We start from the raw sequence: 55,890 nt of genomic DNA, 5'->3' as shown, positions 1-55,890 counted from the left end.
ATCGGTGCGCACAGCCTCGTACGACGAGACCACGTCAGCCGAGGTCAGCGCAGTGCCGTCGTGGAACGTCACGCCCTCGTTCAGGGTGAACGTGTACGTCAGCCCGTCGGACGATACCTCGTAGTCGCTGGCGAGTCGGTTCTCGATCTTGTTGTCCTGGGTGCGGGTGACGAGGCCCTCGTAGATGTTGTCGAACAGGATCTGCTCGAGGGCGGCACCGCTGGTGTGCCGGATGTCGAGGTTGGTCGGCTCGAGCACGAGGCCCACAGACAGGCTGGCGTCCGGGTCGGGCTTGCCGTCCGAGGTCGGCTTCGGCTCCGCGCTGCCGGTGCAGGCGCTGAGCGCGAGCGCGACGGCGGTCAAGGCGCCGAGCAGCGCGAGGCGGGTGGGGCGTCGGAACATGTGCGGTCCTTTCAGACGGCAGTGCTGTGTGCGTGCGGAAGGGTCAACGCCGGACGGCGTCGGCGGATTCCGCGATGAGGGAGGCGAGCGCCGCGGGTGCGGTCTCCTGGATGTTGTGGGTCGCGTCGACGGTGCGGACAGCGGCATCCGGCCGGCGGGTCTGGAACTCCGCCACGTCGTCGTCGGCGACGAATCCCCTGGTGGCGCGCACCAGCGTGATCGGCGCGGTCACGGACGCCAGGTCGGCCCAGCTGCGGTCGGACGCCAGGATCGCGGCGCCGGCATCCGGAGCGGTGGCGAGCGCGCTGCCCGCGAGGTGCGCGAAGTGGTGCTTCCACTCCACACGGCCGTCGTCGCGGCCGCGCGTGTTCAGGAACACGCCGCGCTCGGTCTCGGGTCTTGTGCTGCCGAAGCCGAATGACATGGCGCGGTCGACAGCTTCGTCCAGCGTGGCGAAGTCCGTCTGCTGGTAGAACTCGCCGAGCACCGACGGTGCGGCGTCGCCGCGGACTCCGGCGGTGATGTCGACGATGATCAGGTCGCGCACGGAAGCAGGGCGGCCGGCCGCCACGGCGACGGCGGTCAGCCCGCCGAGGGACTGCCCCACCAGCACCTGGGGACTCTCGGTCCAGGCGTCCAGGGCGATCGCGACGTCGGCGGCGAGCGTCTGCGGGCTGTAGTCCAGGTCATCGCGCCAGGAGGAGTCGCCGTGACCGGCGAGGTCGATCGCGAGTGCTGGGCGCTGCAGGAGGAGGACGGTGGTGTCCCAGGTGTGCGCGTTCAGGCCGGCGCCGTGCAGCAGCGTCACCTCGGGGCTGCCGTCGCCGTAGCGGATGGCGCTGAGGGTGCGTCCGTCGGGCAGGGGGAGTGCGAGTCGTTCCGCTCTCGGCGCGGTGACCCCGAGGGCCGCAGCCTGGCCGGGAAGATAGCGGAACTCGCTGGTGTCATTCTCCACGGCTGTATTCTCCTTCCTGGAGCGGGTCTCGCGGAAATGCGGATGCAGATCGACAAGCGTTTGCCGGGAAATGCTGGTCGCAATGATGAGCGCGTCGTGCATCTGATTGTCGATCTGTCACCGCGCTCGCGCGGGCCGAGCGTTCATAGGATGGAACCATGAGTGTCCTCCAGATCCCCGGCGTCGCGAACATCCGCGACGTCGGCGGCATCGCGGTGGGGACCGCCCGAGTGCGCGAGGGCGTGCTGTTCCGCTCGGGGAACCTCGCACATCTCACCCCCGAAGGAGACGGGATGCTGCGCTCGCGGGTGCGCCGGGTGATCGATCTGCGTGATGACAGTGAGGTGTCCGCAGAGCCCTCGGCGCTGCGGGATGTGCCGACGACGCGGGTTCCGCTGTTCATCGGCTCCGTCGCGTCCTTCTTCACCGAGGACGTCAGTCTCGCCGGCATGTACCGGCACCTCGTCGACGACGCGACGCCGCGCCTGATCGCCGCGATCCGCGTGATCGCTGCGGGGGAGCCGACTCTCGTGCACTGCACGGTGGGCAAGGACCGCACCGGCGTCACGGTCGCCCTCGCTCTCTCGGCGATCGGTGCCGACCGTGAGGAGGTCGTCGCCGACTACGCGCTCACGGCGTCCCAACTGCCCGAGGCCCGGACACGCGCGGTCGTGCAGTACCTGCGGGCGCGGCATCCGGATGCCCGGAACGCGATCGATCTGGCCACGGCGTCGCCCGCGCCGGTGATGCGCGAGCTGCTCGCCGGGATCGAAGGTCGGTACGGCTCCGTCGCCGGGTATCTGCGGGCGGGCGGGCTGACGGATGCGGAGCTCGAGGGACTCGGTCGCGCGCTCGTCGGTTAGCGGCATCCGACTCTCAGGTTAGGTAAGCCTTGGCTGGGTGCTAGGATGGAGGAATCATGCGAACCTCCCTCGACACCGCCACTTCGCGGTCCCAGCGCCGCGAGGCCCGTCGTCGTTCGCATCACCTGGTCACGGCCGATGAGAACTCGCTGGCCGATCTCGAGCTGTTCATCGCGACGCTGCCGCTGTGCGCCTCTGGCCGCATCTTCATCGAGGTGCCCGACGCATCCGACATCGGCGTGATCGAGGCCCCGGGACGGATGACGGTCACGTGGCTCGCCCGCAGCAGCCGCACCGGCGCCACTGGCACGGGCCGTCTCTGCGCGCCGGGAGAGGCGCTCGCGCGTGCGACGTGCGCGTGGGCGGATGAGATGCTCTGCGACGACCAGATCGAGACGCGCGTCACCCTGCTCGGCGGCTTCCTCGGCACGGCCGACATCGTCGACCACCTGACCGAGTCGCTCGGCATGGATGCCGCCGCGATCAGCGTTCCGGAGAGCTACGGCCTGCTGACGCGCTGACGGCGCACATACCCGCCGTCCTCGAGTCCCGCCTCGATCTCGAAGCGGTTGCGCAGCGCGTCCCGGCCCGCGAGCAGATACAGCACGGGCATCAGGAAGCCGTAGCGCAGCCACTGCGCCTTGTGCACGGCCTCGTGCCGCAGCACGGCCTCGCCGGGAGTGCGGTCCCCGGTGAGGTAGCAGCCGCCCACGCACACGCCGCCCCGGGCGAACGTCCACTCCGGCATGCCGCGGAACACCCACAGGCCGTTCCGACGCTCGACCGGTCCGGTGCTCCACAGCGAGCCCCACACCCAGCCGACCGTCGTACCCCACCAGTATCCGATCCTGCTGATCGGCGAACGCAGCAGGAACGACGGAATGCGACGGTCGAAGCGCCGCCCCCGTGCCAGCGCCTCGTCGGCGGCGGGGCGCCAGTCTTCCGTCACGCCAGCGCGCCGATCAGCCGCAGGATCGCGCCGAGGTCGTCGACCGCGGCAACGGGGGTGCGCGGGGCGAATCCGGCGACGGTGGCGCCGGCGAGCGGGATCTCCTCACGGAGGCGTCGGATGGCCGCGGCCAGGTCGGAGGCCGAGGCGCCGAACGGAGCAGCCTCGGAGACGCCCGCGAACTCGGCCGGGTCGATGACATCGACGTCGATGTGCACCCACACCCGGGACGCGCCGGTGGCCCTGACAGCCTCGAGCACGGCATCCGCGCGGAGCAGGTCCTCCGGGGTGATCGTGGTGAGCCGGTCGAGCTCGCCTGCTTCCTCGTCGTCGACCGCGCGGACGCCGACGGTGACGACGCGGTCGCGGGGAATGCCGGGGGAGAGCGCCAGCTGCTCCTCGCCCTCGCCGAGCACGGCGCGCAGCGCCATGCCGGAGAACGCGCCGGACGGCGAGGTATCGGGGGAGTGCAGGTCGGGATGCGCGTCGCACCACAGCACCGCGACATCCGAGGTGTCGGCGACGGCGAGAGCCGCGACGGTCACACTGCAGTCACCGCCGATGACGACGGCGCCGTCCGTCCAGGCGTCCTGCAGCGCGGAGCGCACCCGCAGCAGCGAGCTGAGTCTGCGCACGCCGCTTCCGAGCGATTCGCCCGCCTCGAGCGGGACGTCCAGCGTCGTGGTCGAGGCACGGGGGAGATCACCGGCGATGGCGGCGGCACCGTCGGTGAGGAGCATTGCCCGCGCGGAGGGGGAGCCCTGCCATTGCGGGACGATCAGGAAATCGGTCATGTCAGTCGGGGGATCGGGTCTGAGGAGGGCGGGTGGGTGCCGCTGCGCGGCACCCACCCCTGGTGTCACTCGGCTTCGAGAGCCGCCTGCGGCTTCGGCGCGCCGCCGGCCTTCAGTTCGGCCAGCCGCGCCTCGACCTCGGTGAGCTCCCCGAGGTCCTCGAGGCTCTCGAACTGCGCGTCGAGCGTGGACGCCGCGATCTCGGCCTTGCCCTGGGCGAGCGCCTCCTGCCGGCGGATCTTGTCCTCGAACCGACCCAGCTCGCTGGTGGGGTCGAGCACGTTGATCTGCTTGACGGCGTCCTGCACCTTGTTCTGCGCCTCGGCGACCTTGGCGCGCGCGAGCAGCTCGCTGCGCTTGTTCTTGAGCTGCTCGAGCTTGTCCTTCATCCCGTTCAAGCCGTTCTTCAGCTTGTCGACGATCTCGGTCTGTGCGGCGATCTGCGGCTCGGCGGCGCGCGCGTCGCGCTCCTCGCTGATCTGGCGCTGCAGGGCGATCTTGGCGAGGCTGTCGAACTTGTCCGCGTCGGCGGTGCTGCCGGCCCCGCGGAGCTCGTCGGCCTTGCGGCTGGCCGCGAGGGCCTTGTTGCCCCACTCCTGGGCGGCGCGCACGTCCTCTTCGTGGTCGCGCTCGAGCAGACGCAGGTTGCCGATGGTCTCGGCGATCGCGGACTCGGCGTCGGCGATGTTGTTGGTGTAGTCGCGCACCAGCTGGTCGAGCATCTTCTGCGGGTCCTCGGCGGAGTCGAGGAGCGAGTTGATGTTCGCCTTCACCAGCGTGGAGATGCGCCCGAAGATGGATTCCTTGGCCATGGTGTGTTTCCTTTCGATACGGAAGGGTCTGTGTGGGTCTGGGTCGTCGTGTTTCGATCGTCGTCGGATCGCCTGTCAGCGGGCTGAGATCGGCCACCGGCCGAGGTCAGAATCGGCCTCCGCTCGAGCCGGAGAAGCCTCCGCCGAAGCCGCCGGCCGAAAGGCCGCCTCCCCCGCCGCCGCCGAAGCCCCCGCCTCCGCCGAAGCCGCCGCCTCCGCCCCAGCCTCCCCCGCCGTGGTTGCCGCCGCCGAGGAGCTGGCCGATCAGCACGCCGCCGAGCACCGCGCCGAGCGTGTCATTGCCGCCGCTGCCCGCGCCGCCGCCCCAGGAGCCGGTGTCGTTCTGCGCGAGGCGCAGGGCTTCGCCCGCCATGCGATCTGCCCGCTGAGCGAGGGCGAGCGCCTGCTCGGGGTCGGAGTCGGCCAGACGGCGCGCCTGGTCCCGACTGGACTGGGCCTCGGCGAGCCGGGTGCGGGCGGTGGAGCTGATCGCCCCGCGCCGGTTCAGGATGAAGCTCTCCGCAGCGGAGATCTGCACATCAGCCCGCTCCAGTGCGCCTGCCAGCATGCTGCGGGCGTGGGCGATCCTGGCCTGCTCGTCGCGGACCTGCTGCACGACCCGGTCGATGGCCGTGTTCGCGGCATCCAGCACGCGCAGCGCGTCGATCGGGTTCCGCCCGGTGCCGCCGAGCAGTCGCCGCGCGTCGGCGAGATGCTGTGTGGTCGACGCCATCGCTTGGGCGACGTAGCCCTGGGCATCCGGCAGCGCCTGCGCGGTCTGCAGGTCGCCCTGCAGCTCGGCGACCAGCGCCGAGCCGCGCTCATCGGCCGCCTTCAGATCGTTCGCGAGCTGCTCGACGGCGTCCTCCAGCTGGGTGGCCTGCTGGACGGCGCCCTCCGCGGCACGGATCGAGATCGCGGCGTCGCCGGTCCTCCCTGCGGCGATCTGCTGATCGGCGGCCGCGATCTGCTCGTCGGTGAAGGCCATGCGCGAGCGGGCCTGGGCGGTGTTGTCCGCCACGGCCGAGATCGCCGCCGCGGCATAGGTCGCGCCCAGCGCCGAGAAGATCCGATCGGCACGGTCGATCTCCGCGCCGGCTGCGGCGCGCAGCCTGCGCACGTTCTCGAGGGCGGCAGGTGCGTTCTGCTCGAGCTCACGCAGCTCATCGAACGCCGCCTTGCGCTCCTCGAGCGACTGCGTCGACGCGGAGCACAGCTGGATGATCGTCTGATTCCAGGCGATCCGCTCCTGGTCGGAGTCGGGGATCTCGTCGTCGAGCTTCTGCTGCAGTGTGAACGCCTCGTCGAGGTTCGTGCGCGCTGTCTTCAGCGCCGCGACGAACTCGCCGATGGCGTCGTCGCCGAACTGCGCTCTGGCGTACTCCAGCTCCTGCTCGCTGGACTTCACGACGTCGTCGGTGCGCACCAGCGCGATCGACGCCTGCTGGGCGAGTTCCGCGAGCTGGGCCTCCCGTGCGGCGTGCTCTGCGGCGCGCTTGCGGTTCCGGCGCACGAGCAGGACGACGACGAGGATCACGACGGCCGCCAGCACCACCAGGCCGATGATCATGCCGGTGCGTGCGGAGCGTGCCGGGCCGTCGACGACGATGTCCTGCACCTCGTCGGCGGCCGCGTCGATCGCGCCCGCCCAGTCGTTCTGCTTCAGCGAGGGAACCATCGCCTGGGTGACACGGGCGCGGTCGGCGACCGAGATCGGGCCGCCATCCGTCCTGCCCGCGATTGCGAACGTGCGGGCGTCTGTCGCGACGGCGATCAGATACTGCTGATCGCTCAGGCCGTTGGTCTCAGCGGCCGCGGTGACCCACTCGGTGTCGACGTCCGGGTTCGTGAACTCCGGCACGAAGACGAAGAACAGTCCGACGCCGGTCTGCGCGTCGAGCTCGGTGAGGCGGGCCTCGGCCGCGGCCTCCTCCGCGGAGGTGAGCACATCGCTGGCGTCGGTGACGTACACGCCGGGATCGAGCGGCCCCGGATCCGTCGCCGACGCCGATCCGGCCGCGAGGCCCGAGCCCAGGAGCGCGACCAGCAGACCCACCACGACCGTCCAGCGAGTCCGCATCCCGCTCCCTCCACCCCGATGAGCACGCCCCACGGCACGAGTCTATGCACTGGCACCGACCTGGCACAGCGCCTGCGATGCAATCGCCGTTCGCCCTGCGCGGAGCGGCGCCGCACGACCCATACCCTTGAGGGCATGGAAGACCGGTACGGATCGGATGTGCTCGCCGCGGGCTGGCGCGAGCAGGGATTCAAGAAGTCGGCGGATGTCGCCGCAGAGGCCGATCTGGTGGTCGAGGTCGCCGATGACGGCTACTGCGGGGCGGTGGTCCGGATCGAGGCCGGCATGGTCGAGCTGGAGGACTGGAAGGGCCGCCGGCGGATGTTCCCGCTCGGCGCCGGGTTCCTCATCGACGGCGAGCCGGTGCGGCTGGTGCATCCGTCGGCGAAGTCGTCGGGTCCGCGTCGCACGGCCTCCGGTTCGTTCGCCGTACAGGACAGCAGGGCACGGACGGCCCAGCCCAGCCGCATCCTCGTCGAGGGACGTCACGACGCCGAACTGGTCGAGAAGGTGTGGGGTGACGACCTCCGCGTCGAGGGCGTCGTCGTGGAGTACCTGCAGGGCATCGACCTGCTCGACGAGCTGCTGGCCGAGGCGCCGCCGACAGCGCAGCGCCGCTACGGCGTGCTCGTCGACCACCTCGTGCCGGGCTCGAAGGAGACCCGCATGGTGGAGCAGATCCTGCGCGGCCCGCACGGCCCGCACCTGAAGATCGTCGGGCATCCGTACATCGACGTGTGGCAGTGCGTGACGCCCGCCGCGCTCGGCATCCGCGCCTGGCCGGTGATCCCGAAGGGCACCGACTGGAAGACCGGCATCTGCCGCGCCTTCGGCTGGCCTGCCGAATCTCAGGCCGACATCGCCCACGCGTGGAAGCGGATCCTGTCGCGGGTGTCGTCGTACCGCGACCTGGAGCCCTCGCTGCTGGGCCGGGTCGAGGAGCTCATCGACTTCGTGACGGAGCCCTCGGGCCGCTGAAGGACCCCGGTACCCTGGAGGGATGTCAGAACCCCGCACCTTCCGTGACGAACCGGTCTCGTTCGTCCGCCGCTCCGGTCGCATGTCGGAGGCCCAGGAGCGGGCGTTCGAAGAACTCGCCCCGCGTTACCTGCTCGAGGTGCCCCGCGACGTGGCATGGACGTCGGTGCACCCGGACGCCAGGTTCGACCCTGCATCCGAGTACGGCCGCGACGCGTCGCTGATCGTCGAGGTCGGCTCCGGCCAGGGGCACGCGATCGTGCACGCGGCATCCACCCGCCTCGACGACGACTTCCTCGCCGTCGAGGTGTTCCGCGCCGGGCTCGCCCGCACGATGCTCGACGCCGACAAGGCCGGCGCGCGCAACCTGCGCCTGGTCGAGGCGAACGCGCCCGAAGTGCTGTCCTCGTACCTGCCGGCCGGCGCAGCATCCGAGGTGTGGATCTTCTTCCCCGACCCGTGGCACAAGAAGCGGCACACCAAGCGGCGCCTGGTGCGCCCCGGCTTCCCGCAGACCGCCGCCCGTGCGCTCGCCGTGGGCGGGATGCTTCGCCTCGCGACCGACTGGGAGGACTACGCGCTGCAGATGCGCGATGTGCTCGACGAGGCGCCGGAGTTCGAGCGCGCCTTCGAGGGGGAGTGGGCCGAGCGCTTCGACGGTCGCGTCATGACCGCGTTCGAGCGCAAGGGCATCGCGAAAGGCCGCGACATCCGCGACCTCACTTACCGACGAGTGCAGTGAGCCGCAGCGCCTGGCAGAGCCTCGGACCGGCGGCGCTCGTCTGCGCGGCGGCACCGGCGTTCTTCGTGCTGGGCTGGACCGTCGTCGGCTGGGTGCTCCTCGTGGCAGGCGTGGGCATCGCGGCACTCATCGAGCGCGGCCGCGTCGCCGGTGCGGAGCCGTCGCTGACCCGTGACCTCGCGCTGATCGGCGTCGGCATGCTGATCGTGCACTCGATCCCGCTGGCGGCGGAGCTGGACGACGGCGCGATGCTGCGCTTCACCCTGGCGCTCGGCGGAGCGGTCGTCGTCCCCTACCTGATCTCGCGTTTCGTGTTCCGTGACCGCGCGATCTCGTTCCCGTGGCGAACTGGACGACGCTGGGCATCGTGGCAGTGGATCTGGCTGGTCGCGGTGCTGGTGCTGGGCTGGCTGATCCTGCCGTTCTACTTCATCACCAGCGGCGTGTACCTGAACTGGCCGGTCGTGGACAGCCCCGAGCTCATCGGGCGGCTGTTCCTCGGGGTGGGTGCGGTCGGCATCTGGGACGAGCTGTTCTTCATCTGCACGGTGTTCGCCCTGCTGCGCCGGCACCTGCCGGTTGCTCCGGCGAACGTGCTGCAGGCGGTGGTGTTCGTGTCGTTCCTGTGGGAGCTGGGCTACCGCGCATGGGGACCCGCGCTGACCATCCCGTTCGCGCTGCTGCAGGGCTGGATCTTCCTGCGCACCCACTCGCTCGCATACGTCGTCACCGTGCACCTGCTGTTCGACGCGGTCGTCTTCGCGGTGCTCGTGCACGCGCACAACCCGGGGATGCTGCCGATCTTCCTGCTCTGACGGAGCCACCGCCCTCCGGCGGCTGAGAGGATTGATGCATGGACATCCGCACCGCGACCGCTGCCGCGCTGACCGATCAGGAGGTCCTCCGCCTGCGCGAGGACTTCCCGATCCTGCAGAGCGAGGTGAACGGGCATCCGCTCGTCTACCTCGATTCCGGAGCGACTTCGCAACGGCCCTTCGCGGTGCTCGACGCGGAGCGCGAGTTCGCGACGACGCTGAACGCCGCCGTGCACCGCGGCGCGCACACGCTCGCCGCCGAGGCGACCGTCGCCTTCGAGGATGCCAGGGCCGCCCTGGCGGAGTTCATCGGCGCCGACGAGGACGAGGTCGTCTGGACCTCGAACGCCACCGAGGCCGTGAACCTCGTCGCTTATTCGCTCTCGAACGCCTCAGCCGGCCGCGGCGGCCCGGAGGCCGACCGTCTGCGCCTCGGGCCTGGCGACGAGATCGTCACCACCGAGATGGAGCACCACGCCAATCTCATCCCGTGGCAGGAGCTCGCGGCGCGAACCGGAGCGACCCTGCGCGTCGTGCCGCTCGACGACGACGGAGCGCTGCGCCTCGATGTCGCCGCCGAGCTGATCGGCGAACGCACCCGCCTGGTCGCGGTCACGCACGTCTCCAACGTGCTCGGCGTGATCAATCCGGTGGAGCAGCTGATCGCCGCGGCGCACGCGGTCGGCGCCCTCGTGCTGCTCGACGCCTGCCAGTCGGCGCCGCACCTGCCGCTGGACGTGCACGCGCTGGGCGTCGACTTCGCCGTGCTCTCCGGGCACAAGATGCTCGGCCCGACCGGCATCGGGGCCCTGTACGGCCGCCGCGAACTGCTCGAGAGCATGCCGCCGTTCCTGACCGGCGGTTCGATGATCACCACTGTGACCACGACCGAGGCCGAGTACCTGCCGCCGCCGCAGCGCTTCGAGGCCGGCACCCAGCGAGTCTCGCAGGCGGTCGCGCTCGCCGCGGCCGTGCGGTACCTGCAGGACGTCGGGATGCCGCGGATCGCCGCGCACGAGGCGGAGCTCGGCGCCCGCCTGGTGGCGGGACTGTCCGCGATCGACGGCGTCCGCGTGCTGGGTGCAGGGATCGACCTGCCCCGCGTCGGACTCGCGAGCTTCGACATCCCGGGCATCCACGCGCACGACGTCGGACAGGTCCTCGACGACGCCGGCATCGCCGTGCGCGTCGGTCACCACTGCGCCCAGCCGCTGCACCGCCGTCTGGGAGTGACGTCTTCGACGCGTGCCAGCACCTACCTGTACACGACGGGGGACGAGGTCGATGCCGTCATCGACGCCGTCGCCCGCACGATCGACTTCTTCCGGAGGGCATGATGGCCTCGTCCGACCTGCAGGGGCTCTACCAGGAGCTCATCATGGACCACTCCCGCGCGCCCCACGGCTTCGGTCTGCGCCCGGCCGTGGCCGCGCAGTCGCACCAGCTGAACCCGACCTGCGGTGACGAGATCACGCTGCAGGTGCACGCCGCCCCTGACGGCACGATCGATGCGATTGCCTGGGAGGGGCACGGCTGCGCGATCTCGCAGGCCTCGGCGTCGCTGTTCGCCGAGCTCGTCGAGGGGATGCCGGTGGCCGAGGCCGAGCACCGGATCGAGGTCTTCCGTGAGGCGATGCGTTCGCGCGGGAAGATCGAGCCGGACCCGGAGCTGCTCGGCGACGCCGCTGCGCTGGGCGGCGTATCGAAGTACGTCGCCCGGGTGAAGTGCGCGATGCTCGCCTGGGTCGCCGCGGAGGACGCCCTGCACAAGCTCGGCTGATACGGCTCAGGAGTACTGCGAGACCGTCTGGAACATCTGCTCGTAGAACGACGGGAACACCGCCAGCATCCACACGATCGGTGTGAGGAACGCGGCGACCATGATCGCGATCGCCGCCCACATCGGCGCCTGCCCGGTGCCAGCCTGCCTGCGGACCACCACGGAGCGGCCGATCGGGTACACCGGGCTGAGGAAGTTCCACGCCCAGTGGAAGCGGCGCTGATAGCCCAGCGCTCCGAGATCGCGGTGATCGAGGTAGGCGAAGAGCACACCGGCTCCGTACAGCAGCAGGCTGACGAGCGAGAGCAGCATCGTCCCCAGCATCATCCCGTTCGACCAGGCGACCAGCCCGGACACGTTGGCCGCGTCGGTGGCGTACGGGTCGGTCATCATCCGACTGAACGACCACAGGTACTGCTGCATCATCTGCTGCATGAGCACGAGCTGCACGATCGTGAGCGCGAGCGCGGCCAGGGGTACGGCGACGACCGCCCAGATCCACGGCGTGTTCGTGCGGGTGCCCGCGGGGACCTGCGGGTACGGCTGAGGCGCGGCAGGCGCCGGGGGAGACGCGGGCATCGTGCTCGCCGTCCAGACGGCGCCGTCCCACCAGCGCAGCGTGCCCGGGGTGCCGTCCGGGTACCAGCCGGGAGGTGTGGGCGGAGCGTACGTCATGGGGGTCCTCTCGGTCGGCGGGCTCAGCCCACGCTACCGGGTGCGGTGGACTCGCCCGCGGCGGTCAGGTCAGCTGCAGCGTCGTCAGGCAGGTGGGGGAGTCCGCGTCGGTCGAGAACGGCTGGCCGGCCCGGCGGCCGTCGTGCTCGACGGTGATCGTGCCCTGGATGCCGCGCGGCAGCCACAGCCCGACGAATCCGTTGTCGTTGGTGGTGCGCATCTCGTCCATCACGACGGAGCCGTCGGCATCCGTGACGAGCACCCGTACGTCGGTGTTCCGAAGCTCGCCGAGACATGTCGTCAGACTGTGGAAGAAGCAGTCATGGGTGCGATCGACGTACGGTGCGACCGAAGTGTAGAAGATGTCAGTGGGCAGCGGCAGGGATGCTGTGCGTCCGGCTTCGTCCGAGAGCTCGACACGGTCGGGTCGCACCGAGGCGATGAGGTCCGTCGGACGTTCGGCCACCGGCAGCGCATCGAGACGGTCGACGACGGCGCGGGCGTCGAGACCGTCCAGGTCGTGGGTGGCGAGCAGATCGGTGGACGTCGACGAGGCATCCGGCGCGACCTTCTGCTCCGCGGCGGGGGCAGCGCATCCGACGAGGACCAGGGCCGCGAGGGCGGCGGAGACGGCGGCGGGAAGGAAGCGGCGAACTCTCATGACGCGACCATAGCGAGATACCCTATGAGGGTATTGGGAAGCTTGCCGCGCCGGCATCGGCCCGCCAGAATCGGGTCATGCTGATCGCCGGACTGATCCTCGCCGCGGCCGCCGCCGCGTTCCACGTGTTCATCTTCGTGCTGGAGTCGGTGCGCTGGACCGAGCCGGCCACGCGCCGGGTCTTCGGGGTGCATTCCGCGGAGGATGCCGAGACGATGAAGCAGCTCGCCTTCAATCAGGGCTTCTACAACCTGTTCCTCGCGCTCACGGCGCTGATCGGCGTGATCCTGGTGATCGCCGGTCAGCGGACCGCGGGCCTGACGCTCGCGCTTGCCGGTACCGGGATGATGCTCGCCGCCGCGCTGGTGCTGGTGCTCTCCGATCGCAGCAAGCTGCGCGCCGCGGCGATGCAGGGCGGGTTGCCGCTGCTCGCGGTCGTGGCACTGGCCGTCGCCTGGGCATAAGGGGACTCTGGTAGCTGATAGGCTCGTTAGGTTCGCCTCCGTAGCTCAGCGGATAGAGCGCCGGTTTCCGGTACCGTAGGTCGCAGGTTCGATTCCTGTCGGGGGCACGAACGCCGAATGGGCCGCCCCCTGGGTGGCCCATTCGGCGTTCTCACCGTCCGTCAGTTAGGTCTAGTCGGCTGAGAGGCGCGTCGCGGTGCGCTCGCGAGATACCACCTGCTCAGAGGCGCGCTGGCCGCCGATGGAACGCAGGTATGTTCTCGGGTGGGACATGCCGCTCCTGCTTGGACCCTGCCAGCATCGGACATGGATACTGGTATCCAGTTTCTCAGTCTCGCGTAGTTTCAATGACATGCTGAGGGTAAGTTCAGTCTTCGTAGGGAAATCGAATGGCATCACGCGGTTGGATGAGCTTTCAGAAGTCGCCCTGCGGCCGCTGCGGAAGTGATCGCATTCTTGGTGCGGCCTGCGACGATTGCGGAGCCGCAGCCCCAAAGAACGAAGTCAACTCACATGTTGTGCGTCGTCGTAGCGCCGTGCGTCAAATCGACGTCATCGTAGGTGAGCACTCTGCTAAAGAAGGCGATCTCCCAGACTTGCCCGAGATCGAAACAGCGGTGAAAGTGTTTACATCTGCTGTTACTCATTTCGCGGAGGAGAGCTCGCCGCAGGCAACGCAGGATCTCGCGTTGGCGATCTGCCTGATCAACGACTTGCACTCAAGGAGCGAGCGCGCTGCAGTGCTCAGACCCTACGTCGCTCTACGTGCGGCAATGCTCGAGTCGTCCGGGCGGGTAGCAGCCTTGTGGGGAATGTACCGCGAGACCTTGACGGCCCCGACCGTCAGGGAGGTTCAGCGGCTCAACGTCCGCGCCTCGGACAGCCTTCGCTCTTGGCGCGCTCCGATCGACGAGTACGAAGAGAAGCTTCGGAGGAGCATCTCTCAAAGTGGAGAAGCTGGCCAGACGCTGATCGAACGCACACTAGGTTTCTTGACGGACGCGCATGAAGGTACGCTTCTCGACATAGCATCGCTCGGTGTCGAGCGGGCTGAGCGCCTGACAGGACGGAGTGTGTCGCCAGGCGCCGGCACTCAATTTCTCGTGCAGAGTCATGTCGCGTCAGTGTGGCTCGACAACGAGAGGTTCGAACGCACCGTGGTTGAAGCATCGGATTTCTGCAGATTTGCCGACGTCGACGCTGTGCTTCGTTCTGATCTGCCGCTTCTCGGACTCGCGGCGAGCCAGCGCCGCCTCGCAGAAGCGGTCCTCGGGTTCGAAGCCATCCTCTCCGTCGAAACGGACGAGGAGACAATCTTCCGACGCCTCCTGAAGTATCACGCCGAGGTGTACGAAGAGGTAGGTGGTCCAATCTTCGCTTGGTACTTGCTTCTCTCTGGGGCCAAGACCAGACCATATGAGAAACTCATTGAAGAGGGCGCGACGGCTCTCGCGAAGGCGGTCAACGCGGAAAAATCTCTAGCGTCGTGGTTCCAGGGTAACGAGAGGCTCCTTCGCAATGCGCCCTCTCACGTCGGCGGATACTGGATCGAAAAAGACTTAGTCCACGTCACACTGGGAAGCGAGAAGATCTCTCAATCAATTGGTTGGTTTGTGGACCGCGCATACACCTTTCTTGAGTCGGTGATGGCGACCTCCTGGGCACTTTTCAACGAACTGGAACGCCGAGACATCGACATTCCCTTTTCCGAGGCGGACAAGGCCTATCTTGGGCTGACGTCGTTCGCGATGGCTGACATGTTCGCAAAGATGAGCTTCGGAGCTCTCGAGTGCCGAGACGATGACGGTGATTGGCATTTCGCACTTCCTTCCGGAGAAGCTGACGCGGTCGCTAAGGCTGTAGCTCTCATGACTACAAATGCCGATGTTCGGTCGGTAACTGTCAGCCGAGCGGGAGCCGAGTCCACGCTTCGCGTCAGTCTGACGGCATGGGAGACATATGAATCCGCCGTGATTGACGCGTCTGTCGAAGACATCGTTGTCGCGGGAGTGGAGTTTCGAGCGGCTTGCACGCTGCGCGGAAAATCTGCACTCAGCGAGTCCGACTTGCGAGCTGCGGTAGGCGTGTTCGGCTCAAAGCTCCTTGCCGGTGACCTGACTCTCGTGCGGCAGCTCCGGAGATTGGATCGTCTAGCCGTCTCCCACTCCTACGCCGAAACGCACAACAGAATTGTCAGTGCACTTGCAACATTGAGGGCGGACGATCAGAGCGAGCGCGCGCGTCTGGCGGCTGACTTTCGAATCTGGATGCAGGGAGACTTGAGTTTGCCCACCGCGGACAGCGCAGTCGTCGTGCGAACCGCCTGAGTGCACATGTAGCCAGGCGTCGCAAGCAATGGGAATCACAGATAACTCTGCGGGCTTGACGCTCACCAAGCGTCCAGATATCGCGAACTATCACCCCGGTTGCGTGCGAAACACGCGACGAGAACGCTACTCGTGCAACCACTCTTGGGTAATGGACTGACGCGGTACGGAACGCGCCCGTCAGTCCAGGCGACGCCTACTTGCCCGGTGCCACCGGCTGCACGGTCTCGGCGGGCTCCACCGCGACGGTGACCGGCGCGGCCTCCATCTCCTTCAGCGCGGCGGCCACCTTCTCCGCCAGATAGCGGTGCCCGTCGTTCGAGGGGTGATCCCTGCCGATGCCGGTGTCGATGATCCCGGCGTAGTTCTGCGGGGTGATCCAGTTCTGCTGCACGGGGGAGATGTACCACCAGCCGCGCTGGGCGGCGAGCTCCTGCAGATCGCGATCGATGCGCGCAGTCGTCCTCTCCACGGGCAGCACCTGCGGAGCGGGCCCGAGCACGACGATCCGGGCATCCGGATAGATGTTCGCGAGGCGATCCCAGGCAGCATCCACCGCCGGGCGGTACCCCGCGGCCGGCAGCCGGCGGTCGTTGATCGATCCCTCGATGACGACGAGGTCCGGCCGCAGCAGCGGATCGAGCTGATCGATGCGCGGGCCGTAGGCGGGGCCGTCGAGTCCGGGCTTCAGATAGCCGCTGCCGCGCACGCCGTCGACGACGGTCGTCCCGTCCAGGAGGTCGGCGAGCCGGTAGGCGTAGCCGTCGGTCGGCGGCGTCGCCGCCGACCCGTAGGTCCACGAGTCGCCGAACACCAGGATGCGGGGATGGTCGGGCAGCACCAGGGGAGCGGGCGCCTCGGCGTTCGCCACGCCGGAGGACGCGGACAGCGCCACCGGGTCGGCGGGATGCAGGCGCAGCATCCCGAACCCGATCGACGCCGCCGTCACGAGGACGGCGGCGCCGATGAGGATCGCGCCACGCAGGGGCATGCGTGGACGACGGGAAGGCGGGGTCATGATCCGAGGATAAGCGCTCCGCCGACTACTTGGACGTGCCCTGGGACACGGACCCCTGCAGCTGGCGCTGGAACAGGATGTAGACGATCAGCACCGGAATGATCGTGATCATCACGGCGGCGAACATCTGGCCGAAGTCCAGTGCGTAGCCCGCGGACGACGCGTAGGACGCCATGCCCTGCGACAGCACGTAGTTGTCGCGGTTCGTGTTCAGCGAGATCGGGAGCAGGAACTGGTTCCACAGGCCGAGGAAGTTCATGATCGCGACCGCCGCCATGCCGGGCTTCGCCATGGGCAGCATCACCTGGAAGAAGGTGCGCCACTCGCTGGCGCCGTCCACGTAGGCGGCCTCCTGGATCTCGTAGGGCAGTGACTTGAAGAACGAGAACAGGAAGAACACGGTGAACGGCAGAGCGAACGCCACATAGGTGATGATCAGACCAGGCAGCGTGTTCAGCAGGCCCATGCCCTGCAGGATGAAGAACAGGGGAACGATGGCGAGGAACACCGGGAACGTGAGGCCGGCGAGCATCAGGTAGTAGATCACGCGGCTTCCGGGGATCTGGAACCTGGCCAGCACATAGGCGCACATGGCGCCCAGCACCATCACCAGCACCAGCGCGCAGCCGACGACGATGACGGTGTTCACGAACATGCCGCCGAAGTTGTTGTCGACCCAGGCGCTGACGTAGTTGTTGAAGTTCCACTGGGCCGGCAGGCCGAACGGAGACTTGAAGATCTCCTCGGTCGTCTTGAACGAGCCGATCAGGGTCCACACCATCGGCAGGATGACGATGAGCGACCAGATCGCGAGGATCACGTGCGAGGTGCCGCCCACCACCTTGTCGCCGGCGGTCGACTTCGTCACATGCGTCTCGGGTGCGGAGCGCCTGCTCTTCTTCTCGACGGTGACAGCGGCGCGCGTGTCGGTGCTCATGCGCGTCCTCCTTCATCCTTGCCGCCGATCAGGCGGAAGACGCCGATCACGAGAGCGGCGAACAGCAGTGTGATCACGGCGAGAACGACACCCATGGCGGTGGCGAGGCCGAACTGGCCCTTCTCGAACGCCGTGCGGAACAGGTACTGGCTCATCACCAGCGTGCTGTTCGAGGGGCCGCCGGTGGAGTTCAGGCCGGCCATGTACACGAACGCGTCCAGCGCCATGATCCCCAGGTAGATGTACGCGGTCTGCACGTTGTCGCGCATCTGCGGGAGCAGGATCGAGGTGACGGTGCGGAACCGCCCTGCGCCGTCGATGCGGGCGGCCTCGAGGGTCTCCCCGGGGATGCCCTTGATGGCGGCGATGAACAGGATCATGTAGAACCCGACCATGCTCCAGACGATCACGAAGATCGTCGCCCCCATGGCGGTGCTCTGCTCGCCGAGCCACGCCCACTGGCCGTTGTCGATGCCGAAGACGCCGAGAACGCCGTTGAGCAGACCGGTGGGCGCGTAGATCATGCTCCACAGGATCGCGATGACGATGGCGGGGATGACGTACGGGAAGAACGACACCACCCGGTAGAAGCTCGAGCCGCGCAGGCCCCTGACGTTGCCGTGGCTCGGGCCGCCGACGGTGATCATGCTCGCGAAGATGAGGGCGATCACGATGGTGATCAGCGGGACGACCACGGCGAGCAGGATGTTGTTCCCCATCGCCTGCAGGAAGGTCGGGTCCTGGAACAGCTTGACGAAGTTCTGCAGACCGACGAACTGCATGTTCGGCGAGAACCCGGTCCAGTTGGTCATCGAGTAGTACAGCGCCTGGATGAACGGCGAGATCACGAAGACCAGGAAGATCACGAGGGGGAGGACCAGGAACACCAGCAGGAACGAGGCGTAGTCCCAGGTCAGCTTGCGAGGAAGCCCCGCACGGGGCGCCTTGCGGCGCCCCGTGCGGGGCGCGGTCACCGTGACGGTGTCCGCGACCTCGAGAGGTGGGATGGTGCTCACTTGATCTCGATCTTCGTGATGGAGCTGTCGTTCGCGACCTTGTCCACCAGCGCCTGCAGCTGCTTGGTGATCTCGGCGACCGTCATGCCACCGGCCAGGAACGTGTTCCAGATCGGGAGCTGGTCGGAGTTCATGCCGTACAGGTTGGTCGACTTGATCGTGAAGACGTTGTCACCGGCGGCGTCCAGCATCTTCGACTGCGACTGCAGAGCGGTCGAGCCGAAGCCGTCCTCGGGGACGGTGCCCTTGACGATGGTCGGCGCCAGCTTGTTCTTCGCGAACCAGGTGGCCGATTCCTTCGACAGCATGGTGCGCAGGAGCTCCTTACCGCCGGCCGGGTTCTTGGCCTTCGACGGGACGATGAACGGCTCACCTGCCTCGGCGCGCATGAAGCCCGCCGGGGTGGTCTGGTTGCCGTCCAGCGGGAGCTCCGGGATACCCATCATCTTGAAGTCGGGCGCCGTCTGCTTCTTCATCTCGTTCTCGATCCACGAGCCCGAGGGGTAGAGCAGCGCGGCCTCATCGAGGCTCCACTGCGACTGGGCCTGGGTGAACTGCGTGCCCGCGCCGCCCGGCTTCATGTAGCCGGCCTGGATGAGGTCGTACAGGATCGTCAGGATGCTCTGCAGCGTCGGGTGCGACCAGGCCTTCGGGTCGAGGTTCTCCAGCGGCAGGCGGACGTCGTCGCCGGACTGGATGACCGCGGAGTCGATGACGAGCGTCTGGTAGTACGTCGCCGCCTCCTTGCCCCAGAGGAAGAGGTACTTGCCCTTGGCCTTGGCGGCAGCGCCGAGGTCGGGCAGGTCCTGCCAGCTGGTCGGGACCTTGAAGCCGTTCTCTTCGAACAGCGACGACGAGTACCAGAGGCCGTACACCGTCATGACGTAGTTCAGAGCCTTGAACTTGCCGTCGAAGGTGCCGGGATCCTTGACACCGCCGTAGAGCGTGTCGCTGATCTTCTCGCCTTCGAGGTTGTTCGCGTCCAGAACCGAGTCGAGCTCCTCGAGCTGGTCGAGGATCGTGTTCCAGCCGATCGAGTTCGCACCCGAGTTGTCGATGAGGTCCGGCGGGTTGCCGCCGACGAAGCGCGGCTGCAGCTCCTGCGCGATCTTGGTGGACGAAGAAACCTTGACGGACACGCCGTCGAGCTTCTTGTTGGCGTCCATGATCTTGCCGGAGTTCTCGACGTAGTCCACGCCGTAGCCGCCGTCGAAGATGACGGCATCGACCTTGGAGTTCGCGGCCACGCCGAAGGGGTTGTCAGCAGTGACCTCGCCCTTCTCGCCGCCGCCGGTGCTGCCGCCGGGCGCCGCGCACGAGGCGAGCGTCATGCCGAACGGGACCAGCGCCGCCGTGGCGATGGCTCCGCGCAGCAGGTTGCGGCGGCTGATGGAGGTGTTCTCGATTTCCATCTTGTGACTACCTTCCCTGGTGTTGGGGATGTGTGGTTTGTGGTGGCCTTGCGGCCCAGGGTATTCGTAACTCTGCTCTTCGTGGATAACGATCCGGCGGCGTCAGTTGCCGCGTCGGATGCGCTCCGCGTAGAGCTCTTCCAGTGCGTGGTTGTGTTCGTCTCCTCCCGGGATGTTGGCAGAGATGTACATGGGCGGCACGTGGCCGGTCTCGGCGATCCGACGTGCGACGCCGAGGGTCAGGAGCTGCGCGATGAACGCGGCGGTGATCGAGGAGATCGCCCCTGCGCCGATGCCGTCGGCGACCTCCAGCGTGGAATCGCCGTAGGGCGCCAGATTGTCGATCACGACGTCGGCGACCTCGCTGAGGCGCTTCCCGCTCGGATGTTTCGGCTCGACCTTCGAGGTGTGATCCAGGCTGGTCACGGCGATGACGGGATGGCCGTGCTCCTTCGCCCACAGGGCGACGCCGACGATCGAGCCGTTCACGCCGGAGTTCGACGCGATCACGAACACGTCGTGCTCACCGACCGGGGTGATCGCCATGAGCTCGTCCACGAGCCAGGGCTCCCGCTCCAGCGCGGCGTTCAGGATGCCGGCGTCCCGCTCGCCGTGCAGCACCAGGTCGCGCAGCGCGATCTTGTTCGTCGGGATCAGCCCGCCGGCGCGCCCCGCGATCTCCATCGCGAACGCCTCGGAGTGCCCGGTGCCGAACGCGTGGATCACGCCGCCGTCATCGATGGCACGGGTGAGCAGTGAGATCGCGCCGTCCAGACCTCCGTCCTCGGCGAGCGCAGTGATGCGCTCGAGGCGGCTGGTGGCCTCGCGCAGCAGGTCGGTGGCGGTGGCGGTCATCGGGTCTCCTGGATTCCTCGGGGCAGGTGGGCTGTGGAGCGCCAGCGCGGACGCCGCAGTCCGGCGACCGCACGAGCGGTGTCTTCGAGTCGGGCCTTCGACGCGGGAAAGTCCTGCTGGGCGATCAGGAAGTAGAGCAGGTCGATGGCGAAGAGCTGCGCATGGGGCGCTGACAGGTCATCCGGGCGTGCGGAGGGCGACTGCGCGGCCGTGGTGATGACCTCGTCCGCCGCATCGGCGAGTGCCGAATGGGCGTCCTGCGTGATCGCCACGGTGAAGGCGCCGGAGGCTGCGGCGCGGGAGAGCATCTGAACGGTGTCGATGGTGCTGCCCGTGGTGGACATGCCGATCGCGGCGCTGGTGCTGCCCTGCAGCGCCGCCGAGGTGAGGCCGTCGTGGGCGGAGGTCCACAGGTGCGCGTTCACACCGATCCGGTACAGGCGGTCGCGGAGGAACGCGGCGATCGTCCCGCTGGCGCCGACCGCGTAGATGTCGAGATGGTCGCACTCGGCGATCGCCTTCGCGGCGCGCTCGACCGCAGCCAGGTCCAGACGGTCGACCGTCGCCTGGATGGCGCGGCCGTGCGTCTCCAGAAGGGTCTGCATGAGGACCTCGGGCGGATCGTTCTCACCCAGGACCCGCCGTGCGCGACGCGGTGCCTCGTCCGTCGCGCTCGCTCGCCCGATCTCGGAGGCCACGCGGACCCGGAACTCCGTGTAGCCGTCGAACCCGATCAGGCGGCAGAACCTGGTCACGGTCGCCGCGGACGTGTGCGCGCGCGAGGCGAGTTCACTGATCGTCCACTCCAGGGGCGCAGCGGGATCCTGCTCCACGACGTCCGCGACCCTGGCCATGGCGGCAGGCATGCGCCAGCGCCCGGCGTCGATCCGGCGCGCGATGCTGACATCGTTGCCGGGTGAGACTGTCCGTGGCACCATTGCCTCCAGTGAAAATTGCATACGTTTGGTAAGCGTCTTTCCGAAATCTATTCTCATTCCGTTCTGAGGTCAACGATGATCACGTCACAATCCGATAGCGACCGGCTGATCGTCGGCATCGACGCCGGCGGCACGTCCACCAGGGCGACCCTTCTGACGAGGGCCGGCGACTGCGTGGGATACGGGAGATCCGGGAGCGGGAACCCGACCTCGGCAGGAGCCGGCCTCGCCGGCGAGAGCATCGTCGACGCCGTCGGGCAGGCGCTCGCCGCCGCGGGCCGCGAGATCGGTGCGATCGATCACGTGGTCGCGGCGATGGCGGGCCACGGCGCGAGTGGCGAAGTGGGCTGGCTGGCCGACGCGCTCGCCTCCGCCGGGTACGAGGGTGCACTGGACTTCGAGTCCGACCTGCTGGCCCTGTACTTCTCCGGTACGGCCGAGAAGGACGGCTACGCGATCGTCTCCGGCACCGGCGCAGCCGTCATCCGTGTCGTCGACGGACGTCTGGAGGCGACCGCCGACGGCGTCGGCTGGTTGCTCGGCGACCGGGGGAGCGGCTTCTGGCTCGGCCACCAGGCGGCGCTCGCCGCGGTCGAAGACCTGGACGGACGCGGCCCCGCGACCGCGCTTACCGCGGCGGTGGTCGACGCGATGCAGCTCGTCCCGTCCGAGTTCCCGCTCGCCTACGGTCGCCACGCGCAGCTCGAGGCGCTCATCCGCACGATCTACCTCGGCCGCCCGGTCGAGCTCGCACGGCTGGCGCCACTCGTGTTCGGCGTCGCCGGGGACGACGAGATCGCTCGCGGCATCCTGGTCAGGGCTGGTGAGCTGCTCGCGCAGTCGTTCGGTGCGGTGCACCGGGGTCCGGGGCCGCTGGTCGTCGGCGGCAGCGTGCTCGCGCAGGAGGGGCTGCTCTCCGAGACCTTCCGGCGCCTGGTCCGCGAACGTGAACCGGAGGTGCGCTTCATCCCGGTCGCTGACGGAGTCGTGGGCGCGGCGGCGCTCGCCCTGCGGCACGCCGGTGCCGAGATCGACGCGGCCGGGCACGCACGGCTGGCGGCGTCGGTCACCGCAGCGCGCGCCCGGTGACGCCCAGGAGCACCGCGTAGACTAGAAGGTCTATGAACCCGGAAACGCTCGCCCAGGAAATCCTCGCCGTCATCACCCCGATCGCGGCGGCGCTGCGACCCGGGGAAGAGGCCGGCATCACGGCATCCGACATCGTGCTGGAGCGTCCGCGCAACCGCGACCACGGCGACTGGGCGTCGAACATCGCCATGCGCCTGGCCAAGCGACTCGGCACCAATCCACGCGACCTCGCGCAGCAGATCGCCGACGGGCTCGTGCAGTCCGACGGTATCGCCACGGCCGAGGTCGCCGGGCCCGGGTTCCTGAACATCCGGCTGGATGCCGCCGCCGCCGGCGCACTGGCGAAGACGATCGTCGATGCGGGCGAGGCCTATGGCACGAACGACTCCCAGGCGGGCGTATCCGTGAACGTCGAGTTCGTCTCCGCGAACCCGACGGGTCCGCTGCACATCGCGCACACGCGCTGGGCGGCACTGGGCGACTCGATCGTGCGCCTGCTGCTGGCGAGCGGCGCGAACGCGGTGCGCGAGTACTACATCAACGACGCCGGTGTGCAGATGGAGCGCTTCGGGGTCTCGATCGTCGCCGCGGCCAAGGGAGAGCCCACGCCGGAGGGCGGCTACCCGGGCGAGTACATCACGACGCTCGCCGGTCGCGTGCTCGACGCTCGCCCCGACCTGCTCGGCCTGCCGGACGACGAGCAGCTCGTCGTCGCGCGCGACCTCGCCTACGAGTACCAGCTCGCCGAGATCAAGAACTCGCTGGCAAGGTTCAACGTGCCCTTCGACGTCTGGTTCTCGGAGCGGACCCTGCACGCGGCATCCGACGGCGGCGGTCCCAGCCTCATCGACCAGGCCGTTGACCGGCTGCGCGAGCAGGGGCACGTCTTCGACGAGGACGGTGCGGTCTGGGTGCGCACCACCGACTTCACGGATGACAAGGACCGCGTCATCCGCCGCTCGAACGGCGAGTACACCTACTTCGCCGCCGACGCCGCGTACTACCTGAACAAGGGTGACCGCGGCTTCCAGAACAAGATCTACCTGCTCGGCGCCGACCACCACGGTTACGTCAACAGGCTCAAGGCCGTCGCCGGCGCCGCGGGTGAGGACCCGGAGAAGAACATCCAGGTGCTGATCGGCCAGATGGTGTCGATCAACGGCGCCCGCCTCAGCAAGCGCGCGGGCAACATCATCGAGATGGACGACCTGCTGAACTGGCTGGGCAGCGATGCGCTGCGCTATTCGCTGGAGCGCTCACCCGCTGACTCGCCGCTCGACCTCGACCCCGAGCAGCTGCAGAAGCGCACCAACGACAACCCGGTGTTCTACGTGCAGTACGCGCACGCCCGCACGCACAACGTGGCCCGCAACGCGGGCGACTCGGGCGTGGACCGCTCGGAGTTCGTGCCGGAGACGCTGACCCACGAGACCGAGTCGGCGCTGCTGGGCGCACTGCAGGAGTTCCCCCGCCTCGTCGCGTTCGCGGCCGAGGTGCGCGAGCCGCACCGCATCGCGCGCTACCTCGAGGAGCTCGCGGGCCTGTACCACCGCTGGTACGACAACTGCCGGGTCATCCCACAGGGCGACGATCCGATCGAGTCGGTGCACCGCACCAGGCTGTGGCTGAACGACGCCACCGGCGTCGTGCTGCGCAACGGTCTCGATCTGCTCGGCGTCACCGCGCCCGAGCGCATGTGACCGGCCTGAGAGGATGACCGGGTGAGCGACACCTCCGCGTACCCCACCCTGCCCCTGCCCGACGACCTCGTGCAGCCGGCTCCGCGGCCCAAGCGCCGCGCGCGCTGGCCGTGGGTGCTGCTGATCATCGTCGTCGTGCTCGCGGCGCTCGCGGTGACCGCCGAGCTCGTGGCGCGCGCCGTCGTGCCGAACGTGGTCCGCAGTCTCGTCATCGAGAACATGGACCTGCCCGCAGATCAGCAGCTGGATGTCCAGACGTACGGCCTGCTGGTGCCGCAGCTGGTCTCCGGACGCCTCGGCCGGCTCGACATCTCCAGCGACAACGTCGAACTCGGCGGAATCACCGGGGCGGTCGACGTCATGGCCACGGGGATCCCCCTCGGCGGCGGTGCGATCGGTCACGCCGAGGGCACGGTGACGATCCCGGAGGATCAGTTCGCCGCGCTGGTGAAGAAGTCCGACCTGCCGGTCGACGAGATCGCCTTCGACGCGCCGGACGTCACGGTCAGCGGCGGCGTGCCGGTGCTCGGACTCTCGATCCCGGTCTCGCTCACGATCACCCCGGGTGCGGATGCCGGCGAACTGCTGCTCACGCCGGTGTCGGCGACACTGGGCGGCATCGACATCGACCTGGCGCAGCTGGCCGACCGGCTCGGAGGGATCGGCTCCGGCCTCGCCGAGACGCACCGGATCTGCATCGCCGACCAGTTGCCGGCGGGGCTCACGCTCACCGGTCTGAAGATCGTCGGTGACACCGCCGTGGCCGACGTCGACGTGGACGGCCGGATCGCCGTCGATCCTGCGCTGCAGGAGAACGGCACCTGCCCCTGAGCGGAGTCCGGTCAGGATTCTCCGCGCTCGCTGGATACCGCGCGCTGCGCCTGCCGCAGCGTCGAGGTTGCGGCAGCGACCTCCTGCTCGGCGCGGCGCAGCCGGTACTGCGCGAGCGTCTGCGCGCCGTGCCTGCTGCGCACCCGATCGGTGCTCTCCTCCGCGGCGATCGCGATGTAGGCCGTCGCGAGCAGGATCACCTGCGTGGACAGGTTGAGCCAGATCAGCAGAGCCAGCAGTGATGCGAACGAGGCCAGCAGCGGATTCGCCTTCGCGCCGCTGACGAACAGCCCGGAGAGCTCCTGCAGGACCAGCAGTCCGAGCGCTCCGCCCAGCGCACCGCCCCAGAGCGCACGCCGCGGAGGGGTCACGCCGGAGAGCGTGCGGAAGGCCGCGACGATCAGGACGGCGTTCAGCGCGAGGACGACGAGCAGCGAGAGCACGCGCACAGACCAGAACACGGCATCCGAGTCCTCGGGCAGGCCCACGGCATCGGCCGACCAGCGCACGGCGAGGCGGCCGGCGAAGGTCAGCGCTGCCGCCGCGAGGAACGTCGCGCCGATCACGATCGCCAGCAGCAGGTTGCGTGCGGTCGCGCGCAGCCAGGGGGCGTCCTCGGATGCGGTGCCGGAGATGGTGCGGATGGCGGCGCGCAGCGAGTTGATGCCGCCCATCGCCGCTCCTATGAGGCCGATCGCGGAGAGTATGCCGGCGACGGTGAGGCCCGCGGGAGCGCGGATGCTGGACGGATCGACGATGCCCCCCTCGCCCTCCTGCGCGATCAGCCCCGGCAGCGCGGCGTCCACCGCCGAGACGACCGCGTTCCACGCCGCGTCGTCGCCGGCCAGCCACAGGGCGGCCACCGAGAAGCCCAGCAGCACGGCGGCGAACACGGCGAACAGCGCGCGATAGGTGACCGCGTCCGCGAGCATCGGGCCGCGGCGTGCGAGGTGCAGCAGCACGGCCCTGACCAGGCGCAGCCGCAGCGCGGAGCGGATCAGCCTGTCCCGCAGCCCGGTCAGTCCGCCGGAGGCAGGAGGCGAGGGTGTCGCGGACGCTTCGTCTTCCATCGGCGCCACCTTACCCAAGGGTCTGTCATGAAGCGGAGGGCTTGACAGGGGTGGACTCGGGGGTGCCCTAGAATCGGGGGAACCTCGCGGCGTGCACTGTTCCGTCCGAGGATCCCTCCCACGATTGGTGTCCTGCCCCGTGCATTCCGCCCCTACCGCGCTCGCCCCCGATTGGCTGGCAGTGCCCGACGATCCCGATGATCTCGCGGCGGGGGTGTGGCCGGCATCCGCGCACCGCGACGCGGACGGAGCCCTCGTGATCGGCGGGGTGGCCGTCGGTGATCTGGTCCGCTCGTACGGCACGCCGGTGCTGGTGATCGACGAGGGCGAGGTGCGCCGTCGCGCCACAGCGCTGCGCGACGCGTTCGAGAGCGCCGCCGCCGCGCACGGCACGAGCGTGCGCATCTACTACGCAGGCAAGGCGTTCCTCTCCACCGCGGTCGCGCGGTGGATGGTCGAGGAGCGGCTGAACGTCGACGTCTGCACCGGCGGTGAGCTGCAGGTCGCGCTCGCCGCCTCCGTCGAGCCGTCGCACATCGGATTCCACGGCAACAACAAGTCGGTCGCCGAGCTCGAGAGCGCCGTCGAGGCCGGTGTCGGCACGATCATCATCGACAGCGCGATCGAGATCGAGCGCCTCGCGGCGATCACCGCGCGCACCGGCACCGTGCAGCGCGTGATGCTGCGGGTGAACAGCGGCGTGCACGCCGAGACGCACGACTTCCTCGCCACCGCGCACGAGGACCAGAAGTTCGGCCTGCCGCTGTCGGATGCCGCAGCCGTGGTCGCCCGCATCCGCGACCTGCCCGGTCTGGAGTTCGTCGGACTGCACTGCCACATCGGCTCGCAGATCTTCGGCGTGGCCGGCTTCCGCGAGTCGGCGTCGCGCGTGCTGGATCTGCACGCCGAGCTGCTCGAGGGTGGACCCGTCCCTCAGCTGAACCTCGGCGGCGGCTTCGGCATCGCGTACACGCGTGTGGACGATCCCGCCCCGGTCGCCGAGCTCGCCGAGGGGATCGTCGCCGCCGTCGCCGAAGGCTGCGCGGCGCGCGGCATCGACGTGCCAGCGCTGTCTTTCGAGCCCGGTCGCGCGATCATCGGCAATGCCGGCGTCACGCTCTACGAGATCGGCACCATCAAGGACGTCGTCCTCGAGAACGGCAGCCGTCGCTACCTCAGCGTCGACGGCGGCATGAGCGACAACGCCCGCACCGCACTGTACGGCGCACAGTTCTCGGCACGACTGGCCTCCCGCGACGGCGACGGAGAGCCCGTGCTGTCACGCGTCGTCGGCAAGCACTGCGAGTCCGGCGACATCGTGGTGGACCACGAGTACCTGCCGTCCGACGCGGCACCCGGTGATCTGCTCGCGGTCCCCGCGACCGGCGCCTACTGCGCCCCGCTGTCGAGCAACTACAACCACGTCCCGCGTCCGCCGATCGTCGCCGTGCGCGACGGAGCGGCACGGGTGATCGTGCGCGGTGAGACCGTGGCCGACCTGCTTTCCCGCGATGCCGGCATCCCGGATGTCGAATCCGGTGCCGAGCGCTCGCCCGCCTCCGCAGGAGAACAGCCGCACAGTTCCGAAGGAGAGAGATGACAGAGTACCGACGACTTCGAGTGGCGCTGCTGGGCGCCGGAGCCGTGGGATCCCAGGTGGCAGGACTCCTGCTGCGGCACGGCGACGAGCTCGCCGACCGGGCGGGCGCCGAGCTCGAACTGGCGGGCATCGCCGTGCGCAACCTGGACGCACCCCGTGACGTCGCCCTCCCGCGCGAGCTGTTCACGACAGACGCCGAGGCGCTGATCACCGGTGCGGACATCGTCGTCGAGCTGATGGGCGGCATCGAGCCGGCCCGTGCGCACACGCTGCTCGCCCTCGGTTCAGGGGCCGACGTCGTCACGGCGAACAAGGCGCTGCTCGCGACGCACGGTCCGGAGGTCTTCGAGGCCGCCGATCGCGTCGGCGCCTCGGTCTACTACGAGGCCGCCGCCGCCGGGGCGATCCCGATCATCCGGCCGCTGCGAGACTCCCTCGCCGGCGACCGCGTGGTGCGGATCATGGGCATCGTCAACGGCACCACGAACTACATCCTCGACCGGATGGATTCCGAGGGCGCCGACTTCGCCGACGTGCTCGCCGACGCACAGCGTCTGGGCTACGCCGAAGCCGACCCCACGGCCGACGTGGAGGGCTACGACGCCGCGCAGAAGGCGGCGATCCTGGCATCCCTCGCCTTCCACACCGCGGTGCCGCTCGAGACCGTGCACCGCGAGGGCATCACGGCCATCACTGCGGACATGATCGAGGAGGCGCGCGACGCCGGCTTCGTGATCAAGCTGCTCGCCGTCTGCGAGCGCCTGGTCGACGAGGGCGCAGAGTCGATCTCGGTGCGCGTCTATCCGGCACTGGTGCCGCGCTCGCACCCGCTCGCCTCGGTGCACGGCGCCAACAACGCCGTGTTCGTCGAGGCGGAGGCCGCCGGACCCCTGATGTTCTACGGCGCCGGCGCCGGCGGCGTGCAGACCGCGTCTGCCGTGCTCGGCGACGTCGTCTCCGCCGCTCGCCGGCACATCGCCGGGGGCACGGGAGTGGGGGAGTCCACCAGGGCGAACCTGCCGATCGTGCCGATCGGGCACGTGACCACGCGCTATCAGATCACGCTCGAGGTCTCGGACGCCCCGGGCGTGCTGGCCACGGTCGCCGGCCTGCTCAGCGAGGGCGGCGTCTCGGTCGCGACGGTGCTGCAGACGGTGGCAGAGCCCAACGGCGAGGAAGGCGGCACCGCCCGCCTGATCATCGGCACGCACCGCGCGGCGGAGCAGGCGCTCAGCGCGACAGTCGACAGCCTCGCCGCCAGTGACGTCGTCGAGCGCGTGGTGTCCGTGCTGCGCGTCGAGGGCGAGTGACCGTGGGCGTCACCGCTGTCCCCGGCGCGGAGCCGACCGAACCGTCCGCCGGCGAACCCGTTGCGGGAGCGCTGCGCACGGTCGACGTCACCGTGCCGGCGACCAGCGCGAACCTCGGCCCTGGTTTCGACACCCTCGGCCTGGCTCTGAGCATCTACGACCACCTGCAGGTGTCGTCGTTCGCCGACGACCGCCTCGAGATCGAGGTGTCCGGCTCCGGCGCGGACGAGATCCCGACGGATGCCACGAATCTCGTCGTGCGCTCGATCGCGCACGTCTTCGCGGATGCCGGACGGTCGTTGCCCGGGCTGCGTGTCGTCGCCGACAACGGCGTGCCGCACGGCCGCGGTCTCGGCTCCTCCGGCGCGGCGGTGACCGCGGGTATCCTCGCGGCGAAGGGCCTGCTCGCCGGTGACGTCGAACTCGACGACGAGACCCTGCTGCGGCTGGCGACCGAGCTCGAGGGACACCCCGACAACGTGGCCCCTGCGCTGTTCGGCGGGCTCACGATCGCGTGGATCGGCGACCGCGGCCCCGCGCACAAGAAGCTGCTCGTGCACCGCGGTGTCGCACCGGTGGTGTTCGTCCCGGGGTTCACGATGTCGACGTCGCTGGCCAGGTCGCTGCAGCCGCCGCAGGTCCCGCGCGAGGACGCCGTCTTCAACGTGTCGCGCTCGGCCCTCCTGGTCGCGGCGCTGACGCAGAGCCCTGAGCTGCTCCTGGACGCCACGGCAGACCGGCTGCACCAGGACTATCGCGGACCTGCGATGCCGGAGACGCTGCGCCTGGTGCAGTCGCTCCGCCAGGCGGGCTTCGCGGCCGTCGTTTCGGGCGCGGGCCCGAGCGTGCTCGTGCTCGCCGACGGTCCGGGCAACCGCCAGGACGCCGTCGAACTGGCGGATTCCGTCACGGACACCCCGTGGACCGCACACATGCTCGCGGTCGACGTGCGGGGTGGTACAGTAAGGAACCGAGCGGAGGGCTCCACGTAACTTCGTGAATCTGGCCCCATCGCACATCTGCGAGATCCGCACGTGTTCCCCGGTCTGAGAAGGAATCCGTTCCTTCGTGGTTCCGGCTGGCTGGCGTTCGTCGCCTGTGCGTGCAACGCGCTCAGCATCGCTGTGCGCTCAGGATTGCTCATTTCCCACGACATATGAGGGAGTACTCGTGGAGAACTTCTCCGAGACCCAGAACGACCAGACGGCGCCGGTGAACGACGCCCCCGCATCCACCCCGGCCGCTGCCGACGCTCCGGCCACCGAGGCACCGCGCAAGCGGGCCCCGCGCCGCGCCACCACGGCGACCGCCGCGGCGAAGGCCGCCGAGAAGGCCGAGGCCACAGCGTCTGCGCCGGCCGAGGCCGCCGCTCCGGCCGCTGAGGCGAACGCCGAGGCCCCGGCCGAGGCGCCGAAGGCGAAGCGCCCGACGCGCAGCCGAGCCAAGAAGGCGGATGCCGCGCCCGAGGGCGACACCCTCGACATCGCGTCCACCGCCGTGGTCGAGCCGGCTGCCGAGGCATCCGCTGCCGACGCGCCCGCTGCCGAGGCACCTGCGAAGCGCGCCTCGTCGCGCCGCGCCTCGTCGAAGGCCGCTCCTGCGGCCGAGGCGGCAGAGCAGAAGACCGAGCCGGCTGCGGAGAAGCCCGCCGCCGAGGGTGAGAGTGCCGAGGGTGAGACCGCGAAGCCGGCCCGCCGCCGCGGCAAGAAGGCCGAGCAGCAGTCCGCCGATGGTGAGACCGCGGCAGCCGAGTCGTCCGACTCCGGCCCCGCGCAGGGCGAGAAGCCCGCTGAGCAGAACGCCGAGAACAAGGACTCCGGCGACGGCGAGGAGGGCTCCGGCCGTGGCCGTACCCGCAACCGCAGCCGCAACCGCGGCCGTGGCGGTCAGAGCACCCAGGGCGGTCAGCAGGAGCAGCAGCAGTCCTCCTCCGCCGATGACGAGCAGGCAGGCGGCCGCTCCCGCCAGCGCAACAAGCGCCGCGGCGGCAGCAACCAGACCACCGACGAGTTCGAGACCGAGATCGGTGAGGATGACGTGCTCATCCCCGTCGCCGGCATCCTCGACGTGCTCGACAACTACGCCTTCGTCCGCACCAGCGGCTACCTGCCCGGCCCGACCGACGTGTATGTGTCGCTCGGCCAGGTGAAGAAGTACAACCTGCGCAAGGGCGACGCCGTGGTCGGTGCCATCAAGCAGCCGCGGGAGGGCGAGCAGCAGGGCCGCCAGAAGTACAACGCCCTGGTGAAGGTCGACTCGATCAACGGCCTGTCCACCGACGACGCCGGCACCCGCGTGGAGTTCGGCAAGCTCACCCCGCTGTACCCGCAGGAGCGTCTGCGCCTGGAGACGGCGCCCGAGAAGCTGACCCAGCGGATCATCGACCTCGTCGCCCCGATCGGCAAGGGTCAGCGCGGCCTGATCGTCGCGCCTCCGAAGGCCGGCAAGACGATCGTGCTGCAGCAGATCGCGAACGCGATCGCGCACAACAACCCCGAGGTGCACCTCATGGTCGTCCTGGTGGACGAGCGACCGGAAGAGGTCACCGACATGCAGCGTTCGGTGAAGGGCGAGGTCATCGCCTCGACCTTCGACCGCCCCGCCGAGGATCACACCACGGTCGCGGAGCTCGCGATCGAGCGCGCCAAGCGCCTGGTCGAGCTGGGTCGCGACGTCGTGGTGCTGCTCGACTCGATCACCCGTCTGGGCCGGGCCTACAACGTGTCGACCCCGACCTCGGGCCGCGTGCTCACCGGTGGTGTCGACGCTTCGGCGCTGTACCCCCCGAAGCGCTTCTTCGGAGCCGCGCGCAACATCGAGAACGGCGGTTCGCTGACCATCCTCGCCACCGCGCTGGTGGAGACCGGATCCAAGATGGACGAGGTCATCTTCGAGGAGTTCAAGGGCACCGGCAACAGCGAGCTGCGTCTGTCGCGCGCGCTGGCCGACAAGCGCATCTTCCCTGCGGTCGACGTCAACGCGTCGAGCACCCGCCGCGAGGAGATGCTGCTCTCGCCCGACGAGGTCAAGATCACCTGGAAGCTGCGTCGCGCCCTGGCCGGCCTCGACCCGCAGCAGGCCCTCGAGGTCGTGCTCGGCAAGCTCAAGGAGACCAGCTCGAACGTGGAGTTCCTCGTTCAGATGCAGAAGTCGATCCCCGCTCCGCCGGCGACCGGCCACAGCCACGGGCACGAGAACAGCATCCGCTGACATCGTGTTCGAGTCCGTCCAGGGGCTGATCGACGAGCACCGCCGGGTGCAGGAGGAGCTCTCCGACCCGGCGGTGCACGCCGATGCCGCGCGCGCCAAGCGCGTGAACCGGCGCTACGCCGAGCTGTCGCGCATCGTCGCGGCGTACGACGCCTGGTCGGCGGCATCCGATGATCTGGATGCCGCGCGCGAACTCGCTCGCGAGGACAGCGCGTTCGCCGATGAGGTGCCCGCGCTGGAGGAGGGGCTGCAGGCCGCGCAGGAGCGGCTGCGCCGGCTGCTGATCCCGCGCGACCCGGATGACGCCCGTGACGTGATCATGGAGATCAAGGCGGGGGAGGGCGGTGCCGAGTCGGCGCTGTTCGCCGCCGACCTGCTGCGGATGTACATCCAGTACGCGGCATCCATGGGCTGGAAGACCGAGCTGCTGGAGCGCAACGAGTCCGACCTCGGCGGTTACAAGGACGTCCAGGTCGCGATCAAGGGGACCTCGACCGACCCCGCCCAGGGCGTCTGGGCGCACCTGAAGTACGAGGGCGGTGTGCACCGCGTGCAGCGCGTGCCGGCGACGGAGTCGCAGGGCCGCATCCACACGTCGACCACCGGTGTACTGGTGTTCCCCGAGGTGGACGAGCCCGAGGAGATCCAGATCGATCAGAACGATCTGAAGATCGACGTGTTCCGTTCGTCTGGACCAGGCGGCCAGTCCGTGAACACCACGGACTCCGCGGTGCGCATCACGCACGTGCCCACCGGCATCGTGGTGTCGATGCAGAACGAGAAGTCCCAGCTGCAGAACCGCGAGGCGGGCATGCGCGTGCTGCGCGCGCGGCTGCTCGCCAAGCAGCAGGAGGAGCTCGCCGCCGCGGCCTCGGATGCGAGGAAGAGCCAGATCCGCGGTATGGACCGCTCCGAGCGGATCCGCACGTACAACTTCCCGGAGAACCGGATCGCGGATCACCGCACCGGGTACAAGGCGTACAACCTCGACCAGGTGATGGACGGCGCGCTCGCCCCCGTGATCGCCTCCTGCATCGAGGCGGACGAGGCGGAGCGCCTCGGCGCCGTCGGCTCCTGACGGCGGGTCCTACCGCTTCGTCGGAGGGCAGCGCTAGGCTCGGCCTGCCCGTCGACCTCAGGAGATGCCATGCCCCAGTTCGCCGTCCTCATCCATGTCTCCGATTCCGCCCATGCACCGGACGCGACGCCGGAGGAGCTCAAGGAGTGCGATGACGACTACGAGGCGCTCGTCGCCAGCGGCAGGATGAGCCTCGCTTATGCGCTGACTCCGAAGGAGTTCGCGAAGACGGTCAGGAGGTCGGGTTCCGTCGAGGGCGTGCATCGGCCGGACGGTGACATCGTCGCGGGCTTCTACGTCATCGAGGCGGCCGACATCGACGAGGCCGCGCGTCTGGCGCGGAACAACCCCGCGGTGCTCGCCGGCGGGGCGGTGGAGATCCGACCGGTCCACAGCGGAGGCATGGTCGTGGCCTCCTGAGCCCTCACCAGCCGCCGCGCGTCGGTGTGTGGCCGTCCCTGGCGTCGTCCGGCATCGCCATCTCGGCGCGCATGCCGAGCAGCCGCACCGGCCGCCCGGGGTCGATCCTCGCGATCATCTCGCGCGCCTTCTCGATCACGGCGTCGCGATCGGTGGTCGATGGCACGCGCTTCGTGAAGGTCTTCGTGGTGAACGGCGCGTAGCGCACCTTCAGGCCGAGGCCCACCACCGGGCGCCCGTCCTCGCCGACATCCGCGAGCACCTGGTCCAGCAGCGCGAGCGCCGCCTGTTCGATCTCGGTTCGGTCCGCGAGGTCGGTCTGATATGTCGTCTCCCTGCTGTGGCCGCGCGGCACCCATGGTGTGTCGTCGACGACCGCAGAGGTCCCGCCGCGGCCGAGCTCCTGGTACCAGAGCCCCATCCGCGGGCCGAACTCCGCCGTGAGATCGTCCTCCGGTGCCGCGGCGAGCTCGGCGACAGTGCGGATGCCGAGACCGAGCAGCCGCTTCGACACCTTCGAGCCGACACCCCACAACTCGATCACCGCGCGTTCTCCCATGACCTCGCCCCAGTTCTCCGCAGTGAGCCGGAACACTCCGCGCGGCTTGCCGAAGCCGGTCGCGATCTTCGCCCGCACCAGGGTGTCGCCGATGCCGACGCTGCAGTGCAGCGCGGTCCTGTCGAGTACTGCCCGCTGGATACCGACGGCGTACGCCTCGGGGTCGTCGGTGTCGACGCCGACGAACGCCTCGTCCCAGCCCAGCACCTGTACGACGGCGCCCGGTCGCGCCCGCAGCTCCGCCATCACCTCTTCGGAGGCGGCGAGGTACGCCGGCGCGTCGACGGGGAGGATCACGGCGTCCGGTACCTTACGGGCCGCGATGCGCAGCGGCATCCCTGATCCGACTCCGAACGCGCGCGCCTCGTACGACGCGGTGGAGACCACCGCTCGTTCGGTGGGATCTCCGCGTCCGCCCACGATCACCGGCAGGCCGGCGAGCTCCGGGCGCCGCAGCACCTCGACGGCAGCGATGAACTGGTCGAGGTCGACGTGCAGCACCCAGTGCATGTCCCCGAGGGTACGCGGGGCGGGGGCTGCGTGGGATCAGATCAGGTATTCGGGAGCGGAGAGCAGGTGCGCGAGGTTCTCACCGGGGGCGCGGGAGCGGATCTTCGCCGGCACGCCGGTGAGCACCGAGTCCGCGGGGGCGTCCTTCGTGACCACCGCGTTGGCCCCGATCGCGGTTCCGGCGCCGATCACGATGGGACCGAGGATCTTCGCGCCGGCGCCGACGAGGACGCCGTCCTCGAGCGTGGGATGCCGCTTGCCGGCGTCTCTGGTCCTGCCGCCGAGCGTGACCCCGTGGTAGAGCATGACGTCATCGCCGATCTCCGCGGTCTCGCCGATCACGACGCCCATGCCGTGGTCGATGAAGAACCGCCGGCCGATCACAGCGGCGGGATGGATCTCGACACCCGTGAGCCAGCGGGTGAGCTGAGAGCCCAGGCGGGCGGGGAAGCGCAGACCGCGTCGCCACAGGGCATGGTTCACGCGGTGCGCCCAGATGGCGTGCAGACCGGGGTAGAGGAGGGCGATCTCGAACGCGCTGCGCGCGGCGGGATCACGAAGCCGGGCGGACGCGATGTCTTCGCGCATCCGCCCGGCCCATGACATGCCGGGCCCTTCGTCGGGCTCAGGGACCGGCATCAGTCCTCGCGCAGGTCCTCGAACAGCGCGGTGGAGATGTAGCGCTCACCGGTGTCGGGAGCGATCACGACGATCGTCTTGCCCGCGTTCTCAGGGCGCGCGGCGACCTTCAGTGCCTGCGCGACCGCGGCGCCGCTGGAGATGCCGACCAGGAGACCCTCCTTGGCGGCGAGGGCGCGAGCGGTCGCCAGCGACTCGTCGAACTCGGCGGTGAGGATCTCGTCGATCACGTCGCGGTCAAGGACGTCGGGGACGAAGTTCGGGCCGATGCCCTGGATCTTCGCGGGGCCGACGCGTCCCTCGGAGAGCAGCGGGGAGTCCTTCGGCTCGACGGCGATGACCTGCACGTCGGGCTTCGCGGCCTTCAGTCCCTTGCCGGCACCCGTGACGGTGCCGCCGGTGCCCACGCCGGCGATGAAGATGTCGACGTCGCCGGCGGTGTCGCGCAGGATCTCCTGGGCGGTCGTGTCGAAGTGGATCTTCGGGTTCGCGGCGTTCTCGAACTGACGTGCCCACACGGCACCGGGAGTCGTCTCGATGATCTCCTGGAGCTTCTCGATCGCGCCCTTCATGCCGAGCGTCGGGTCGCTGAGCACGAGCTCGGCGCCGTACGCCTTGAGCAGCACCCGGCGCTCCTTCGACATCGACGCCGGCATGGTGAGGATCACGCGGTAGCCCCGCGCCGCGCCGACCATGGCCAGGGCGATGCCGGTGTTGCCGCTGGTGGCCTCGACGATCGTGCCGCCGGGCTTCAGCTCGCCGGACGCCTCTGCGGCGTCGATGATCGCGATGCCGATGCGGTCCTTCACGCTCGCACCCGGGTTGAACGATTCGAGCTTGACCAGGACGGTGGCGCCCAGGCCCTCGGTGAGCCGGTTCAGCCGCACGAGCGGGGTGTTGCCGAACGTGGAGGTGATCTCGGAATGGATACCGGACATGAAGCGACCTTTCGGATAAAGGGGCGAGAGCGGCACCAGCCTACTTCTCGCCCTTCGGACGATGACGGAATGTGTCCGCTCCTAGACTTGGACGCATGCCAGACACTCTCTCCGCGCAGCTGCGCGCGGTCGCCCAGCAGCTCTCGGAAGCGGGTGTGAGCGACCCTCAGGTCGACGCCGAACTGCTCGCCGGCCACGTGCTCGGCCTGTCGCGCGGGGGAGTGCAGGCCGCCGCGCTGCGCGGCGACGCGATCGCCGGCCCGGATGCCGCGCAGCTGGCCGCGCTGGCGCAGCGCCGCGCGGCCCGCGAGCCGCTGCAGCATCTCACGGGTACCGCGCCGTTCCGCCAGCTCGAACTCGCGGTCGGACCCGGGGTGTTCGTGCCGCGTCCGGAGACGGAACAGGTCGTGCAGTTCGCGATCGACGCGCTGATCGGAGTGCCGGATCCTGAGCCGATCGGCATCGACCTCGGCACGGGCAGCGGCGCGATCGCCATGGCCATGGCGACCGAGGTGCCGCACGCCAGGATCTTCGCGGTCGAACTCTCCGACGCCGCGTACCCCTGGGCGGCTCGGAACACGGCGGACGCCACGAACCTGACGCTCGTGCACGGCGATCTCTCGACCGCCTTCGACGAGCTCCGCGGCACGGTCGCCGTCGTTATCTCGAATCCTCCCTACGTGCCGGACGACGCGATCCCGCGCGACCCCGAGGTGCGACTGTTCGACCCGGCACAGGCACTCTACGGCGGTCCCGACGGACTCGACGTGGTGCGGGTGATCAGCCGCCGCGCCCTCGAGCTGCTGCGCCCGGGCGGCGTCCTGGTGCTCGAGCACGGCGAACTGCAGGGCGAGGCGATCCGCGGCATCCTCACCGCTGACGGCTGGCGCGCAGCGGTGACGCATCCCGACCTCACCCGCCGCGACCGCGCGACCACCGCGCTGCGGCCGTGACGCGCGCGACGCGGATCAGCACGGGTTCGACGGATTCGACAGGTTCGACAGCCGTCGCCCGCGTAGACTGAGGCCGCCATGTCTTCAGTCTTCGATTGCAGCGATGAGGCCGACCTCCTCGCCGGTATGCGCCACGCCCGTCAGGCCATCGCCAGGGGCGAGCTCGTCGTCCTCCCCACCGACACCGTGTACGGCGTCGCCGCAGACGCGTTCTCGCCTGCTGCCGTCCGCCGTCTACTCGAGGCGAAGGGCCGCGGGCGCGACATGCCGCCGCCCGTGCTCGTCTCCGGTCAGGCGGCCCTCGCGGCGCTGGTGGAGAGCATCCCCGCGCCCGTCCAGCAGCTGGTCGACGAGTTCTGGCCGGGCGGACTGACGATCATCCTGCCGGCGCAGCCGTCGCTGGCCTGGGATCTCGGTGACACGCTCGGTACAGTCGCCGTGCGGATGCCGGATCGTCGGATCGCCCTGGAGCTGCTTGAGGAGACCGGTCCGCTGGCCGTGTCGAGCGCGAACCTCACCGGTCAGGGCGTCGCCATCTCCGCGGCCGATGCCGAGGACATGCTCGGCGACAGCGTGTCGGTGTATCTCGACGGCGGCCTCAGCGCGGACGGCATCGCTTCCACGATCATCGACTGCACCTCGCTCGCCGACCCGACCGTCGAGGAGCCGCGCGTGCGGATCCTGCGCGACGGCGCGGTCAGCAGGAAGCGGCTGGAGGCGGTGCTCGGCGATCTGCTCGAGCCGGAGACGCCGGCGGAGGAGACTCTGCCCGCTGATGAGACTCCCGAACAGGACGGGGGAGCGCAGGAGGAGGACGCCGAGGACAGATCCGCTGCTCCGGACGGCGCCGCGTGAAGCAGTACCTCTTCACGGTCATCCTGACAGCGGCGGTCACATTCGCGCTGTCCTGGGCGGTCTGGAAGCTGAGCCTGAAGTACAAGCTCTATCCGGGCATCCGGGAACGGGACGTGCACACCACCCCGACGCCGCGCCTGGGCGGTGTCGCGATCTTCTTCGGCATCGTGGCGGCGATCGCCGCCTCGGCGGCCAACCCGTTCTTCGACATCATGTGGGTGCCGCCGAGCACCATGTGGTCGGTGCTGGGCGCGACGGCGCTGATCGCGCTCGTCGGCGTGCTCGACGACCTGTGGGACCTGGACTGGTTCATCAAGCTCGGCGTGCAGTTCCTCGCCGCAGGCATCATCACGGTCGGCGGAGGACTGCAGATCCTGTCGCTCCCGTTCGACGAGATGATCCTCGTCTCCAGCTGGGTCAGCATCGGGGTGACGATGCTCGCGCTGGTCGTGGTCATGAACGCCGTGAACTTCATCGACGGTCTCGACGGCCTGGTCGCCGGCGTCTGCCTGATCGCGAATGGCGTCTTCTTCATCTACGCCTACACGCTCACCCGCGACTCCGGGGCATCGAGCTACTTCAACCTCGCGACCTTCCTCGCCGCGGTGCTGATCGGCGCCTGCCTGGGGTTCCTTCCGCTGAACTGGAGCCCTGCGAAGCTGTTCATGGGCGACTCCGGCGCGCTCGTGATCGGACTGCTGATGGCCACCTCGGCGGTCGCCCTCACCGGGCAGATGCCGTCCAACGCCTTCGACCCCGATCAGTTCGGCCGCTCGCAGCTGCTCGGCGCGTTCATCCCCATCCTGCTGCCGGTGGTGATCGTGATGCTGCCGCTGCTGGACTTCGGTCTGGCGGTCTTCCGGCGCATGCGTGCCGGAAAGTCGCCGTTCTCGCCCGATCGCCTGCACCTGCACCACAGGATGCTCGATCTCGGCCACCGCGACCGCGATGCCGTACTGATCTTCTACGCATGGACCGCGGTGATCTCGATCGCGGTGCTGCTGATGTACATCGCCACGCGCGAGGACTGGCCGGGCGGTTACCTGGTCGGCGTCGTCTTCGGCGTGGTCGGCATCGTCGCCTGCCTCGCGGTCACGTTCAATCCGTCCCGCCCGAAGCACCGAACCCCGGAGAAGTCATGAACAGTCCCGTATCGAGCACGCCCATCCTGCGGCGCACCCTGACCTGGTCCGTCGCGGGCGCACTCGTCGTCGGGCTCGTGGCGGGCGTCGTGGGCTATCTCGTCGCCGGCTGGGACGGCATGTGGAGCGGCCTGCTCGGCGTGCTGCTCGCCGTCGTGTTCCTCGCGATCACCGGCGCGAGCATCCTGATCGCCAATCGCTGGTACGGCGACCCGCTGTACGTCCAGCTCTTCTTCGCGATCGTCCTCGGGGGGTGGCTGCTCAAGCTCGGCATCTTCGTCGTCGTGATGATCGTGCTCAGCGGGCAGCCCTGGATCCAGCCGATGGTGTTCTTCCTGTCGATCGTCGCGGGCGTGGTGCTGTCGCTCACTGTGGACGTCATCGTGCTGATGAAGATGCGCCTGCCGAACGTCAGCGACATCTCCCTCCCCACCACGAATCCCGAGGACGACGCCCCCGGCGACGCCGAGGGGACGACCCCCGCGGCATCGGACGGGAACTGAGTCTGGTAGTGTTTTACGGGTGCCCGCCGCTCGTCCTGCGAGCGCATGCGCCGTGATGCACACCGTCCCTCGTCGCCCCGGTTCAGACCGGTGACCCGAAGCTGGAGCCCGCGCTGTTGAATCTCGCTGCGACCATGATCCCCCGCCCGTTCGCCGGAGACGGTGAGTTCCACGGCCCGTCGATGGACGAGTTCTTCCCGCCCACCCTCTTCGAGGTGCTCGGCGTTCCGATGAACCGTATCCACCTCATCCAGATGCTCTCGGTGATCGCCGTGGTGCTGATCCTCTGGCTCGGAACCCGTCGCATGCGCCTGGTCCCCGGTCGTTTCCAGAGCGTGACCGAGATGGGTCTCGGCTTCGTGCGCAACAACATCGCTCACGACCTGCTGGGCCGCAAGGACGGCGACCGCTTCCTGCCGATCCTCACCGCGATGTTCTTCATGATCCTGTTCATGAACATCACGGGCATCATCCCGTTCCTGAACATGCCTGGTACGGCGATCATCGCCGTGCCGCTCACGCTCGCCGTGGTCAGCTATGTGACGTTCATCTACGCCGGTGTCAAGAAGAGCCCGAAGAACTTCTTCAAGAACTCGCTCTTCCCGTCCGGCGTGCCGTGGCCGGTGTACTTCATCGTCACGCCGATCGAGCTCATCTCGACCTTCATCATCCGGCCCGTGACACTCACCCTCCGACTGATGATGAACCTCGTCGTCGGTCACATGATCCTGGTGCTGTGCTTCGCGGCCACCCAGTTCTTCTTCTTCACCGCAGGCGGCGGCTGGGCTCTGCTCGGCGTCGGAACCCTCGCCTTCGGCGGCGCGTTCACGATCTTCGAGATCCTCGTCGTCGTCCTGCAGTCCTACGTCTTCACCGTCCTCACCGCGGTCTACATCCAGCTCGCGGTGGCAGAAGAGCACTGATCTGAGCAGCCCTACGCTGTTCAAAACCGAAAGGAAACAACCCCGTGGACGCAACTACGGTTCTCGCTGAAGTCAACGGTCACCTCGCAGCTGTCGGCTACGGCCTCGCAGCAATCGGTCCGGCCATCGGCGTCGGCATCGTCGTCGGCAAGACGATCGAGGGTGTCGCCCGTCAGCCCGAGCTGGCCGGTCGCCTGCAGGTCCTCATGTGGATCGGTATCGCCTTCACCGAGGCGCTTGCATTCGTCGGCATCGCCGTCGGATTCATCCCCTTCCCGTAATCCGCACCGAGTTCTGAAGGAGACAGGATGCTGAACGCTCTTGTCACGAACCTCGCCGCGGAGGAAGCGCCTAACCCGCTGATTCCCGCGTGGTACGACATCATCTGGTCGGGTCTGTGGTTCCTCATCATCCTCGTCGTGGTGTGGAAGGTCGCACTTCCGCGGTTCACCGCGATGCTCGACGAGCGCTCCGCAGCGATCGAGGGCAACATCGCCAAGGCAGACGAGGCTCAGAAGCAGGCCGAGGAGGCGCTGGAGGAGTACACCCGCCAGCTCGCCGAGGCGCGCGTCGAGGCCGGCACGATCCGTGAGGCCGCCCGTGAGGACGGCAAGAAGATCGTGTCCGAGGCCAAGGACACCGCCACTGCCGAGGCCGCACGCATCACCGCCGCTGCGCACTCGCAGATCGAGGCGGAGCGCCAGTCTGCTTTCGTCTCGCTGCGCAGCGAGGTCGGCACGCTCGCGATCGACCTCGCCGGTGGCGTGGTCGGCGAGTCGCTGTCCGACGACAAGCGCGCCGCAGCGGTGGTCGACCGCTTCCTGGCCGACCTCGAGGCTTCTGAGACGGCGGCCAAGTAATGGGCAGCGCGACCACTCAGGCGCTCGAGACCACCGCGAATGCTCTGGCCTCGACGAAGGGGATCACGGTAGACGTCGCCGGCGAACTGTTCGCCGTCGCGCGCCTGGTCGATGAGTCCGTTCAGCTGAGCGGCGCGCTCGCCGACCCGTCGGTGCCGGCCGAGGCTCGTGCGAAGGTCGCCTCGGACGTCTTCGCGCAGGCCTCTGAGCCGACGCGAGAGGTGCTCCGAGTGGCTGTCTCGCAGCGCTGGTCATCGGCCTCCGACCTGGTGGACGGCATCGAGGAGCTGGCAGTCCGCGCCGCCGCGATCGGCGAGCCGACCGCAGACCTGTCCGGCGAGCTGTTCGCGGTGACGCGAGTCATCGCCGACAACCCCGAGCTCGAACTGGCGCTGGGCAGCCGCCTGGGCGACAGTGCGGCGAAGGCCGGTCTGGTCGAGCGTGTCCTCGGCGGCGGCACCAGCCGCGCGACGGAGCTGATCGTCTCGTCGCTGGTGCGCCAGCCGCGCGAGCGCCGTGTGCGTCAGCTGCTGAACCGCGCCATGAACATCGTGTCCGCACAGCGCGGCTCGGTGGTGGCGACGGTGCAGACCGCGACCCCGCTCTCGGCCGAGCAGCACACGCGCCTCAGCGAGGCGCTGACCCGGCGGTACGGCTCTAACGTGTCGCTGAACGTGGTCGTCGACCCCACCGTGGTGGGGGGCCTGCGCGTGCAGGTCGCCGACGATGTGATCGACGGCAGCATCTCCGCGCGGCTCGCCGACCTCCGACAGAAGCTCGCGGGCTGACTCAAGACTTTGCGCGGGCTGACCGCGCCACCAGATACAAAGGGAAGACAATGGCAGAACTATCGATCAGCCCCGACGTCATCCGTGACGCGCTGAAGGACTTCGCCGCCGCCTACGAGCCCACGTCGGCCGCTGCGACCGAGGTCGGCACCGTCATCGACGCCGCCGACGGCATCGCTCACGTCGAGGGACTGCCCGGTGTGATGGCGAATGAGCTCGTCACCTTCGCGGACGGCACCAAGGGCCTCGCACTGAACCTGGACGAGCACGAGATCGGTGTGGTCGTCCTCGGCGACTTCACCGGCATCGAGGCCGGCCAGGAGGTCACCCGCACCGGTGAGGTGCTCTCGGTCCCGGTCGGCGACGGCTACCTCGGCCGCGTGGTCGATCCGCTGGGCAACCCGATCGACGGCCTCGGCGACATCGCCTCCGAGGGTGTCCGCGAGCTCGAGCTGCAGGCGCCCGGCGTCATGCAGCGCAAGAGCGTGCACGAGCCCCTGCAGACCGGCGTCAAGGCCATCGACGCGATGATCCCGGTCGGCCGCGGTCAGCGTCAGCTGATCATCGGCGACCGCCAGACCGGCAAGACGGCGCTGGCGATCGACACGATCATCAACCAGAAGTCCAACTGGGAATCCGGCGACGTGAACAAGCAGGTGCGCTGCATCTACGTCGCGATCGGCCAGAAGGGCTCGACCATCGCCTCCGTGAAGGGCGCGCTGGAAGAGGCCGGTGCCCTGGAGTACACCACGATCGTCGCCGCTCCGGCGTCCGACCCCGCGGGCTTCAAGTACCTCGCCCCCTACACCGGTTCCGCCATCGGCCAGCACTGGATGTACGGCGGCAAGCACGTCCTGATCATCTTCGACGACCTGTCGAAGCAGGCCGAGGCCTACCGCGCCGTTTCTCTGCTGCTGCGCCGCCCGCCGGGGCGCGAGGCCTACCCGGGCGACGTCTTCTACCTGCACTCGCGTCTGCTCGAGCGCTGCGCGAAGCTGTCCGACGAGCTCGGCGCCGGTTCGATGACGGGTCTCCCGATCATCGAGACCAAGGCGAACGACGTCTCGGCGTACATCCCGACCAACGTGATCTCGATCACCGACGGCCAGATCTTCCTGCAGTCCGACCTGTTCAACGCCAACCAGCGCCCCGCTGTCGACGTCGGCATCTCGGTCTCGCGAGTCGGCGGTGACGCGCAGGTCAAGTCGATCAAGAAGGTCTCCGGAACGCTGAAGCTCGAGCTGGCGCAGTACCGCTCGCTCGAGGCCTTCGCGATGTTCGCCTCCGACCTCGACGCCGCCTCGCGTCGTCAGCTGGCCCGCGGCGCGCGTCTGACCGAGCTGCTGAAGCAGCCGCAGTACTCGCCGTACCCGGTGGAGGAGCAGGTCGTCTCGATCTGGGCCGGCACCAACGGCAAGCTCGACAGCATCGAGGTTTCCGACGTGCTGCGCTTCGAGCGCGAGCTGCTCGACTACCTGCGTCGCAACACGAAGGTCCTCGACACGCTGCGCGAGACCAACGTCCTCGACGACGACACCGTGGCAGAGCTCGAGAAGCAGACCGACGCCTTCATCCTGGAGTTCGCAGGCGGCACGGGGCAGTCCCTCGGCACGCCGGGCAACGAGCAGGTCTCGGCAGAGGATGCCGGTGACGTCGACCAGGAGAAGATCGTCAAGGGTCGTCGCGCGTAACGCGCGGGAGATAGGCACTCATGGGCGCTCAACTCCGGGTCTACAAGCAGAAGATCTCTTCTGCTCAGACGACCAAGAAGATCACGAAGGCGATGGAACTCATCGCGGCTTCGCGCATCCAGAAGGCGATGGCACGCGTCAAGGCGTCCTCACCCTTCGCGCAGGCCGTGACGAGGGCCGTGTCCGCCGTCGCGACGCACTCCAGCGTCGACCACCCGCTCACCCGGGAGTCCGAGAAGATCCGCCGCTCCGCGGTCGTGATCTTCTCGAGCGACCGAGGCCTGGCAGGTGCGTTCAACTCGCAGGTGATCCGCGAGGCCCTGGAACAGGGCGAGCAGATCCGTGCCAAGGGCAGCGAGCCGGTGTACTACCTGATCGGCCGCAAGGCCGTCGGCTACTTCCAGTTCCGGGGCATCGCCTCGGCAGCGGAGTGGATCGGTGACACCGACACGCCCTCGTTCAAGACCGCCGAGGAGATCGCGAACGTCCTGCAGGAGTCCTTCCTGCGCGGCGGCGGCGAGAACGGCGTGGACGAGATCGTCCTGGTGTTCAACCGCTTCGTCAGCATGATGACGCAGGAGCCGACGGCACGACGTCTGCTTCCGCTCGAGATCGCCGAGGCGGACGCCTCGGATGCGGGCAGCACCGTCTACCCGCTGTACGAGTTCGAGCCGGATGCCGGGACCGTGCTGGACGCGATCCTGCCGGTGTACATCCAGAGCCGCGTCTTCAACGCGCTTCTGCAGTCCTCGGCCGCCAAGCAGGCCGCGACGCAGAAGGCGATGAAGTCGGCCAGCGACAACGCCGACAAGCTCATCACCGACTACACCCGCCTGCGCAACAACGCGCGCCAGGCGGAGATCACGCAGCAGATCGCCGAGATCGTCGGCGGCGCCGACGCTCTGGCGTCGAGCAAGTAAGCCTCAAGAGAGAGACGAAGATATGACCCCCACCGCAACGGCTGACAACGCCGCGACCGCGGTCGTCGGGCGCGTCGCACGCGTCACGGGCCCGGTCGTCGACATCGAGTTCCCGCACGACTCGATCCCCGACATCTACAACGCGCTCAAGACCACGATCACGATCGGCGAGGAGTCCACCGAGATCACGCTCGAGGTCGCTCAGCACCTCGGCGACGACCTCGTGCGCGCCATCTCGCTGAAGCCCACCGACGGCATGGTCCGCGGCCAGGAGGTGCGCGACACCGGTGAGGCCATCTCGGTCCCGGTCGGCGACGTCACCAAGGGCAAGGTCTTCAACGTCATCGGCGAGGTCCTCAACGCCGAGCCCGGCGAGCAGGTGGAGATCACCGAGCGCTGGCCGATCCACCGCAAGGCTCCGAACTTCGATCAGCTCGAGTCGAAGACCACGATGTTCGAGACCGGCATCAAGTCGATCGACCTCCTCACCCCGTACGTGCAGGGTGGAAAGATCGGCCTGTTCGGCGGCGCGGGCGTGGGCAAGACCGTCCTCATCCAGGAGATGATCCAGCGCGTCGCGCAGGACCACGGTGGTGTGTCGGTGTTCGCCGGTGTCGGCGAGCGCACGCGTGAGGGCAACGACCTGATCGCTGAGATGGAGGAGGCGGGCGTCTTCGACAAGACCGCCCTCGTCTTCGGCCAGATGGACGAGCCGCCGGGGACGCGTCTGCGCGTGGCCCTGTCCGCACTGACGATGGCGGAGTACTTCCGCGACGTGCAGAAGCAGGACGTGCTGCTGTTCATCGACAACATCTTCCGCTTCACCCAGGCGGGTTCCGAGGTGTCGACGCTGCTGGGCCGCATGCCCTCGGCCGTGGGATACCAGCCGAACCTCGCCGACGAGATGGGTGTGCTCCAGGAGCGCATCACCTCGACGCGCGGTCACTCGATCACCTCGCTGCAGGCGATCTACGTGCCGGCCGATGACTACACCGACCCGGCTCCGGCGACCACGTTCGCGCACCTCGACGCCACAACCGAGCTCTCGCGTGAGATCGCGTCGAAGGGTCTGTACCCCGCGATCGACCCGCTGACCTCGACCTCGCGCATCATGGACCCCCGCTACCTGGGCGAGGACCACTACCGCGTGGCCACCACGGTCAAGCAGATCCTGCAGAAGAACAAGGAGCTGCAGGAGATCATCGCGATCCTCGGTGTCGACGAGCTCTCCGAAGAGGACAAGATCATCGTCGCCCGCGCGCGCCGGATCCAGCAGTTCCTCTCGCAGAACACCTACATGGCGAAGAAGTTCACCGGCGTCGAGGGATCGACGGTGCCGCTGAAGGAGACCATCGAGTCGTTCGACGCGATCGCTCGCGGTGACTTCGACCACGTCGCCGAGCAGGCCTTCTTCAACGTCGGTGGTATCTCCGACGTCGAGGAGCAGTGGGCGAAGATCCAGAAGGAGAACGCCTGATCATGGCTCTCAAGGTCAATCTCGTCTCCGCCGAGGCGGAGATCTGGTCGGGCGAGGCGAGCCTCGTCGTCGCGAAGACCGTCGAAGGCGAGATGGGCATCATGACCGGCCACGAGCCCGTGCTCGCGATCCTCGCCAAGGGCGAGGTGCGCATCACCGAGCTCGACGGTTCGAAGGTGCTCGCCAACGCGCAGGACGGGTTCCTGTCGATGGAGGGCGACGTGGTCACCATCGTGGCCGGTAACGCCGCACTGATCGCCTGACACCCGTATCCACGCCTCCGCCCCGGTTCCCGCTCAGGGTTCCGGGGCGGAGCCGTCTGCAGACCTGTCCGGAAAGGGGTCGGTCATGAGGATCCTGCTGCCGCCGTCCGAGACGAAGCGGCCCGGTGGTTCGGGCGCGGCGCTCGATCTCGACGCCCTGGCGCTGCCGTCGCTCCGACCCGTTCGCGAGGCGACCGTCGATGCGCTCGTCGCGCTGTCCGCGGATGCCGCTGACGCACAGCGCGTGCTCAAGCTCAGCGCTCGCCAGGCCGGTGACGTCGAGCACAACCGCGCCCTGCGCACCGCCGCGACGATGCCGGCGATCGACCGGTACACCGGCGTGCTGTACGACGCACTGGATGCGGCATCGCTGGATGCGCGTTCGAGGCGATGGTTGGGGACGCACGTGCTCGTGCACTCCGCTCCCTTCGGCCCGGTCGGCGCGCTGGACCCGATCCCGTCGTACCGTCTGGCGGCGGGCACTGCGCTGCCCGGCATCCCGCCGATGCGCCGTCACTGGGCGGCCGCGACGAGCGAGGCGCTGGGGGAGGAGCGCTTCGTGCTCGACCTGCGCAGCGAGGCCTATGTCGCACTCGGTCCCGTCCCGGCATCCGTGAAGTCGGAGTACGTGCGCGTCGTGACCCCGACGGGGCGAGCACTGAACCACTTCAACAAGAAGTCGAAGGGCGAACTGGTGCGCCGACTCGCGCGGTCGCGCCCGCGTATCGGAGGCGCTCCAGCGCTGATGCGCTGGGCCCAGGAGAACGGAATCGTCCTCCGGCGCGCCGAAGCGGGGATCCTGGAGCTCGTCGTCGACGAGTGAGCGGCCGGCGTGACCCGCCGTCGCGGTCATTGCCCGCGCGCGCGACACGCCGATAGCATGACCTGTGCGAAGCAGGCGCTTCGTGGCGGGTGATATTCGCCCCAGACGACCAAGGAGATTCGATCCTCATGGGCTACGACGATTACGGGGTGGTGGACGCGGCGGCGACGCTCGTCTCCACTCTGATCGGCCTCATCTTCGCCTTCGGCGGCTACATCCTCTACTCGCTCTTCTACATGAAGATCTTCGAGAAGGCCGGCGTGCAGGGCAAGTGGCGGGCCTGGGTGCCGGTCTACAACTACATGATCTTCCTGAAGCTCGGTGACCTGAGCCCGTGGCTGGTGCTGTACCTGGTCGGTGCGGGCATCCTCGGTGCGATCATCCCGATCCTCGGCTGGTTCATCATCCTGCCGCTGGTCGCCCTGGCCGCGCGCGTACTCGGACTTCTGGCCGCGTGGCGCGTGGGCCTGAAGACGCAGAAGGAGGCCGTCTGGGTCATCCTGTACTTCTTCCTGGACCTCGTCTGGCTCGGCATCGTCGCGTTCGACAAGTCGCGCTGGAACCCGGCGATCGCGCCGGCCGGCTGGGCCTCCAATGGCTTCCTCGCCGATCGCACGGTGTGGGACGGTGTGCCGGTGCAGGTCGCTGCAGCGCCGCAGGCGCCCGCCTACGGTGCACCGCAGGGCTACGCACCGCCGGCCCCCGGCGCTCCGGGTGCCCCGGTCCCGCCGCAGGGCTACGCTCCGCCGGCCGCGCCGGCTCCCGGCGTCCCGGTTCCGCCGGTGTTCACCACTCCTGACACTCCTGCAGCGCCGACGACGCCTCCCGCACCGCCGACGACGCCTCCCGCGCCGCCGGCACCCCCGGTCCCGCCGGCTCCGCCGGTGCCTCCGACGGATGCTGCACCCGCAGCCGCTCCGGAGGCGGCTCCGCAGGCCGACGCTCCGGCGATCGACTTCGGCGCTCCGGCGACCGAGCCGCAGTCGGATGCTCCGGATGCCCCTCCCACGGCCGACGGCAAGGGCGAACAGCCCCCGGCCTGAGTGCACCGCGACGGGCTCCCGATCTTCGGATCGGGAGCCCGTCGTCGTCCCCGGTGCCGTATCGCACCGATAGTGTGGAGGGCATGGTGAACGCTCAGCGCCGCGTCGGGGGCTCCGGACTCGTCGTCTCCGCCGCAGGACTCGGATGCAACAACTTCGGGCGGCCGGGGACGGTGACCGAGACCATCCAGGGCAGCCGCGTCGTGATCGACGCGGCGATCGACCAGGGGATGTTCTTCTTCGACACCGCCGACATGTACGGCAGAGGCGGGACCAGCGAGAGCTTCATCGGCGAGGCGATCGAGGGGCGCCGGGATCGCGTCGTGCTCGCGACGAAGTTCGGGCACGAGTACGACATGGGTTATGACTTCCCGGGCGGGCGCGGATCGCGCCGCTACGTGAGGCACGCGGTGGAGCAGTCGCTGCGCCGGCTCCGCACCGACTGGATCGACCTCTACCAACTGCATCTACCCGATGTGCAGACTCCGATCGCGGAGACGATCGACGCTCTGGACGAGCTCGTCGACGAGGGCAAGATCCGCTACTACGGACACTCGAACTTCACCGGATGGCAGATCGCCGAGGCGGAGTTCACCGCGCGAGCTCGCTCCACCGGCCGCTTCGTCTCATCGCAGAACCAGTACTCGCTGCTGGCACGAGGAGCCGAGCGGGAGGTGCTGCCCGCGGTGAACCGGTACGGCCTCGGCTTCTTCCCGTACTTCCCCCTGCACAACGGCCTGCTCACCGGCAAGTTCACCCGTGACGGGGGACCCGCCGGCAGCCGCATCATGAGCGAGCGCCGCTTCATCTGGGAGAACGCGCCATGGGACGCCCTCGAGGCGTATGCGCAGTTCTGCGCCGAGCGCGGCATCACCATGCTCGAGGCGACCTACGGCTGGCTTCTGGCGCAGCCGGGCGTCTCCAGCGTCATCGCCGGCGCGACGACGGCCTCACAGGTCGAGTCGAACGTGCGAGCCGCCGTGGCCTGGGAGCCGGATGCCGCGGAACTCGCGGCGATCGACGCATACTTCCCGCTTCCCGAGGATCCGGCAGTCGGGCTGTGACCCGGGGGTCCACTACGATGGCAACAGATTCCGGGGTAACCCGGAGCACCGCACGCACCTCGGAGAGTCCTCGTGCCTGAGACGACAACGCAGACGTACCGCGTCGACGACGCAGTGCAGCTCTCCTGGGCCGGGGCGACCGACCAGGGGCACCGCCGCGACACCAATCAGGACGCGTTCCTGGCGCGCTATCCGCTCTTCGTCGTGGCGGACGGCATGGGCGGTCACGCGGGCGGGGAGATCGCCAGCAGCCGCACGATCGCCCGGTTGGATGCGATCGTCGAGAGCGGCGACGTGGGCACCGAGGCCATCGAGAAGGCGCTCGGCCAGGCCGTCGCCGACATCGCCGCTCACCCCGACACGACGGACGAGGGGACAGGTACCACGCTGACCGGGTTGTTCCTCGACCGAAGCGAGGACGAGCCCCGCTGGATCGTGCTGAACATCGGCGACTCCCGGGTCTACCTCGCGCGCGAGGGCAAGCTCGCCCAGGTCACGACCGATCACTCCGTGGTGCAGGAGCTCATCTCGTCCGGGAAGCTCAGTCCTGAGGAGGCTGAGGGGCACCCGTACAGCAACGTGATCACCCGCGCGGTCGGCGCCAGCGAACTGCTGCCGCCGGACTACATCGCCGTCGAGGTGCAGGCGGGCGACCGCTTCGTCGTGTGCTCCGACGGGCTGACCAAAGAACTCACCGATTACGGCATCCTGCATTTCCTGCGCGAGAACGCCGATCCGGGCGCGGCCGTCGACGCGATGCTCGAGGCAGCGCTGGAAAACGGCGGGCGGGACAACGTCACGCTGATCGTGCTGCAGGTCGACGACTCCTCCTCCCCAGAAGAGATTTCCGCCGACTGACGGCCCAGAGCTGTGGACAGCCCGGTTCCGGGCTGAACCGTGCGCTGTGATGGGGGCATGGAATCCACCACGATCGTGCTGCCGCCCTCGCCAGCGTCGCCGAGCCGCCCGTCGTTGCCGTTGCTGGCGGCGATCGTCCCCGTCGTCGCCGGCGTGGTGCTGTGGGCCGTAACCGGATCGCTGTTCGCGCTCTGCTTCGCGGCGCTCGGCCCGCTCATGCTGCTGGCGTCGTTCCTCGACGGCATCCGCACCAGGCGACGCGATCGACGGCGTGGCGAGGCCGAGGCGGATGCGGCCTGGCAGCGCGCGGATGCCGAGCTGATCGAGCTGCACGCCGAGGAGCGTGCGGGGATGTGGCGCAGGCACCCTGATGCCGCCGCCTGCCTGAGCGAACAGCCGCTGCGCGGGCCGGAGCCTCCCACGGCGGAGACCGCATTGGTCCTCGGCCGCGGCGTGCGCATGAGCGCGGTTCGGGCGAGCGGGGGAGACGACGATCGTGCTCGCGCGTTCCGGGAGCGCGCGTCGCGACTGGACGACGCCCCGGTGACGGTCCCGATCGGTCGCGGCGTCAGCGTGCGGGCTCCGCAGCCGATCGGCGCGGCGGTGCTCCGTGCGCTGATCGTGCAGCTCTGCCTCCGGTTCACGCCCTCGCAGCTGGCTCTTCTCGGGGACGGACTCGACGGGCTCGGCCTCGCCGAGCTGCCGCACGCGAGCAGTTCCCGGCGCTCGGCCTTCCGCCTCGTCATCGGTGCCGCCGCGGACGTCACCGGCGATGCCCGGCTCTCACTCTGCGCGCCGGGTACGGAGCCGCCGGACGGAGTCACCGCCGTCCTGGACTGCACGGATCCGCTTCGGGCGCGCCTGCGCACCCCCGACGGAGTGCAGGATCTGGTCGTGGAGGGGATCTCGCTCGCACAGGCACGCGCGATCGCCGCAGACAGCGCCGCCCGCGGTGAGGACGTGGCGGAACTGCCGGAGCGGGTGGCACTGCACGAACTCGATGCCGTGCCGGACGGCGGTGCCGGCCTCGCTGCCGCACTCGGGCGTGGCGAGCGCGGCGATGTCGTCGTGGATCTGGTCGAAGACGGGCCGCACGCCATCGTCACCGGGATGACGGGCACGGGCAAGAGCGAGCTCCTGGTCTCGTGGGTGACGGCGATCGCCGGCGCGCACGGTCCGGATCGGGTCAACTTCGTCCTGGCCGATTTCAAGGGAGGCACGGCGTTCGATCCGCTCCGCGAGCTGCCCCAGGTCGCTGCGGTGATTACCGACCTCGACGACGAGGGCGCCCGTCGCGGCGTGGAGAGCCTGACCGCCGAACTGCGCCGCAGGGAGCGGGCGCTGGCCGAAGCCGGGGTGCGCGACATCCACCAGCTGCCCTCTCTGCCGCGTCTCGTGATCGTGGTCGACGAGTTCGCCGCGCTGCTGCAGGAGCACGCGGATCTGGGTGCCGTGTTCACGGATGTCGCGGCGCGCGGGCGCGCGCTCGGCATGCATCTCGTGCTCGGCACGCAGCGTGCCGCCGGCGTCATCCGCGACGCTCTCGCCGCGAACTGCCCGCTGCGCGTCAGCCTGCGCGTGGCCGACGCGGCCGACAGCCGGCTCGTGATCGGCTCAGACGCGGCGTCGGCAGTGCCCGGCGGGCCCGAGTCGCGCGGACTGGCCTTCGTACGTCGCCCGCAGGATGCGGAGGCGGTCTGTGCGCGCATCGCGTTGACGGGCGCCGCCGACGTGCGGGCGGCCTCCCTGCGCTGGCCCGCTGATCAGCGCCCGCGCAGTCCGTGGCTGCCCGCGCTCCCCGAAGTGCTCGCTCTGAACGAGGTGGCTCCGACGCGAGAGGGCGGCCTGCGACATCGTCAGGGCCTCGTGCTCGGGGTGGCGGACGAACCCGATCGTCAGCGCCAGCCGGTGGCGATCCTGGAAGCGGGGCGGGGACTGGCCATCATCGGCGGGCCAGGAGCGGGCAAGACGACGGCGCTGCGCCTGCTCGCGGCGCAGCAGCCGGCGGCGACGGTGATACCCGCCGACACCGAGGGCGCCTGGGACGTCGTCCAGGACCTCCTGTCAGGGGCCGCGCGTCCGCCGCTGGTGCTCTGCGACGATCTCGACCTTTTGGCCGCCTCGTATCCGCCCGAGTACGCCCTGGAGTTCGTGTCCGCCTGGGAGCAGCTGGTGCGCGCCGTCCCTGTGGCCGTCACCGTCTCCCGGACGTCCGGTGCCGTGGCCCGTGTCGTCGACGCGCTGCCACGGCGCGCGACGCTGCGGCTGCCAGGCCGTGCCGAGCATCTCGCGGCCGGGGGAGACCCGGAGGGCTTCCGCAGGGACCGGCCCGCAGGACGGGCACGGATCGACGGACGTGAGGTGCAGCTGTGCTGGGTGGACGACGGACAGGCACTCGCGGCCGCCGTGTCCGACACCCCGCGCTGGCGACCGCAGCGCACGCTCTGCGGCGTGGTGACGCCGGCGGCGCGGCAGACGGCCGACCTGCTGCGCATCGAGCACCCTCGGCATCGCGTGATCGGGATGAACGACGCGGCATCGGGTCTCCAGCCGTCCGAGACGCCGGTGATCCTGGTCGCCGACCCGGAGGAGTGGCGGATGAACTGGGCTGTCACGCAGCGCCTCCGCGCAGAGGGCGAGCTGCTGATCGCCGCGGAGTGTCCCGGGGACCTGCGTCAGCTCGCCGGAGTGCGCACACTGCCGCCGTTCGCACGCGTGCACGCCGGAAGAGCGTGGGTCACGCTGCAGGGCGGCGTGCCGCGGCGGGTGCTGCTGCCCGGTGCTCTGGCCTGATCAGGGCGACGACGGGGCGCCCGCTCTGCTGAGCAGCGCGCCGGGCCGAACTGTCAGATCCCCGCGCCGGGGCGGACGGTGCCCACCGGCGTCCCTCCGCCGTGCACGACGAGCGGCAGGTCGGCGGCCAGCGCCGCGACATCCGAATCGGTCACGGCGCCCGCGCGTGCCAGCAGCGTGGCGGCGACGATCGTGGCCGCACGGCCGTTGCCGTCCAGCATCTTCAGCACCACCGTCGTACCGTCGGGGGCCACCATGGCCATCACGCCCTCCGCGCCGTGCTTGGCGAAGACGCCGAGCCGCTCGATCGCGATAGTGTCCTGGTGCCCGGGGCCGGCGATCGTCCACGGGTTCTCCCGCACGGCGCGCACGAGCGCACCCGCGACGCGATGCAGCGCGAACGGCGAGCGATCCGATGCGGTGCCTATGCGGTGGATGCTGCGGCCCAGCCCCACGAGCGTCATCGCGTGCACCGGGGCGCCGCATCCGTCGATCGCGGTGTGTGCGACCTTCGAACCGGTCAGGCGCTCCACCGTCTCGCGGATGTGCACCTGCAGAGGATGCGCCGGATCGAGGTAGCCCTCCGTCGGCCAGCCGGTCGCCACACAGGCACGCAACATCGCCGCGTGCTTTCCGGAGCAGTTCATCCGGATGCGGCTCGGCTCGGCGTGGTCCCGGGTCATCTCGCGTCGGGTGTCGGAGTCGCTCGGCCAGGACAGCGGGCAGGCCAGGTCGTCTTCGGTGAGGCCGCCGGCGACGAGCATCTCCCGCACGACCTCCACGTGCCGGTCGGTGCCCGTGTGGCTGGCAGTGCTCATCGCGAGCTGCTCGCCCTCCAGCGCGGCGCCCGCCGTGACGCAGGCGACCGCCTGCAGGGGCTTCATGCTCGACCGCGGCAGGATCAGCGCGTCGGCATTGCCGTGCTGCGCGACCACTTCGCCGTCGGGGGAGAGCACGACCGCCGCACCGGCATGGCGGGATTCGACGAATCCGCTGCGTTCGACGACGGCCAGTTCCACGGAATCCGCAACAGTGAGAGTCTCGAGCACGTCTTCCAGCTTATGACGTGTCGGGCACCGTGCCAGACTGGCCGCATGCCACTCGGAGAACACCATTACGCGCTCACGACCACGTGGACGGGCAACCTGGGCACCGGCACCAGCGGCTACCGCGACTACCGCAGGGACGTCACGCTGCAGGTCGACGGCAAGCCCGAGCTGCTCGCTTCCTCTGACAAGCCGTTCCGCGGCGACACGTCACGGTGGAACCCCGAGGATCTGCTGGTTGCATCCCTCTCCGAATGCCATCTGCTGTCGTATCTGCACGCCTGCGTCACGGTGGGCGTCGTCGTCACCTCGTACCGCGACGACGCGAGCGGCGTGATGCGCGAGGACGGGCGGGGCGGCGGCGCCTTCACCGAGGTCGTCCTGCGCCCTCAGGTGACCGTCGCCGATGCATCCATGATCGAGGCGGCGCAGCAGGCGCACCATCAGGCGCACGAATGGTGCTTCATCGCCAACTCGGTGAACTTCCCCGTGCGCCATGAGGCACTTGTCACAGTCGCAGACTGACCGCAGAGTTCGTCTGGAATGGCCGTGGGGATCAGCGGCGCTCGTGCGGCAGCGCCTGTTTGATCTTCTCGATCGGGGTGTGTGCGGGCGGCTCGTTGTAGACGCCGGCGAGCTCCTGGCCCGACAGGGCGTGGATGGCAGCCATGATCTCGTCCGTGGCGAGGCGCCTGGCCCTGCCGCTGGACGCCGCGCCGTGTGTGCTCAGATCGAGCGGCTCGCCGAACTTGACGGTGATCCGCTCCCGTAGGGACGGCATCTTCGCGCCGCGCGGCATCACGATGTCGGTGCCGATGAGCCCGACTGGGACGACCGGGGCGCCGGTCTCCAGCGCCAGGAACGCGACGCCGGTGCGCCCCTTGTACAGACGGCCGTCGTCGGAGCGCGTCCCCTCCGGGTACAGCGCCACCGTCAGACCGTCGTCGAGCAGCTGCTTCTGCTGGTCCAGGGCGTCGAGGGCGGCCTGTCCTGCGCCGCGGCGGACCGGGATCGCCCCGATCGACGTGAAGAAGATCCGGGACATCGCGCCCTTGATGCCGGTGCCCTCGAAGTAACTCGACTTGGCGAGGAAGTGCACAGGGCGCGGAGCCGCCACCGGGATGGCGATCGAGTCGATGAAGGACAGGTGGTTGCTGGCGAAGATCACCGGTCCGTCCTTCGGGACGTTCTCGCGGCCCTCCACCCGGGGGCGGTAGACCATGCGCGCGAGCGGGGTGATCAGCATGCGGCCGAAGGCGTAGGCGAAGCCCGCCCGTCGGGGTGCGTTCATCTGCTCAGGTGCCGATTCGGATTCCGGCGACTGCTCAGAGGTCATCAGCACAGATTATCGAAGGGTTCATGCCGGCTTCGGAATGAGGTGCACACAGCCGCGGCCTAACTGTTCTTCCCCGACACGTTGTGAACGTCTGAGGTGAGCGAAGACCTCCGGGACGATGTGGG

General features: G+C 69.1%; 56 protein-coding genes and 1 tRNA gene (1 of these 57 only partly in view). 37 read left to right on the top strand and 20 right to left on the bottom strand.

Annotated features, from left to right (window positions below):
- Both GON06_RS06145 and GON06_RS06140 read right to left on the bottom strand, forming a co-directional pair.
- Positions 1–402: the 5' portion of an ABC transporter substrate-binding protein gene (locus tag GON06_RS06145; protein WP_157311445.1), read on the bottom strand. The gene continues 1,113 nt to the left of window position 1, outside the view; 402 of the gene's 1,515 nt are visible here — the first part of the coding sequence; its start codon is at positions 400–402; its stop codon lies off the left edge, out of view.
- 43 nt (positions 403–445) lie between these two features.
- Positions 446–1,357, bottom strand: a complete 912-nt coding sequence (locus GON06_RS06140) for an alpha/beta fold hydrolase (protein WP_332837208.1) — start codon at positions 1,355–1,357, stop codon at positions 446–448.
- 158 nt (positions 1,358–1,515) lie between these two features.
- Between GON06_RS06140 and GON06_RS06135 the strand changes: the two genes are divergently transcribed.
- Together GON06_RS06135 and GON06_RS06130 are read left to right on the top strand one after the other, a co-directional pair.
- Entirely contained in the window at positions 1,516–2,220 is a 705-nt protein-coding gene (locus tag GON06_RS06135) for a tyrosine-protein phosphatase (RefSeq protein ID WP_157311443.1), read from the top strand.
- A gap of 56 nt (positions 2,221–2,276) precedes the next feature.
- Positions 2,277–2,741, top strand: coding sequence for an SIP domain-containing protein (locus tag GON06_RS06130; protein WP_157311442.1), 465 nt, complete (start codon positions 2,277–2,279; stop codon positions 2,739–2,741).
- Here GON06_RS06130 and GON06_RS06125 read toward each other — a convergent pair.
- The 4 genes from GON06_RS06125 to GON06_RS18970 all read right to left on the bottom strand — a co-directional run bounded on the left by GON06_RS06125 (position 2,720) and on the right by GON06_RS18970 (position 6,855).
- Complete coding sequence (locus tag GON06_RS06125) at positions 2,720–3,169, bottom strand: Fe-S oxidoreductase (RefSeq protein WP_332837207.1); 450 nt, start codon at positions 3,167–3,169, stop codon at positions 2,720–2,722. The two genes, GON06_RS06130 and GON06_RS06125, sit on opposite strands and share 22 nt — an antisense overlap.
- Positions 3,166–3,963, bottom strand: a complete 798-nt coding sequence (locus GON06_RS06120) for an arginase family protein (protein ID WP_157311441.1) — start codon at positions 3,961–3,963, stop codon at positions 3,166–3,168. The genes GON06_RS06125 and GON06_RS06120 overlap by 4 nt, the downstream gene beginning before the upstream one ends.
- Before the next feature lie 65 nt (positions 3,964–4,028).
- On the bottom strand, positions 4,029–4,775 hold the full coding sequence (locus GON06_RS06115) for a PspA/IM30 family protein (protein WP_157311440.1): 747 nt from the start codon (positions 4,773–4,775) through the stop codon (positions 4,029–4,031).
- A gap of 106 nt (positions 4,776–4,881) precedes the next feature.
- Positions 4,882–6,855 carry a TPM domain-containing protein gene (locus GON06_RS18970; RefSeq protein ID WP_157311439.1) on the bottom strand — a complete coding sequence of 658 codons (1,974 nt, stop codon included), beginning with the start codon at positions 6,853–6,855 and terminating at the stop codon, positions 4,882–4,884.
- A 135-nt stretch (positions 6,856–6,990) separates the two neighbouring features.
- Here GON06_RS18970 and GON06_RS06105 point away from each other — a divergent pair, with 135 nt between their 5' ends.
- From GON06_RS06105 to sufU, 5 genes are read left to right on the top strand one after another with little or no spacing between them, the layout of a single operon-like run.
- Positions 6,991–7,833: a DUF3097 domain-containing protein gene (locus GON06_RS06105; protein ID WP_157311438.1), complete on the top strand. Its 843-nt coding sequence runs from the start codon at positions 6,991–6,993 to the stop codon at positions 7,831–7,833.
- A 22-nt stretch (positions 7,834–7,855) separates the two neighbouring features.
- A complete protein-coding gene (trmB, locus tag GON06_RS06100; protein ID WP_157311437.1) occupies positions 7,856–8,575 on the top strand; it encodes a tRNA (guanosine(46)-N7)-methyltransferase TrmB in 720 nt (239 codons plus the stop codon).
- Positions 8,572–9,390, top strand: coding sequence for a CPBP family intramembrane glutamic endopeptidase (locus GON06_RS06095; protein WP_332837206.1), 819 nt, complete (start codon positions 8,572–8,574; stop codon positions 9,388–9,390). Before trmB ends, GON06_RS06095 begins: the two co-directional genes overlap by 4 nt.
- 38 nt (positions 9,391–9,428) lie before the next feature.
- Positions 9,429–10,727, top strand: a complete 1,299-nt coding sequence (locus GON06_RS06090) for a cysteine desulfurase (protein ID WP_157311436.1) — start codon at positions 9,429–9,431, stop codon at positions 10,725–10,727.
- Positions 10,727–11,170 (top strand): Fe-S cluster assembly sulfur transfer protein SufU, encoded by a 444-nt coding sequence (gene sufU, locus GON06_RS06085; RefSeq protein ID WP_157311435.1) that lies wholly within the window; start codon positions 10,727–10,729, stop codon positions 11,168–11,170. Before GON06_RS06090 ends, sufU begins: the two co-directional genes overlap by 1 nt.
- A gap of 6 nt (positions 11,171–11,176) precedes the next feature.
- On the opposite strand, the gene GON06_RS06080 is transcribed toward sufU, so the two are convergent.
- Both GON06_RS06080 and GON06_RS06075 read right to left on the bottom strand, forming a co-directional pair.
- Entirely contained in the window at positions 11,177–11,845 is a 669-nt protein-coding gene (locus GON06_RS06080) for a DUF2510 domain-containing protein (protein ID WP_157311434.1), read from the bottom strand.
- Between the two features lie 64 nt (positions 11,846–11,909).
- Positions 11,910–12,506 (bottom strand): CueP family metal-binding protein, encoded by a 597-nt coding sequence (locus tag GON06_RS06075; protein WP_157311433.1) that lies wholly within the window; start codon positions 12,504–12,506, stop codon positions 11,910–11,912.
- 77 nt (positions 12,507–12,583) lie between these two features.
- Here GON06_RS06075 and GON06_RS06070 point away from each other — a divergent pair, with 77 nt between their 5' ends.
- From GON06_RS06070 to GON06_RS06060, 3 genes are all read left to right on the top strand, one after another.
- Positions 12,584–12,970 (top strand): DUF1304 domain-containing protein, encoded by a 387-nt coding sequence (locus tag GON06_RS06070; RefSeq protein WP_157311432.1) that lies wholly within the window; start codon positions 12,584–12,586, stop codon positions 12,968–12,970.
- A gap of 34 nt (positions 12,971–13,004) precedes the next feature.
- Positions 13,005–13,077 (top strand) — tRNA-Arg (locus GON06_RS06065).
- Between the two features lie 489 nt (positions 13,078–13,566).
- Positions 13,567–15,297 carry a hypothetical protein gene (locus tag GON06_RS06060; protein WP_157311431.1) on the top strand — a complete coding sequence of 577 codons (1,731 nt, stop codon included), beginning with the start codon at positions 13,567–13,569 and terminating at the stop codon, positions 15,295–15,297.
- Between the two features lie 196 nt (positions 15,298–15,493).
- Here GON06_RS06060 and GON06_RS06055 read toward each other — a convergent pair whose 3' ends face one another.
- The 6 genes from GON06_RS06055 to GON06_RS06030 all read right to left on the bottom strand — a co-directional run bounded on the left by GON06_RS06055 (position 15,494) and on the right by GON06_RS06030 (position 21,473).
- Positions 15,494–16,315 (bottom strand): SGNH/GDSL hydrolase family protein, encoded by an 822-nt coding sequence (locus GON06_RS06055; protein ID WP_198346631.1) that lies wholly within the window; start codon positions 16,313–16,315, stop codon positions 15,494–15,496.
- Between the two features lie 25 nt (positions 16,316–16,340).
- Positions 16,341–17,252 carry a carbohydrate ABC transporter permease gene (locus GON06_RS06050; protein WP_157311430.1) on the bottom strand — a complete coding sequence of 304 codons (912 nt, stop codon included), beginning with the start codon at positions 17,250–17,252 and terminating at the stop codon, positions 16,341–16,343.
- A complete protein-coding gene (locus GON06_RS06045; protein ID WP_332837205.1) occupies positions 17,249–18,268 on the bottom strand; it encodes a carbohydrate ABC transporter permease in 1,020 nt (339 codons plus the stop codon). Before GON06_RS06045 ends, GON06_RS06050 begins: the two co-directional genes overlap by 4 nt.
- Complete coding sequence (ngcE, locus tag GON06_RS06040; RefSeq protein WP_157311429.1) at positions 18,265–19,680, bottom strand: N-acetylglucosamine/diacetylchitobiose ABC transporter substrate-binding protein; 1,416 nt, start codon at positions 19,678–19,680, stop codon at positions 18,265–18,267. The genes GON06_RS06045 and ngcE overlap by 4 nt, the downstream gene beginning before the upstream one ends.
- A 102-nt stretch (positions 19,681–19,782) precedes the next feature.
- The gene (locus tag GON06_RS06035) at positions 19,783–20,535 is read right to left on the bottom strand and encodes a sugar isomerase domain-containing protein (protein WP_157311428.1); all 753 of its coding nucleotides are present in this window, start codon (positions 20,533–20,535) and stop codon (positions 19,783–19,785) included.
- Positions 20,532–21,473, bottom strand: coding sequence for a MurR/RpiR family transcriptional regulator (locus tag GON06_RS06030; protein WP_198346630.1), 942 nt, complete (start codon positions 21,471–21,473; stop codon positions 20,532–20,534). The genes GON06_RS06035 and GON06_RS06030 overlap by 4 nt, the downstream gene beginning before the upstream one ends.
- Positions 21,474–21,548: 75 nt before the next feature.
- Here GON06_RS06030 and GON06_RS06025 point away from each other — a divergent pair, with 75 nt between their 5' ends.
- The 3 genes from GON06_RS06025 to GON06_RS06015 are packed head-to-tail and all read left to right on the top strand — an operon-like array spanning position 21,549 to position 25,093.
- A complete protein-coding gene (locus tag GON06_RS06025) occupies positions 21,549–22,562 on the top strand; it encodes an N-acetylglucosamine kinase (protein ID WP_157311426.1) in 1,014 nt (337 codons plus the stop codon).
- Between the two features lie 32 nt (positions 22,563–22,594).
- A complete protein-coding gene (gene argS, locus GON06_RS06020; protein WP_157311425.1) occupies positions 22,595–24,262 on the top strand; it encodes an arginine--tRNA ligase in 1,668 nt (555 codons plus the stop codon).
- Between the two features lie 21 nt (positions 24,263–24,283).
- The gene (locus GON06_RS06015) at positions 24,284–25,093 is read left to right on the top strand and encodes an LmeA family phospholipid-binding protein (RefSeq protein WP_332837204.1); all 810 of its coding nucleotides are present in this window, start codon (positions 24,284–24,286) and stop codon (positions 25,091–25,093) included.
- Positions 25,094–25,104: 11 nt separating this feature from the next.
- Here the strand turns inward: GON06_RS06015 and GON06_RS06010 are convergent, their stop codons facing one another.
- The gene (locus GON06_RS06010; protein ID WP_157311424.1) at positions 25,105–26,163 is read right to left on the bottom strand and encodes a YhjD/YihY/BrkB family envelope integrity protein; all 1,059 of its coding nucleotides are present in this window, start codon (positions 26,161–26,163) and stop codon (positions 25,105–25,107) included.
- Between the two features lie 139 nt (positions 26,164–26,302).
- On the opposite strand from GON06_RS06010, the gene lysA reads away from it, so the two are divergent.
- From lysA to GON06_RS05980, 6 genes are all read left to right on the top strand, one after another.
- The gene (gene lysA, locus GON06_RS06005; RefSeq protein ID WP_332837203.1) at positions 26,303–27,763 is read left to right on the top strand and encodes a diaminopimelate decarboxylase; all 1,461 of its coding nucleotides are present in this window, start codon (positions 26,303–26,305) and stop codon (positions 27,761–27,763) included.
- Complete coding sequence (locus GON06_RS06000) at positions 27,760–29,073, top strand: homoserine dehydrogenase (RefSeq protein WP_157311422.1); 1,314 nt, start codon at positions 27,760–27,762, stop codon at positions 29,071–29,073. Before lysA ends, GON06_RS06000 begins: the two co-directional genes overlap by 4 nt.
- Before the next feature lie 71 nt (positions 29,074–29,144).
- Positions 29,145–30,065: a homoserine kinase gene (gene thrB / locus GON06_RS05995; RefSeq protein WP_157311751.1), complete on the top strand. Its 921-nt coding sequence runs from the start codon at positions 29,145–29,147 to the stop codon at positions 30,063–30,065.
- A gap of 178 nt (positions 30,066–30,243) precedes the next feature.
- Positions 30,244–32,283, top strand: a complete 2,040-nt coding sequence (rho, locus tag GON06_RS05990; RefSeq protein ID WP_332837202.1) for a transcription termination factor Rho — start codon at positions 30,244–30,246, stop codon at positions 32,281–32,283.
- Positions 32,284–32,287: 4 nt separating this feature from the next.
- Complete coding sequence (gene prfA, locus GON06_RS05985) at positions 32,288–33,361, top strand: peptide chain release factor 1 (protein WP_332837201.1); 1,074 nt, start codon at positions 32,288–32,290, stop codon at positions 33,359–33,361.
- Between the two features lie 69 nt (positions 33,362–33,430).
- On the top strand, positions 33,431–33,781 hold the full coding sequence (locus tag GON06_RS05980; RefSeq protein ID WP_157311421.1) for a YciI family protein: 351 nt from the start codon (positions 33,431–33,433) through the stop codon (positions 33,779–33,781).
- A 4-nt stretch (positions 33,782–33,785) separates the two neighbouring features.
- Here the strand turns inward: GON06_RS05980 and GON06_RS05975 are convergent, their stop codons facing one another.
- The 3 genes from GON06_RS05975 to cysK are packed head-to-tail and all read right to left on the bottom strand — an operon-like array spanning position 33,786 to position 36,427.
- On the bottom strand, positions 33,786–34,850 hold the full coding sequence (locus tag GON06_RS05975; RefSeq protein ID WP_157311420.1) for a DNA polymerase IV: 1,065 nt from the start codon (positions 34,848–34,850) through the stop codon (positions 33,786–33,788).
- A gap of 36 nt (positions 34,851–34,886) precedes the next feature.
- Positions 34,887–35,489: a serine O-acetyltransferase EpsC gene (gene epsC, locus GON06_RS05970; RefSeq protein WP_232528272.1), complete on the bottom strand. Its 603-nt coding sequence runs from the start codon at positions 35,487–35,489 to the stop codon at positions 34,887–34,889.
- On the bottom strand, positions 35,489–36,427 hold the full coding sequence (cysK, locus tag GON06_RS05965) for a cysteine synthase A (RefSeq protein WP_157311419.1): 939 nt from the start codon (positions 36,425–36,427) through the stop codon (positions 35,489–35,491). Before cysK ends, epsC begins: the two co-directional genes overlap by 1 nt.
- Positions 36,428–36,522: 95 nt before the next feature.
- On the opposite strand from cysK, the gene prmC reads away from it, so the two are divergent.
- The 17 genes from prmC to GON06_RS05880 all read left to right on the top strand — a co-directional run bounded on the left by prmC (position 36,523) and on the right by GON06_RS05880 (position 53,383).
- Positions 36,523–37,380, top strand: coding sequence for a peptide chain release factor N(5)-glutamine methyltransferase (gene prmC, locus GON06_RS05960; RefSeq protein ID WP_157311418.1), 858 nt, complete (start codon positions 36,523–36,525; stop codon positions 37,378–37,380).
- A gap of 78 nt (positions 37,381–37,458) precedes the next feature.
- Positions 37,459–38,235 carry an L-threonylcarbamoyladenylate synthase gene (locus GON06_RS05955; RefSeq protein ID WP_157311417.1) on the top strand — a complete coding sequence of 259 codons (777 nt, stop codon included), beginning with the start codon at positions 37,459–37,461 and terminating at the stop codon, positions 38,233–38,235.
- Positions 38,232–39,377, top strand: a complete 1,146-nt coding sequence (locus tag GON06_RS05950; protein WP_332837200.1) for an MraY family glycosyltransferase — start codon at positions 38,232–38,234, stop codon at positions 39,375–39,377. Before GON06_RS05955 ends, GON06_RS05950 begins: the two co-directional genes overlap by 4 nt.
- Positions 39,374–39,880: a hypothetical protein gene (locus GON06_RS05945; protein WP_157311416.1), complete on the top strand. Its 507-nt coding sequence runs from the start codon at positions 39,374–39,376 to the stop codon at positions 39,878–39,880. The genes GON06_RS05950 and GON06_RS05945 overlap by 4 nt, the downstream gene beginning before the upstream one ends.
- 134 nt (positions 39,881–40,014) lie before the next feature.
- The gene (atpB, locus tag GON06_RS05940) at positions 40,015–40,803 is read left to right on the top strand and encodes a F0F1 ATP synthase subunit A (protein WP_157311415.1); all 789 of its coding nucleotides are present in this window, start codon (positions 40,015–40,017) and stop codon (positions 40,801–40,803) included.
- Positions 40,804–40,847: 44 nt separating this feature from the next.
- Positions 40,848–41,084 carry an ATP synthase F0 subunit C gene (gene atpE / locus GON06_RS05935; protein WP_332837199.1) on the top strand — a complete coding sequence of 79 codons (237 nt, stop codon included), beginning with the start codon at positions 40,848–40,850 and terminating at the stop codon, positions 41,082–41,084.
- Between the two features lie 27 nt (positions 41,085–41,111).
- Entirely contained in the window at positions 41,112–41,663 is a 552-nt protein-coding gene (locus GON06_RS05930) for a F0F1 ATP synthase subunit B (protein ID WP_157311414.1), read from the top strand.
- Entirely contained in the window at positions 41,663–42,451 is a 789-nt protein-coding gene (locus tag GON06_RS05925; protein ID WP_157311413.1) for a F0F1 ATP synthase subunit delta, read from the top strand. The genes GON06_RS05930 and GON06_RS05925 overlap by 1 nt, the downstream gene beginning before the upstream one ends.
- A gap of 50 nt (positions 42,452–42,501) precedes the next feature.
- Positions 42,502–44,142, top strand: coding sequence for a F0F1 ATP synthase subunit alpha (atpA, locus tag GON06_RS05920; protein ID WP_157311412.1), 1,641 nt, complete (start codon positions 42,502–42,504; stop codon positions 44,140–44,142).
- A gap of 20 nt (positions 44,143–44,162) precedes the next feature.
- Positions 44,163–45,062: a F0F1 ATP synthase subunit gamma gene (locus tag GON06_RS05915; protein WP_157311411.1), complete on the top strand. Its 900-nt coding sequence runs from the start codon at positions 44,163–44,165 to the stop codon at positions 45,060–45,062.
- A 22-nt stretch (positions 45,063–45,084) separates the two neighbouring features.
- On the top strand, positions 45,085–46,539 hold the full coding sequence (gene atpD / locus GON06_RS05910; RefSeq protein WP_157311410.1) for a F0F1 ATP synthase subunit beta: 1,455 nt from the start codon (positions 45,085–45,087) through the stop codon (positions 46,537–46,539).
- A 2-nt stretch (positions 46,540–46,541) separates the two neighbouring features.
- Positions 46,542–46,802 carry a F0F1 ATP synthase subunit epsilon gene (locus GON06_RS05905; RefSeq protein WP_157311409.1) on the top strand — a complete coding sequence of 87 codons (261 nt, stop codon included), beginning with the start codon at positions 46,542–46,544 and terminating at the stop codon, positions 46,800–46,802.
- 85 nt (positions 46,803–46,887) lie between these two features.
- A complete protein-coding gene (locus GON06_RS05900) occupies positions 46,888–47,625 on the top strand; it encodes a YaaA family protein (RefSeq protein WP_157311408.1) in 738 nt (245 codons plus the stop codon).
- 128 nt (positions 47,626–47,753) lie between these two features.
- Positions 47,754–48,668, top strand: a complete 915-nt coding sequence (locus tag GON06_RS05895; protein ID WP_157311407.1) for a hypothetical protein — start codon at positions 47,754–47,756, stop codon at positions 48,666–48,668.
- Between the two features lie 83 nt (positions 48,669–48,751).
- Positions 48,752–49,732 (top strand): aldo/keto reductase, encoded by a 981-nt coding sequence (locus GON06_RS05890; protein WP_157311406.1) that lies wholly within the window; start codon positions 48,752–48,754, stop codon positions 49,730–49,732.
- Positions 49,733–49,804: 72 nt separating this feature from the next.
- Positions 49,805–50,590 (top strand): PP2C family protein-serine/threonine phosphatase, encoded by a 786-nt coding sequence (locus GON06_RS05885; protein ID WP_332837198.1) that lies wholly within the window; start codon positions 49,805–49,807, stop codon positions 50,588–50,590.
- A 57-nt stretch (positions 50,591–50,647) separates the two neighbouring features.
- A complete protein-coding gene (locus GON06_RS05880; protein ID WP_157311405.1) occupies positions 50,648–53,383 on the top strand; it encodes an FtsK/SpoIIIE domain-containing protein in 2,736 nt (911 codons plus the stop codon).
- A 53-nt stretch (positions 53,384–53,436) separates the two neighbouring features.
- Here GON06_RS05880 and GON06_RS05875 read toward each other — a convergent pair whose 3' ends face one another.
- Positions 53,437–54,432 (bottom strand): asparaginase, encoded by a 996-nt coding sequence (locus GON06_RS05875; protein ID WP_332837197.1) that lies wholly within the window; start codon positions 54,430–54,432, stop codon positions 53,437–53,439.
- A 45-nt stretch (positions 54,433–54,477) separates the two neighbouring features.
- On the opposite strand from GON06_RS05875, the gene GON06_RS05870 reads away from it, so the two are divergent.
- Positions 54,478–54,954, top strand: a complete 477-nt coding sequence (locus tag GON06_RS05870; RefSeq protein ID WP_157311403.1) for an OsmC family protein — start codon at positions 54,478–54,480, stop codon at positions 54,952–54,954.
- A gap of 31 nt (positions 54,955–54,985) precedes the next feature.
- Here the strand turns inward: GON06_RS05870 and GON06_RS05865 are convergent, their stop codons facing one another.
- The gene (locus GON06_RS05865) at positions 54,986–55,765 is read right to left on the bottom strand and encodes a lysophospholipid acyltransferase family protein (protein WP_157311402.1); all 780 of its coding nucleotides are present in this window, start codon (positions 55,763–55,765) and stop codon (positions 54,986–54,988) included.
- Between the last annotated feature and the right edge of the window lie 125 nt (positions 55,766–55,890).

The sequence above is a fragment of the Microbacterium sp. MAH-37 genome (assembly GCF_009758255.1).
Taxonomy (GTDB): domain Bacteria; phylum Actinomycetota; class Actinomycetes; order Actinomycetales; family Microbacteriaceae; genus Microbacterium.
This window is presented reverse-complemented; position numbering and strand designations above follow the sequence as displayed.

Coding starts and splice junctions, on each gene's coding strand:
- GON06_RS06135 (WP_157311443.1), top strand. CDS start 1,516: ATGAGTGTCCTCCAGATCCCCGGCGTCGCGAACATCCGCGACGTCGGC.
- GON06_RS06130 (WP_157311442.1), top strand. CDS start 2,277: ATGCGAACCTCCCTCGACACCGCCACTTCGCGGTCCCAGCGCCGCGAG.
- GON06_RS06120 (WP_157311441.1), bottom strand. CDS start 3,963: ATGACCGATTTCCTGATCGTCCCGCAATGGCAGGGCTCCCCCTCCGCG.
- GON06_RS06115 (WP_157311440.1), bottom strand. CDS start 4,775: ATGGCCAAGGAATCCATCTTCGGGCGCATCTCCACGCTGGTGAAGGCG.
- GON06_RS18970 (WP_157311439.1), bottom strand. CDS start 6,855: ATGCGGACTCGCTGGACGGTCGTGGTGGGTCTGCTGGTCGCGCTCCTG.
- GON06_RS06105 (WP_157311438.1), top strand. CDS start 6,991: ATGGAAGACCGGTACGGATCGGATGTGCTCGCCGCGGGCTGGCGCGAG.
- trmB (WP_157311437.1), top strand. CDS start 7,856: ATGTCAGAACCCCGCACCTTCCGTGACGAACCGGTCTCGTTCGTCCGC.
- GON06_RS06090 (WP_157311436.1), top strand. CDS start 9,429: ATGGACATCCGCACCGCGACCGCTGCCGCGCTGACCGATCAGGAGGTC.
- sufU (WP_157311435.1), top strand. CDS start 10,727: ATGGCCTCGTCCGACCTGCAGGGGCTCTACCAGGAGCTCATCATGGAC.
- GON06_RS06080 (WP_157311434.1), bottom strand. CDS start 11,845: ATGACGTACGCTCCGCCCACACCTCCCGGCTGGTACCCGGACGGCACC.
- GON06_RS06075 (WP_157311433.1), bottom strand. CDS start 12,506: ATGAGAGTTCGCCGCTTCCTTCCCGCCGCCGTCTCCGCCGCCCTCGCG.
- GON06_RS06070 (WP_157311432.1), top strand. CDS start 12,584: ATGCTGATCGCCGGACTGATCCTCGCCGCGGCCGCCGCCGCGTTCCAC.
- GON06_RS06055 (WP_198346631.1), bottom strand. CDS start 16,315: ATGACCCCGCCTTCCCGTCGTCCACGCATGCCCCTGCGTGGCGCGATC.
- GON06_RS06050 (WP_157311430.1), bottom strand. CDS start 17,252: ATGAGCACCGACACGCGCGCCGCTGTCACCGTCGAGAAGAAGAGCAGG.
- ngcE (WP_157311429.1), bottom strand. CDS start 19,680: ATGGAAATCGAGAACACCTCCATCAGCCGCCGCAACCTGCTGCGCGGA.
- GON06_RS06035 (WP_157311428.1), bottom strand. CDS start 20,535: ATGACCGCCACCGCCACCGACCTGCTGCGCGAGGCCACCAGCCGCCTC.
- GON06_RS06030 (WP_198346630.1), bottom strand. CDS start 21,473: ATGGTGCCACGGACAGTCTCACCCGGCAACGATGTCAGCATCGCGCGC.
- GON06_RS06025 (WP_157311426.1), top strand. CDS start 21,549: ATGATCACGTCACAATCCGATAGCGACCGGCTGATCGTCGGCATCGAC.
- argS (WP_157311425.1), top strand. CDS start 22,595: ATGAACCCGGAAACGCTCGCCCAGGAAATCCTCGCCGTCATCACCCCG.
- GON06_RS06010 (WP_157311424.1), bottom strand. CDS start 26,163: ATGGAAGACGAAGCGTCCGCGACACCCTCGCCTCCTGCCTCCGGCGGA.
- GON06_RS06000 (WP_157311422.1), top strand. CDS start 27,760: ATGACAGAGTACCGACGACTTCGAGTGGCGCTGCTGGGCGCCGGAGCC.
- GON06_RS05980 (WP_157311421.1), top strand. CDS start 33,431: ATGCCCCAGTTCGCCGTCCTCATCCATGTCTCCGATTCCGCCCATGCA.
- GON06_RS05975 (WP_157311420.1), bottom strand. CDS start 34,850: ATGCACTGGGTGCTGCACGTCGACCTCGACCAGTTCATCGCTGCCGTC.
- epsC (WP_232528272.1), bottom strand. CDS start 35,489: ATGCCGGTCCCTGAGCCCGACGAAGGGCCCGGCATGTCATGGGCCGGG.
- cysK (WP_157311419.1), bottom strand. CDS start 36,427: ATGTCCGGTATCCATTCCGAGATCACCTCCACGTTCGGCAACACCCCG.
- prmC (WP_157311418.1), top strand. CDS start 36,523: ATGCCAGACACTCTCTCCGCGCAGCTGCGCGCGGTCGCCCAGCAGCTC.
- GON06_RS05955 (WP_157311417.1), top strand. CDS start 37,459: ATGTCTTCAGTCTTCGATTGCAGCGATGAGGCCGACCTCCTCGCCGGT.
- GON06_RS05945 (WP_157311416.1), top strand. CDS start 39,374: ATGAACAGTCCCGTATCGAGCACGCCCATCCTGCGGCGCACCCTGACC.
- atpB (WP_157311415.1), top strand. CDS start 40,015: ATGATCCCCCGCCCGTTCGCCGGAGACGGTGAGTTCCACGGCCCGTCG.
- GON06_RS05930 (WP_157311414.1), top strand. CDS start 41,112: ATGCTGAACGCTCTTGTCACGAACCTCGCCGCGGAGGAAGCGCCTAAC.
- GON06_RS05925 (WP_157311413.1), top strand. CDS start 41,663: ATGGGCAGCGCGACCACTCAGGCGCTCGAGACCACCGCGAATGCTCTG.
- atpA (WP_157311412.1), top strand. CDS start 42,502: ATGGCAGAACTATCGATCAGCCCCGACGTCATCCGTGACGCGCTGAAG.
- GON06_RS05915 (WP_157311411.1), top strand. CDS start 44,163: ATGGGCGCTCAACTCCGGGTCTACAAGCAGAAGATCTCTTCTGCTCAG.
- atpD (WP_157311410.1), top strand. CDS start 45,085: ATGACCCCCACCGCAACGGCTGACAACGCCGCGACCGCGGTCGTCGGG.
- GON06_RS05905 (WP_157311409.1), top strand. CDS start 46,542: ATGGCTCTCAAGGTCAATCTCGTCTCCGCCGAGGCGGAGATCTGGTCG.
- GON06_RS05900 (WP_157311408.1), top strand. CDS start 46,888: ATGAGGATCCTGCTGCCGCCGTCCGAGACGAAGCGGCCCGGTGGTTCG.
- GON06_RS05895 (WP_157311407.1), top strand. CDS start 47,754: ATGGGCTACGACGATTACGGGGTGGTGGACGCGGCGGCGACGCTCGTC.
- GON06_RS05890 (WP_157311406.1), top strand. CDS start 48,752: ATGGTGAACGCTCAGCGCCGCGTCGGGGGCTCCGGACTCGTCGTCTCC.
- GON06_RS05880 (WP_157311405.1), top strand. CDS start 50,648: ATGGAATCCACCACGATCGTGCTGCCGCCCTCGCCAGCGTCGCCGAGC.
- GON06_RS05870 (WP_157311403.1), top strand. CDS start 54,478: ATGCCACTCGGAGAACACCATTACGCGCTCACGACCACGTGGACGGGC.
- GON06_RS05865 (WP_157311402.1), bottom strand. CDS start 55,765: ATGACCTCTGAGCAGTCGCCGGAATCCGAATCGGCACCTGAGCAGATG.